Origin of the sequence: Pseudomonas lini (genome assembly GCF_030812475.1) — a bacterium.
GTDB lineage: Bacteria > Pseudomonadota > Gammaproteobacteria > Pseudomonadales > Pseudomonadaceae > Aquipseudomonas > Aquipseudomonas lini_A.
Genome location: NZ_JAUSSR010000004.1, coordinates 283,755 through 341,425, shown reverse-complemented (window position 1 = coordinate 341,425; position 57,671 = coordinate 283,755). Strand labels below are relative to the sequence as shown.

Sequence of the window (57,671 nt, the reverse complement as noted above, 5' to 3'; positions counted from 1 at the left end):
AGCGGCGGCGATGGTCGGGTCGACGGTGTATTGCACATAGTTGAAGAGCTTCACCGGGATGGTGTTCAGGTCCGGGGTGGTGTTGAAGATCGACAGCTCGACGTTGATCCATGACGAGATGAAGGCAAAGATCGACCCGGTGACGATCCCCGGCCGGATCTGCGGCAGCACCACCAGAAAGAAGGTGGCCCAGGGGGTACCGCCCAGATCGCTCGAGGCTTCTTCCAGGGCGCGCTGCTCGGGTGTCAGCATCGACAGCACCGAGCGCAGCACGAAGGGCGAGATGATGATGGTGTGACCGATCAGCAACGCCAGGAAGCTGCGGGTCAAGCCGAAGTAACCGCCAAACTGCAGGAGCGCCGCCCCCAGCACGATGTGCGGAAATACCAGCGGTGAGGTCAGGGCGGCGAGGATCGTCGCTTTGCCGGGGAAGTCGTAGCGTGCCATCGCCAGGGCGGCCGGTACGCTGAGCAGCACCGCGACCAAGGTGGCGACCAGGGCCAGGACGGTGCTGGTGGCAAAGGACGCCACATAACTTGGATCGCTGAGCATCTTGGCGTACCAGTCCAGCGTCCAGCCCTGTGGCGGGAAGGCCAGGAATGAGGTGGCGGTGACGGAGACGCCGAGGATGACCACCAGGGGCAGCAGCATGTAGCCCAGCACGGCCCAGGCCACCAGCCTGACCAGTATTTTAGTGATCATGAGTTGCTCCCCCGGATGCTGCCCACGCGTCCGGCCAATCCGACCATGACCAGGGTAAAGATCAGCAGCACGACACTCAGCGCTCCGCCGTAGTTGAAGTCGAAGACCGAACTGTATTGTTGGAATATCAGCATCGACAGCACCGAGATCCGTCCTCCGGACAACAGGGCCGGCGTGACGTAGGCGCTCGCCGCGAGGGTGAAGACCATGATCGAGCCGGAGATGATGCCGGGCATGGTCAACGGCAGCACCACATGGAAAAAGGTCGCGCGGGGGCTGGCGCCGAGATCCTCGGAGGCTTGTTCGAAGGCGGGGTCGACCTGGGCCAGGGCATTGCCGGCCGCGAGCACAATGAACGGCAGCAGGATGTACACCATGCCGATCAGGATGCCGAGTTCGGTGCCCAGGAAACGCACCGGCGTATCGATCATGCCGGTTTCGAGCAGACTCTGGTTGACCAGGCCCTTGCGCCCCAGCAGCACCATCCAGCCGAACGAGCGCACGATGTTGCTGGTGAACATCGGCACCACCAGCAGAATCACGCAGGCTCGGCGCCACGCTCGCCATTTCACGATGCGCACCAGATACCAGGCCAGCGGATAACCGAGCAGCAACGAGATCAGGGTGGTCAGCGCGGCGATGCGGAAGGTCACCAGTATCACATCCCAGTGGTACTGGTCGCCCAGTACCCTGACGTAGTGCTCCAGGGTGAACGCCTGATCGGCGCCCTTGGTCAGGCTGGCGAAGATCACCACGGCGAACGGCGCGAGAAAGAACGCCGTGAAGAAGGCCAGGGCACCGAACAGCATCAGCGACGGGGCGAGCACCGGGCGTTTCATACCGGCTCCCCGATCAGATGCAGATGCTGCGGATTGAAGCCCAGGCGCACCGCGCTTCCGGTGACCAGGTCGGCGCGGGGAAAACCCATGGTGCGCGCCACGATCGACTGCCCGTCGATCAGCGAGTGCACCAGGGTATGGCTGCCCACGGTGACAATATCGGTCACCGTGCCGTTGAGTTCACAGCAACTGGCGCTCGCCGGACTCGAGGCATCCAGCACCTGCAAGTGTTCGGGACGCAGCACCGCCACGCCGTGGGGCAGCAGGTTTTTTGCGCCACTCGAAATCGGGGTATGGGCGATGCCCAGGCGAATATCACCGCTATCGCTGGCCTGATAGCCGATCAGGTTGGCCTCGCCGATGAAGTCGGCGACGAAACGCGAAGCCGGGGCGCTGTAAATCTCACTGCTGGCGCCCACCTGTTCGATACGTCCGGCGTTCATCACCACGATACGGTCGGCGATGGTCATCGCTTCTTCCTGGTCGTGGGTGACGAAAATGAAGGCGATGCCGAGCTTGGCCTGCAGGTGCTTGAGCTCCAGTTGCATGCGCTTGCGCAGTTTCATGTCCAGGGCCGAGAGCGGCTCGTCGAGCAACAGCAGTTTCGGTTGATTGACGATGGCGCGAGCCAGGGCCACCCGCTGCTGCTGGCCGCCGGACAATGCGCGGGGAAAGCGATCCTCCAGGGCTTCCAGGCCGACCATCGCCAGGGCTTCTCGCGCCTTGAGCCGGGCCTCGGCGCGACCGACCCCCTGGCGCCGAGGACCGTAGGCGACGTTTTCCAGGACGGTCATGTGCGGGAACAGGGCGTAGTTCTGGAACACGGTATTCAGAGGCCGACGGTAGGGTGGCAGGCGACTCACATCCTGGCCATCGATGGCGATGCGGCCGGAATCGGGCTGCATGAAGCCGGCGATCGAGCGCAGCAAGGTGGTCTTGCCACAGCCGCTGGGGCCGAGCAGCACGATGAATTCGCCCTGCTCGATGTCCAGGTTGATGTTGTCCAGCGCCTGGAACGGCCCGAAGCTTTTACAGACGCTGTCGATGCTCAACAAAACTGACATTGCAGACCTCTTGAGCTAGTTTTTGGCGGTGACTTTGCGGTTCCAGTCGTTGGTGACACTGGCGCGCTGGGCGTTGATCTGGCTCCAGTCGAACAGGCGCAGGTTGTCGATGGAACCGCCCACGCCCCAGGGCAGCTTGCGGGCCACGTCATCGGCGACCGCGACATCTTTCACCGCCGGCCCCAGGTACAATTTGCCGGCCAGGCAGGACGCCGCTTCCTTGGTCAGCGCGGTATTGATGAACTGCTCGCCGGCCTTGCTGTTCCTTGCCCCCTTGATCAGGTGCAGGCGGGCATCGGTGGCCCAGGCACCTTCCTTGGGAATGGTGAAACCGATGGGCGCGCCCTTGTCGATCAAATCCCAGGCCCCGACGTTGAAATGCGCGCCGATGATCGCTTCGCCACTCTGGAAGGCGTTGGTGGCGGCGCCCGAGCTGTCGAAGAACAGCGCGGTGTCCAGCGCGCCCAGCTTGGTGTAGAGCGGCTCCAGGTTGGCCCGGTCGATGCCCCAGACATCGGCCATGAAAAACACGAAGGGCACCCCGGAGGAGTTGGCGGGCGAGGGCAGGGCGATGGCGCCGGCGTACTCAGGTTTCCACAGGTCTTTCCAGCTGGTGGGCGCTTCCTTGATTTCCTTGGTGTTGTAGGTCAGGCCCAGGGAATAGAAACCGCTGCTGACGGCGAAGGTATGGCCGGCATCGGTGTACACCGCTTTGTCCTGCACGTTCTTCAGGTTGGGAATGGCCGCCGGATCGAGATCGGCGACGACCCCGGCGGCATAGGCCAATTCACTGATGCCACCGTCCATCCAGGCCACGTCGATCGTCGGGCTGGATTTTTGTTGCTGGAGCTTGGCCAGGGTGGTGGTCGAGGTGCCGACCTCTGCGGCGACGGCAATCCCGGTCGCTTGCGTGAAAGGTTCTGCAACACATTTGAGGAAGGCCTCACCCCAGTTTCCGCCATACAACGCAACGGTCAGCTTTTGCTGTTCGGCCATGACGGCCGAGGAGGAGATGCAGCCGGTAACTAAAAGAGCAGCAGTGATTTGCTTACCTGTCTTCAGTTTCATCGTGAGTCCTCTTGGGGCGTTGTCAGACTGTTCCCCTTGGCTGAATCTTGCTCGTATCCTGGCCGCGAGCGCTTGCACTTCGGGGTCTTAAAGTTGAATAGTTAGGTCATGCCAAAAATGACTCTGCTCAATCAAGAAAGCCTGCAACCTGACTCCCCCGTTCCCGGGGCAGGCAGTCGTCCGCAGCTGTCGGTGGGACTGGTTCTCCTGGATCAATTCACACTGGCGGCGTTTTCCGGCTTTGTCGATGTGTTGCGCTTGTCCGCCGACCTCGGCGGCGGCAGTCGGCAGATCCATACGGCCTGGCGTGTGATGAGTGTGGACGGCTTGCCGCGAACCTCCAGTGCCGGGATCACGCTGGAGGTGTCCGGGGGGCTCGCGCAGGATCTTGAAGCCTTCGATTACGTGGCCATCTGCGGCGGCAACGATTACCTCAATACCCATCTGCCCAACCCCTTGCGGGACTGGCTGCAACGCGCGGCGAAGAGTCGAACGCGGTTGCTGGGCATCTGCACCGGCACCTTTGCCCTGGCGCAGGCGGGTGTGGTCGGCAGTCGATCAGTGTGCGTGCACTGGAACGTGCTGGATGCGTTCCGCGCACGTTTCCCCAAGACCCCGGCGGCGGTGGATCACCTGTTCATCGACGAGGGCGACCTGATCACCTGTGCCGGCTCGACCGCGGCCATCGACCTGGGGTTGTACCTGGTGGCCCGGCATTGCGGCCGGGAAAAGGCCCAGCAAGCGGTGCGGCACATGATGCTGCAGGGCATTCGCCCGGGGCGGCAACCCCAGGCGCACTTCTACGCCAACCTGGCGGACATCAAGGATGAGCGCGTGCGCCAGGCCGCGCACTATATCGAGCAGCGCATGGACAGCCTGCCGACCCTGGATGCCATCGCGCGTTATGTAGGGCTCGGGCGGCGCCAGCTGACACGGGCGTTCCAGCAGGCGCTGGGGCTGTCACCCATGGAATTCCAGCGCTCGCTGCGGGTCGAGTATGGCGGCTGGCTGCTGGTGAACAGCCACAGTAGCATCACCCAGATCGCCATGGACTGCGGCTTCTCCGACGGCGCGCATTTCTCCCGGGAATTTCGCGCCCGGTTTGGCGTGTGCCCGCGACAGTACCAGCGCCAGGAGCGGTCAGGCTGATGGCGCTGCACGGCTGAGTCGTCTGGTTCGGTGTCTCCCTCTATTCAACCGGCCCTGGTCCCGCGTGGCGAGATCAGATACGGGGGCGGCGCGATCAGGTAACCGATTTGGCGGATAAGGCAGGTAAGGTGGCGCATCTTTTCAAGCGCGGTGTGCACATCGCGATGACCGATTGAAAAGAGCAGTAGCGTTGAGGAATGCCGCTTCCAGAAGGGGCTACAGGAAGGAATGATGATCGCCTGACCTCAGTCAGTACGCTTAAATGTCGATCACCAGAGAATAAAAAATCAATGATCAGCCCGACTTCCCAGGATTCGAATGGCCAATTGGCGCAGGGCTTCAAGCCGCGCCACGTCACAATGCTGTCTATCGCAGGAATCATCGGCGCCGGATTGTTCGTCGGTTCCGGGCATGCCATCGCGGCAGCCGGTCCGGCCGTCATGCTGGCGTATCTGTTCTCCGGCCTGCTGGTCGTTCTCGTCATGCGCATGCTGGGTGAAATGGCAGTAGCCCACCCGGACACCGGTTCTTTCTCCACCTATGCCGACCAGGCCATCGGACGCTGGGCAGGCTTCACGATTGGCTGGCTCTACTGGTGGTTCTGGGTGCTGGTCATACCGATCGAAGCGCTGGCCGCCGGCCATGTGTTGAACCAATGGTTTCCCCAGATCGATGCCTGGCTGTTCGCCCTGGTGTCGATCGTTGCGTTGGTGATCACCAATCTGTTCAGCGTATCCAAGTATGGCGAGTTCGAATTCTGGTTCGCCATGGCCAAGGTGGTGGCGATCATCGGCTTCATCGGCGTGGGTTTTGCCGTGTTGATGGGCTGGGTTCCCGATCGGGAAGTCAGCGGGTTGAGCGGGCTGATGGCCACCCATGGCGGATTTGCCCCCAACGGCCTGTCGGCGGTAGTCGGCGCTTTCATCACCATCATGTTCAGCTTCATCGGTACTGAAGCGGTCACCATTGCCGCCGCGGAATCCGACAATCCGTCGCAGAACATTGCCAAAGCCACGCGTTCGGTGATCTGGCGCATCGGCGTGTTCTACCTGTTGTCGATTTTCGTGGTTATCTCCGTGGTGCCCTGGAACGATCCGCTGCTGGCCCAGGTTGGCTCCTACCAGCGGGCACTGGAAATCATGAACATTCCCAATGCCAAGTTCATGGTGGACGTGGTGGTGCTGATCGCCGTGGCCAGTTGCATGAACTCCTCGATCTACATCGCCTCGCGCATGCTGTACTCGCTTGGCCGTCGTGGCGATGCGCCGAAGGCGATGAAAGCGACCTCTTCCGAAGGCGTGCCGCGGGGCGCCGTCATCGCCAGCACCGTGTTGGGCGCGGCAATCACCGTATGGAGCTACTTCATGCCTGCCGGGCTGTTTGAGTTCCTGCTGGCCAGCTCCGGCGCGATTGCCTTGGTGGTGTACCTGGCCATTGCCGTGTCGCAGTTGCGTATGCGCCGCAGGCTGGAGCGGGAGAATGTCGAGCTGACCTTTCGCATGTGGCTATTCCCCTGGCTCACCTGGGTAGTGATCGTGTTCATTTGCGCAGCGTTGGTGGTGATGATGATCGCCCCGGAGCACCGTACCGAGGTGAGTACGACCTTGGGCCTGGCATTGGTTATTTCCTTTATCGGGCTGGTGACTTCGCGTGAGCAGCCGCAGCGCGAGAAAGTTGCTTCCCTGGGATAGGTCAGGGTTTTATTGCCGGCGCTGACTGACCCAATACCGGCGTACCGAACCTTCCGGACCCTGCACCGGGTCCCGGTCGGGATACGGCAGCGCGTCGATGGCCGCCAGTTGCGCGGCGGTCGGCGCCTCGCGGCAGATATCGGCGTGTTGCCCCGGCGGGTACGCGCCGACCACCAGAAAGTCGTCGCTGGCGCCCAGGTTGCAATGGCCGGTGCCCGCTGGCAGCAGCAACACATCACCCGGACCGACTTCCAGCACATGACCTTGCGGACCGCCCAGCATCAGGCGGGCGTGGCCAGCGGCAATGCCAAGCACTTCATGGCCTTGGGTGTGATAGTGGTGGTAGTTGTACACGCCATAGCGCCATTGGGGTGGCCAACCATTCGCGTTGAAGGTTTTTTCGAACAGCGCCGCGGGGTCGTTGCCCTGAACGGCAATGGCTCTGGGGTAAATGAGCACCGGCAGGCGCGGGTTGTTGGGCACCCAGCCGTTGCGTTCGAGCAACAGGGGTTTCGCAGGAGCGGCTACAGCTTGCGACTGAGTCATTGAGGACCTCCAGACCCTGGCAACGCCAATAAGACCAGCGTGGTGAAATCATGACGAATGGGGCACGTCTATTGTGACTCCCCGTGCTCACGAAGGTGCGTTCCGGCTAAGCCTGCGTCCAGTGACTCACCTTGGACATCCTCGCCACCGAGCTGCCGAACGACCAGGCGCTGTAGCAAGGGATACCTGGAACCAGCAGGTCTACGCAAATCCGGTAGGAGCCGGCTTGCCGGCGAAGGCAGTCTCAAGCCTTGCATCGCCTGTGAAGACGCCTTCGCCGGCAAGCCGGGCTCCTACAGGATTTGGCGGTTCCCATGATCCAGCGGTACACAAGTCATGCGGGGCCGGGGTTTCAGGCCTCGCTGATCTTGCTGACACTGGTGACCTGTCCATTCCAGACCATTTCGTAATGCGCAGTTTGAATAACAGATAACACCGGTCGTGGCGTCATCAGCGCCCAGCAATGACTGCTCAACATGCGCACGGAGTTGTAGCGAATCCCGGGATAACCGGCCTCTTTGACGGACCTCCCCAGACGACGGGAATCGGTGTAATCGTCAGGATCATAGACAGGATCGGTCATCGGGATTTGCGCCGCATCTTTCATGCCCGCGTCGACAAAGGAACACGACAGTCCACGGAAAACAAACCGCTCGTAGTTGAGGCTCGGCACATTCGACCAATATAGACTCTGGTGATGCCGCACTTCGGCCAGCGCCGTTTCCATGGAGTCCGCCAGGTACAGCACGCCAAAACTGCCATCGCTGAACCGCGAGCCCGCCGGGTTGACGTGGGTAAAGGGGGCGGTCGCGTAAGAACAGCCGGGAATGCCGAACGGAATCTGCGCTCGTGGAATCAGCTCAAGGTGACCCACTTCGTTTTTCAACCGGGGATTGGTCAGCGCCTGGATCTGATACAGCACCTCAAACTCGTCCGCATCCGCGACATCATCAAACAACGCAATCGGCGGAAACTTCGAATTGACCAGTCGGTAGGCCTGCAACTGCTCGCCGGCAAGCGCTTCCAGTTCGTCGAGCCTCACCATTGCGCGCCCCGCAGCACGTCAATGCGCCGAAAGGTTTCATACAGGGAAATCATATCGCCCTGGGACATGATCTCGAGCGGGCTGCGCCCGTTGAAAAACTCGTTGTCGTTGGCCATCGATGGAAAACCATAGACATTTTCCGGGTTATCGAAGACCAGGCGCAGCGCGGCGTGGATGTTAAGCACAAAACTAATGCGCTGCATCTGGTCAGAGTCAAGCGTCACCGCCCAGTCGGGATCGTGCTGCCGGGCGCGGGTGTAGGTGCTGCGGGAAATGCGCAGGATGCGGCAAGTCTGATCGCTGGACGCGGTCCATTTTTCGAGAATGCCAACCGCCGCACGCAGACCCGTCACGCACTGGCTTTTGGTGAATGCCTGTTCTTGGAGGGCGAGGGCCATCTCTATTGCTCCTGAGTAGTCTATAGACTCAAATATAGATATTTTGAATCTATAGAGCAAATGGTCTCGACCAATGGACAGCGTGGAGCCCAGCCGGGTCGGCCCCAACCGAATCGACATCGTCGCGGGTATGCCGGTACTGAAAGTGCAGGGGCCGTGGCCGATTTACCCGTCTTGTATGTGTAAGCGAGCTTGCTATACTGCATATGCCAAACATATGCATGGGGTGGTTATGCGCACTGTCTCGATTTTCAAGAACGGCAAGAATCAAGCCATTCGCTTGCCCACTGATATGGCCTATGAGGGGGTTGGAGAGTTGGAAATTACACGCAACGGCGACACCATCACTTTGCGGCCTGCACGTCCGAGCTGGCTTTCTCTGGCTGAACAGCCAAAAGCTGATGCTGACTTTCTTGAAGAACGGCCGGAGGTCATCAGTGATGAAGGCAGGTTCAATCTGTGACCATGTACATGCTGGATACCTGCATTTGCTCGTTCATCATGCGCGAACGTCCCGAGCATGTGCTGCAACGATTGGCCGCAGCCGTTGAGCGAAACAATCGAATCGTGATTTCTGCGATCACCTACGCTGAAATGCGTTATGGGCAGATCGGCAAGAAGGCGTCGCCCAAGCACAAAACGTTGGTCGATGAGTTCGTGAAACGCCTGGATGCGGTGCTGCCTTGGGACCAGGGAGCCGTGGACGCAACGGTGGAGGCGAAGCTTCAGCTCGCTCAGGCAGGTTTACTCATCGGCGAGAACGACACCGCCATTGCGGGCCATGCAATTGCTTCAGGCTGTACGCTGGTCACGAATAATGTGCGCGAATTCAGCCGCGTTGAAGGACTGGTTTTCGAAGACTGGGTTCACTGAAAAAATCCATGCGCTCAATGCCTCAATTGTGCCGAGCGACTATCCGGTGATTTTGCGTCTGGCGCATCCCTGCGCCAGACGACCGGCCTCAGCGCTTGATCAGGGAAATCTTGGTGCCTTCGATGCTGACCCCGGCCATCAACCCCTGCTGGTCGAAAATGAACGCGTAGGCATCGTCCTTCAACGTCGAGCTCGACAGGTTCTTCGCCATCCCTTCATCCACCACCACCACAGTCGGGCCTACGCCGATTTCCCAGCCCTTGGTTTTGCGCACATAGTCCACGGCCTTATCGGTCATCAGGAACACCGCATAGCCATACGACTGAGCGCCTGCCTGCAGCCCCCATGACCCGGTGACGGAGTTGTAATAAGCCTCTACTGTCTTGCCCTTCATCAACGCGCCTTCACCATAACTGCCGCCAAACACGAGACCGGCCTTGATGATTTTCGGAAAGACCAGTATCGCCTTGGCGTTTTTCGAAATGGTTTGGGCAAAGGGCGTCGCTTTGTAGAGCGTTTGCAACGCTTGCCGAGAGTCGGCATTCAGATCCTCGGCGGTTGCCGCACCAGCAGTGTTCAGCAAGCTCGCCGAGGCCAGTGAGGCTGTCGCGAGGACGATCGATAGGAAGAACCGCATGGACTGAGTCATTTTCGTACTCCGAACGGGAGCATTGGACGTTAGCAGCAGTCAGCGCCTGCACCCCGACAGAATCCGAGCCTGCTGAAAATGATCCGGCGCACCCTAAAGTGTGTGAACCCCTGGCGTCGCCCGTGAATGAAGCAGGCCGGGAGGCCTTCGATCATTGGCGATGTCATCACTGGCTTTGACCTCTGTGCTGGGTCAGGGTTCGTCACCCATGTTCTGCGAAACATCATGGTCGCTCTCCTGAGCTGCGAAGCAGACCGTGCCTTGACCAACGCGTCAGCGTAGCTTTGGCTGCTTTCTTTCCAGTAATCCTGGCTAACAACCAGTGGCGACGAAAAGGCCGCCCCATGCTATGATTTGACCGCATATAGAGGGCTTAGCAATGACCCAAACAGCCACTGTAAGTGTCGCAAATCAAGTCCGCCAGCTTGCCAAGGCGCACAATATCACTGCTGAACTTGACGGTATGAGTCGTATGGCGGTGACCATAACCCGTCTGGCTGGCGATGCTGTTGAGCTGGACGGTGTCGAACAGTTGCTCGTCAATCTCAAGAGGAAAGGCGTCCTCAGCAAGTCCGAGATCCTGACGCTCCAAGGACAATATCTTCAGGAAAAGAGGCGTTCAAAGAAACGTAACGCATGATATTTGATCCGTTCGGTGATTTTGAAACTGCTGGATATCTTCAAAATTCGTTACAGCTGAAGGATCCCACTGAAGTAAAAGAGTCAGAGCATCTTTCGTTCGAATCAAGTATTGAAGATGCTCTTGCTTATTTGGCTGAGAAGAAGTCCATCGATTACAGGACAGTGCTCAAAGTTCACGAAATCCTGTTTTCCGATTTCTATCACTGGGCGGGGAAAGATCGGAATGAGCTCGTACCTCATTTGGCCCTCTTCAAGGGCTCACACGACAATCCCCATAGCACTGCCTTCGAGCGTCCGGACTTCATCAGGATGTCTGTCGACTATGCGCTTGAACTCGCTGCAGACAAGAAGCGCTTCAAAAACCGCCCTGGCGAGGTAATGGGGCAGCTCGCTTTCGCACACCCCTTTCTGGACGGCAACGGGCGCACGATTCTCCTGGTCTTCATGGAGCTCTGCTATCGGGCCAGGTTCGCCATCGATTGGTCCAGGACAAGTAAGGATGACTACTTGCGAAAACTTGGCGACGAGATCCGAGAGCCTTCAAATGGGCATCTCGATAACTATCTGAAACCGTTCGTAGTCGAAATATCCAGTCGGGACCAGTGGCCGGAGACCATCAGCGGCATCAGAGGTCTGGATGGCCTTGACAAGGAAGGCATCACGTACGAAAACCTGGACAACCCAGAAGTCCAGCAGATCTACAAGACATACAGGAGACGGTCACTTGACGCTCGGACGCCTCCTGAGTCGGATGGCTGAAAGGCGAGCTAAATCACCGGAAATTATTTTGGCAAAGTTGTGGGTGTTGTTCCAGTACCTCGACGCGAGCGCGGTCGATAGCGAGTGGAACTGATACCACCACTGCAATGCAGCCTTGTATAGAAAGTGCGTATCGCCGTTGCCGCGTGTTTAGGGCATCAGCACTCGATTGCTCGACCAAGTTCACTCGAACCGGGCAATCAGCCAGTCCTTCAAACGCCCACACGCCGGATCCTCTGCCTTCTTCGGCTGATCGCCGCCTGGGTGACGCACAACGCCTCCGCGGCCCGGGTAAAGTTGCGATACTTGGCGGCCGCCACAAAGGATCTCATGGCCTTGAAAGAGGGCATCGAGAGCAGGGCCTGATCTGGCTGGGGGCTTTTAGCCATAACAAAAACTACCTGTTTGCGCGAAAAAAAAGTCGGTTCTGCCGATCGGGCTCCGGGTCCACACTCTACCGTACGATGGACTGCGGACCACGGATCAGACAAAGGTCTGCGCAGATGGCGTTCAATAACCCCAGCTTACCCTGTATTCAGCTTCAGAGCGGTCGGCGTACGGTTAATCGAACCGGTTCACGAACACAAAAACAAGGAGGCGAGATGTCGTACCGAACCGGAAGGGAAGCGTTCATGCAAGGTGTCCGGGCGCTGATTCCATTGAGTGCCGGTGTCGTACCATTCGGTTTGCTGACGGGGGTCATGGCGATCAACATGGGCCTGTCGCCCGGCACGACCATGGGCATGACGCTGCTATTTTATTCCGGGTCCGCGCAGATGGTCGCATTGCAACTGCTCCATACGGGCGTTGTGCCGCTGGCGATCGTGGTCACCGCGCTGGTCATCAACTTGCGCTTCATCATGTACAGCGCGTCACTGGCCCCCTATCTGCACCACTTGCCCCGGCGCTGGACCTGGCCATTGTCCTACATGCTTTCCGACCAGTCCTACGCGCTGTGCAGCCTCAAGCTATCCTCGGGCGAGCTGGGGCGATTCGCCCACCACTACTATGCCGGCACCGCCGTTGCGATGTGGCTGTCCTGGCAATTGTCGGTATTGGCGGGTATTTACCTGGGCGCCAGCATCCCCGAGACCTGGTCATTGAGCTTCGCCATACCGCTTTCGTTTCTGGCGCTGCTGGTTCCCGGCATTCGTAGCGCGGCGACCCTGGGCGCCGCCACGGTCGGCGGGCTGCTCGCCGTGATTGCGGTCGATATGCCGTACAACCTCGGGCTGGTCACCGCGTCCCTCGGCGGCGTCATGGCAGGGCTGTTGATCGAGAGTATTCGCAAGCGCCCACTAAGCGCTGCGCTGACCCACGACGTCGAGAGGGAGACGCAATGAGTGATTTAGCCTTGTGGGGATTGTTTCTGGCGGTCGGCGTGGGAACCTTCGCCATGCGTCTGTCCTTTGTGGAACTGTATGGCCGGTTGCGCATCCCGTCGGTGCTGAGCCGGGCTTTGCTTTACGTACCGGCGAGTGTGCTGGCGGCGCTTGTGCTGCCGGCTGTGGTGTACCCCAATGGGCAGGGGGAGTTCGTGTTGAACAATCCCCAGATACCGGCCGCTATTATTGCGGCGTGGGTGGCCTGGCAGACGCGGAATACGGTTTTGACGCTGGCGGTTGGGATGGGGGGGTTGTGGTTGTTCAAGTTTTTGGGGTGGTGATGTGTCGAATCGGGTTGAGCCAGGATTGTGATGTGATCAGGGACGTAGCGGTCTGTACCGTATGAAAGTCTGCACATTTTTTTTCACATTCTGACTTGATGAATAGGCGCTGATTTAGCGGGCTACAGAGGAATTGCGGGCTCTTTGAACAAAATTATCTTCACATTTTTTTTCACATTTTTTTTGGTGAAGTGGCTTCGGTCAATGGGGTCACGAAGGTCCTTCAGACGCGATTGCGCACAGATCGCAATCGCAGAAACAGGCGCCCATAGCGGCTAATGCAGTCAGTTAAAAATTGTAGGAGCGAGCTTGCTCGCGATGGACTCAAGAGCGCCGCGTTTAACCAGTAAACCCGTTATCGTTAACGACCATCGTCGGAACGCCGCCCGAAGCAAGCTCGCTCCTACAGGGGCCGCATTTGCTTGATTGACTGACAGCCGTTTTTACTTACTCCTTCGCCTGCGCTCGCAAGCGTCGACCGATCACGTCCATCAAGTCACAGCCGTCGCGTAACGGAATGGCCAACAGTTGAGAAAAGTCCTTCAAAACTACGGTGTCGCAGCCCAGCTCGGCGCGGTAGGCGATGTTTTCCAGCACTTGCGTGACCGTGCGGATGCGGTGGTCCGCCATGGCTTGCAGGACGTCGAGGGGGGCTTGGGTGTCGATGAGCAGGGAGGCCGGGATCAGGTCGATTCCGGTGAGGGGCATGTATCTTTCCATAGGTAAAACTCCGATCAAGGCAAAGGTTGACTGTCCCTCAATCGTCGCCAAACGAATTGGGTGACAGCTGTACGCAGGTTGGCGAACCGGGATCGGAAAACCGGCAGACCCGAAGGTCTCCCGCGCACAGCTGCCATTAGAGACAGCTTTGCGAGCGTGCAACAGCGTCTGCAAGAAAGCACAGAGCTTTTGCACCCGATAACTCAGGTCGCCAAACCTGGTCGCCATTGGGGCGACGGAGCGGACTATAAGCTTCATCGGAACGGCGGGCAAGGTTGGGAGTTCCTGGCTTTGTGTAGGACCTTGTATGGTCGTCCTAGGACCGTTACGCCACGTCGCTAGATGAATCGAGCTCGCTCCGAGGCATTCATTTCACTTTCTTCATCGCCGCTGACGCTATCCTCTAGAATCCTATTCCCGCAGTCGAGCTGGACTTCCACCCAATGCAAACCCCGACCACCCAGCACCCCCTCTGGAAAACTTACCTCCTTTTCCTGGCCCCCATGGTCCTCTCCAACTTTCTCCAATCCATGTCGGGCACCATCAACAGCATCTACATCGGCCAGATGCTCGGCACCCAAGCCTTGGCAGCCGTATCGGGCATGTTCCCGATCGTGTTCTTCTTCATCGCCCTGGTCATCGGCCTCGGCGCGGGTGCCGGCGTGCTCATCGGTCAAGCCTGGGGTGCGCGTGAACCGCATCTGGTGAAGACCATCGCCGCGACCACCTTGCTGTTGGGCGCGATGATCGGATTGGTGGCAGCGGTGCTGGGCAGTGTGTTCGCCAGGCCAGCGCTGGAGGGTTTGGGCACGCCGGCCGACGTGCTGGACGATGCCGTGGCCTACGCCCACGTGATGATGTGGATCATGCCTTCGCTGCTGGTCTACGTGCTGTTCACCCAACTGCTGCGCGGCGTGAGCGATACCGTGTCGCCGCTGATCGCGTTGGTGGTGTCGACCTGTATCGGCCTGGCGCTGACGCCGGCATTGATTCGCGGTTGGCTGGGGTTGCCGATGATGGGGATTCAGAGTGCGGCGTATGCGGGGTTGGTGGGGAACCTGTCGGCGATGGCGTGGCTGGCGTGGCGCTTGATTCGCAAGGGGCATCCATTGGCGCCGGATCGGGAGATGTTTGCGGCGATGCGGATGGACCTGGTGATTCTCGGCAAGGTGCTGCGCATCGGTTTGCCGACCGGGTTGCAGATGGTGGTGTTGTCGGTGTCGGAACTGGTGATTCTGGCGCTGGTGAATCAGCACGGTTCCCAGGCGACTGCAGCCTATGGCGCGGTGACGCAGATCGTCAATTACGTGCAGTTTCCGGCGCTGTCGATTGCGATCACGGCGTCGATCCTGGGTGCCCAGGCGATCGGGGCAGGGCGCATCGAGCGCATCGGGCCGATTCTGCGTACGGGGCTGTTGATCAACGTGTGCCTGACCGGTGGGTTGGTGGTGTTGGGTTATCTGCTGTCGCACTGGTTGCTGGGGTTGTTCCTCACGGATGACATCACGCGTGCGAAGGCCGAGCATCTGTTGCACATAATGCTCTGGAGCCTGTTGGTGTTCGGCTTCCAGGCGATCATCGGCGGCATCATGCGTGCCAGCGGTTCGGTGCTGGTGCCGATGGCGATTTCGATTTTCTGTGTAGTCGGGGTGCAATTGCCGGTGGCTTACGCACTGGACGGCCACTTCGGATTGCAGGGCGTGTGGATGGCGTTTCCGGTGGCGTACCTGGGGATGCTTGTATTGCAGACGGCGTATTACAAGATGGTCTGGCAGCATCAGAAAATCGAGCGGTTGGTGTAGGAGGGCTTCGCAGGCAGGGCTGATTGAATTTCCGGCTTCAGAAAATACGGAAACGTCTTACGCGCTCATCAGAAACACCCTATTTAAACCGTGGTCGCCATCGTGAAAGCTTCCAAACCCTAGGACCAGGGTGGAAGCAAAGCCCTTCCTGTTCGTCAACATTCAGACCAGGAAGGCCTGACCATGCCCAGCCAACTGCGCACCTTCTTCGACCACAGCCGGCACAAACTCAGCGTCCACAACTTCGCCGCGAGCCTCGACGTCCTGGCCTTCCACGGCGAAGAGCAACTGAGCCAGCCGTTCCACTACGTCATCGAATTCACCTGCACCGAGCAGGACATCGCCGCCGACCAACTGCTCAACCGCGAGGCCCGCTTCAGCCTGCACGCCCCACCGCGCCCGCTCACCTTCCTGGCCCGGGACCTGCCGATCAAACCGCTGCGCACACTGCACGGCGTGGTCACCGGCTTCAAACGCCTGTCCGGCTCCGTCGACGAAGCGCGCTATGAAATCACCCTGCAACCGCGCCTGGCCTTGCTCGCCCGCGGTCAGCAGTTCCGTATCTACCAACACCAGTCGGTACCGGAAATCGTCGAACAGATCCTGCGCAGCCGCCACGACTTCCGCGGCGAGGATTTTTTCTTCAAGCTCACCCGCACCTACCCCAGGCGCCTGCAAGTCATGCAATACGGCGAAAGCGACCTGGCCTTCATCGCCCGCCTGCTGGCCGAGGTCGGCATCTGGTACCGCTTCACCAGCGACGAACGCCTGCACCTCGACGTCGTCGAATTCCACGACGATCAGCTGCGTTACCAGTCCGGCATCGAGCTGCCTTGCCACCCGCCCGCCGGCCTGAGCAGCAGCGAGCAGGACGGCGTCTGGGCCTTGCAAACCCACCACCAGGTGGTGGAACGCCAGGTCAACATCCGCACCTACCAGCACCGCGACGCCCGCGCCCACCTGGACGGCGAGATCGACCACACCCGCGGCGCAACCACCACCTACGGCGAGGCCTACCACTACGCCGAACCCTACACCGCCCTCGGCGACCGCTACCAGTTCTACGAAGACCTGCCGCCGGAAACCGGCTACTTCTACGCCCGCCTGCAACACGAGCGTTACCTCAACGACCAGACCCGCCTCAGCGGCACCAGCAGCAGCGCGACCCTGGCCCCCGGCCAGAAGCTGATGATCTCCGGCGGCGCGCCCCAGGCCTTCGCCCCCGGCACGGTGATCACCCACCTCAGCACCCGCGCCGCGCGCGATGCCAGCTTCGAAGCCCAATTCCAGGCCATCCCCTATTCGGAAAGCGTGTGTTTTCGCCCGCCACTGCTGGCCAAACCACAGATCGCCGGCACCGTCCCGGCCCGGGTCAGCAACCCGCAAAAACACGACCCCTACGCCGAAATCGACGTCGAAGGGCGCTACCGCGTGCACTTCCTGTTCGACCGCGACACCTGGCAACCCGGCCAGGAAAGCATGTGGCTGCGCCTTGCCCGGCCCTACGCCGGCGACACCCACGGCCTGCATTTGCCGCTGATCGCCGGCACCGAAGTGGCAGTGGCCTTCGAACAGGGCGACCCGGATCGACCGTACATCGCCCACGCCCTGCACGACAGCGAACACCGCGACCACGTGACCCTGCGCGCGCGCAATTACAAGCGCAACGTGCTGCGCACGCCGGCCAATAACAAGTTGCGGATGGAGGACACCCGGGGCAAAGAGCACGTCAAGCTGAGTACCGAACACAGTGGCAAGAGTCAGCTGAATCTCGGGCATTTGGTCGATGCCGAACAGCAGAAGCGCGGGGAAGGCTTTGAGTTGCGCACCGATGGCTGGGGGGCGATTCGGGCGGGGAAGGGGTTGTTGATCAGTGCCGATGAACAGACCAAAGCACAGGGGCCGGTCCTGGACATGAGCGCGGCCATCGGTCGTCTGCAACAGGCGGGCGAGCAACTGCAGCAACTCTCTGTCGATGCCCAGGCCGCCAACGCCGATCCCGCGGATGTGCAGGCACAAATGGCATTCGTGCGCCAACAACTCGAAGAGCTCAAAGCCGCCGTCGTACTCCTCAGCGCACCCCAGGGCATCGCCCTCACCAGCGGCAAACACCTGCAACTGGCGGCGCAAAACAACCTGATGCTCAACGCCGGGGGCGAAGCCGACCTCAGCGTGGTCAAGCGCCTGTTCATCGGCGTGGGGCAGGGGCTGAGCCTGTTCGTGCGCAAGCTGGGCATCAAGCTGATCGCCAACCACGGGCCAGTCAGCGTGCAAGCGCAGAACGACACGCTCGAACTAATCGCTCGTCACGGCCTGGCAATCACCAGCACCGAAGACGAAATCCACATCACCGCCAAGAAGAAAATCACCCTCAACGCCGGTGGCAGCTACATCACCCTCGATCCCTCCAGCATCGAATCGGGCACCGCAGGTGACTACAACGTCAAGGCGGCGCATCTCGACTACAGCGGTGCAGCCAGGCAATCACTGGAAATACCGCCGCTGGCTCAACTGTCCGAGCACCAAACCGAGTCCGTGGGACTTTCGGATTTCTCAGCCTGATCCAAATGAGATTCAAGGAGTGAACCACACCATGCGCGATTTGCTCATTTGGCTGTTTGGCACCGAGTCGTCGTTCGGTCGGCACTCACGATCTGCCGCGCCCGTGACTTCCATCCCACCCGCTTCCACCTTATCGACAGTTGTGGCGGACACTTTGCCAGAGCCCGTCACTGATGGATTGCAGCCACTGAAAAACTGGAGCCACCCGTTCAAGGACAAAGATCCCTCCAAGGACAAACGCAACCCGCTGTCGCAACTGACTCACCTGGCCAACGCGAAAGCAGGCTATTTCCCCCTCGGCCGCAGCGGCCTGTTTCATGGCGGCATCCATTTCGACAGCGGCACCGCTGGCACTCTGGATCAATCCAGCGTGCACTGCCTGGCCGACGGCGAAGTGGTGGCGTACCGCATCGACACGCATGCACCGACCACGACTTACTCGATCAATAAACAAACCGTAGAAAAACCGTTCTCGCGCAATTTCGTGCTGGTGCGCCACCAACTTCAGCCACCGAAAATCGAAGGCAGCCCGGACACGCCGCCCAGCCTGACCTTATATAGCCTGTACATGCACCTGCAGGATTGGTCGGTGTACCACGAGGACGCCAACTTCACACGCCCGGCATTCTGGCCCGAGAGCCCGATCCTCCGGGTCAAACAGACGGTGAACGACTTCCGCCCCGGACAACCTGAGCTGCGTGGCCTGAACGTGCGCAACAAGGATTGGCAGGGCAAGGTGATCGACCTCTTGCCACGGGGCGCCGAGGTGACCGTCAGTGGCGAGAGACACATGCGCAAGCTGGAGAACCGCCTCGGCCCCGCCAATCTGATCAGCGCCGATGGATCGCTGCGCGGCTATGTGTCCATTGCCGAGGTGAACCAAATTACCGGGGACGACTATTACGTCAAGACGCTCGGGGACTCGCTCAGTGTCAACGCCGAACCGAACTTTCACAGTGAAGTCCTCATGGAGCTGCCGAATGGCACACACCTCACGCTCAGTGGTGACGGCTATTACCGCAAACTGGAACGCGTCGACCAGTACGTGCATTTCGCCGAGTTGCAAGGCGAACAGAAACCGCTGGGGCCGGACCGGGTGGTGGTGCTCGACACGCCCATCGCGATCAAAGCCGGGCAACTGATCGGTCACCTCGGCCAGTACCAGGACAGCGGTGCGGAGCAGCCGGAACAGAAGCTGCATCTGGAAGTGTTCAGTGGCGATGACGTCGAGCGGTTCATCAACGCCAGTCGCGCCTGGGCCCAGCGTCTGCCAGAGAAAGACAGGACCTGGTTGAAGCTCGCCAAGGGCACCGCAGTGGTGCCTCATCAAGAAAATGCCACTGCCGCACAACTTAAGGTATGGAGCGCCGCCAGCCCGCTCAGCGCTGCCGACCTGTTAATCCCCAAAAGCATGCTGGATGGCCTGCCGGCCGACAGAAAAATCCAGGTGACCGCGAGCGAGAGTCGCAAAGCCAGTAACTGGTATCGCCTGGACGGGCTGCTCCACGACGCCGACAACCTCTCGCTCAATGGCTGGGTGCGCGAAGAAGTCGGCGTCACACCGTGGGTCAGCCCCTGGTCCTGGGAAGGCTACGACATCATCGATGAATACGACGTCCCTCAGGAGTTCATGGCCTCATTCCTGCGCGCGGTCAAACGCCTGAGCGAAGCGCAACTCGAGCGTTTCGGCCCCATGGCGGATGAAGGCGACACGGGTCCGTTAAAGACCCGGCTATACGACATCATTGATGCCAATCGCGATGGCAGGATGACGGCTGAAGAGCTGCGAACGGCACTCAGCCTGCCCGCCCATGCGCAATCCATTTCGCAATTGATCGTCAATTGCGAAAGCGAGTGGTACCACAAGGTGGGCAAGTGGGATCGGCTGGATGAGGTCCTCGGGCATAGCGGTTCGACGCCCCAATTGAATTGGTTGGCGGAGAAACAGCGGATCAGGCAGATGTGTTGGTGGGGGGAGGTGGCGGCGGGAGTCGGGCTTCCGGCGCATGGAGAGGTTTATTACTTTCATCCAATCGGATTGGTAAGCAGTTTCTTCGCCGTTGATGATCAGAACGATTTGAGCTGGCTAACAGTACCTTATGGTCAATTAACCTTTGATGCTGAAGGCAACGATATAGAGGATGAGTCGCATCCGTCGTACAGATATTTCAGTAGAATTGCCCACTGGCCGGGTGGCGTGTCTGGAGTAACAATTGGCCGAGGTTACGATCTAGGTCAGCGGCCTGATCCAAGAAAAGACCTGTATGCAGTAGGAATTGAAGAGCCTCTGCTAACTTGGCTGGTCGGGGCTAAAGGGCTTCATGGAACAGCAGCGAAAAATTATCTCGAAACCGCTCCGATGACTATCCGAAAGCAAAGGATTTCTAGAAAGCAGCAGTACGAACTGTTCTTGCCTGTCTATGCATACATGAAAAAAGAGGTTATTCGCATATCGAATACAGCAGCAGTCAAAGATGCTTATGGTGTACTCACTTGGGGAATGGTAAACAGTAAGATCCAAGACGTTGTAATTGACCTGATTTATAGAGGTGATTATACCACGCATGCGCGAACTTTCATTCAAAAGCCTTTTGTCGAAAATGATATTGGGCCTGTAAGAAATATCATATCCAATAAAGATCGTTGGTCGAACGTGCCAGACGATAGATTTAAGAGAAGAACGGAGTATATAAAATAATGAAAATAATTTTTTTATTTGTACTCGCTGTTTTCGCCGCTGGCGTGGGTGAAGCCTCGGAATTTAACTACAAGAGAGTACTAATGGCAGGGACAGGCGACGTAGGAAATCTTTTGGTTCGATACCTTATTTCATCGGATGAGTCATGTATTTTTATCCAAAATTTGCTTCCCGGCGGTAAAGGCACGGTATCAGCAGAGAAAAAAATCTGTTCATTAGCTGGGAAGAGTTTTGATGACGGATACACAGCAGTCGATGTAAAAGAGGGCGCCTTCAAAGATGGGAAACTCCTCTTTAAAATTGGAGTGACCCCCCTACAACCCATCGGTGAATCAATAATGTCCTGCGAAGTAATATTTTATAATGGCCTGGCAGATCACCTTTCCTGTCAGGAAAAGGTAGAAATCAACGAAGTGACCTGCAAATGAAATGCTGGAAATTAATATTGTGCAGTTTAATTATCATGGCCGCCGCAAGATCCCCGCCAAGGAAGGGTAATGCGGCGTATGGTATCTGCGTAAAGCCTAACACGGACATCTATCGCACTATTTTGAATAGCGAGCTTTTAGACTTCGATAGCGCTCAGCGCGAGGTCTTGGAGCGAAGAATAAGGACTCATTAAGTTTTGTCCAGACTCAGCAGTTGTTCATTGATGCCATCCCTGTCTGAAACGGGAGCACGCTAGCCATGCCTGTCACACTGGATAAAATTCCACCTCTTGCGCCACGTCCTGCACGGCCTCGTATCTGGTTGTGGCTCGGTTTGCTGCTGTCGGGGTTGTTGCTGGGGGTAGGAGGAACCTTACTGTTCGGCGACGAAACGTTGCCCCAAAAACCTGATGAGTTCTGGCGTCTGGCCTTAGGTGTCCCGTTCCTGAGTTGGTGCGCGCTGGGTTTCGGGCGAATGCTATTTCATATCGGCGAACATGCTGCTGCCGATGGTTGGGATGAAGCGCGGGAAGAAGTCCTGATCCGCAAGATTCGTCAGGGTCGACGCTCGCAGCAAGTGTTGGGCGTGAGTTGGTACACCGCGCTTCGAGCACCAGGAGAGCCACCGGCCTCACAACTGGAAGCCTTGCTGAGTGCAACCAAAGCCCTGAAAGCTCAACCGTCCAGGCTGGATCTGACGACGTCTGGGCATAGTCGCCTGTCAGGCGGTACGGATGCAGACCTCAAACGCACTCTGCAGCGAATACTTGCATCCGTGCTCGCCGACTTGGCGCCAACCCTTGCCAGGTTGCCTGACGGCGCTCCACTGGCCCTGTTGCTGGAACTCGATAGCGGTTTGTCTGAGGACCAATGGCGCCAAGTGTGGCAAAAGGCGTGGCGCGGGTCCGGCATCCGTCAGGCGACTTCACCCGTCGAGGGCAGTGGTCTGGCCGCGCTGGACCAATGGCTCGACCAACGCATCGACGACCAGGCGTTGCTGATGGTGGTCGCAGTGCGGTTTGCCCCGGAACAGCCCGAGGGCACGGCAGAAGTCGCCGTTGGTTTGCTGTTTGGCAACCGGCTGACGCAAACCACCCTGGCGCCGATCGCCTACCTCCATCGTCCGGAAGAAAAGCGCAAATCCACTTCCGATGATTTGCTATACGCCACGCGACAGGCCCTCGACTGGGTGCCGCTGGATGCGCAGTCAATTAAACAAGTCTGGCGGGTGGGTATAGATGTGCAACGCGAGGCGGCCATTGCGACCGTGTTGACTGAAATGCCCGTGGCTGTCACGCATAAACAGGGGATCTGCAATCTGGATGCGCTGCTCGGCCAGCCCGGCAAAGCATCACCTTGGCTGGCCATCGCTGCCGCGACTCAAATGATTGAGAGCGGTGCTGGAGCTCAATTCATTTTCAGTGGTGGCGGCGCTGGCACAGACAGTCTTTGGGGCACGGTTTTGACGCCTGTGCCGACCCTGTCGAAATAGGCGGATTCTGACGCCGCTGTAGGCAACGACGCAAAGTGTTGTAGTCCTCGCGAAGTAATTTTGACGATAACTAAACAATCCCTGACAAATCCGTTTGTTGTCTGATGCGCACGTCCCACAGCCGATTAAAACACGCTGAAATCCCAGGAAATATCCGACGTATTTTTAGGGTTGGCTGTCGGAAGTGCGGCGGTTAGCGTGGTAGCTCTCATCACTCAGCAGAGAGTCACCATGCCCGACGACACACTCGATACCCCTGAGACATCTGCGGTCCACAGCACCCCCCCGTATCTCTGCGGTGATTCGAAAAGATTTCACAAGGCCGCCGACCGGGCCCTTGATCATTACCTCAAACCAGCCCCTCGCGTAGATGGCCATAATCCACGCAAACCCGCGATGATTTTTATCGTTGATCCTGAAGTCGACAACGAGACGCTACTGGCCCAGGTGTGCGAGTTGCTCGCTTCGGCCAATGCCATGGTCAGCGATCTGGCCGGGTTGATGGAGGGGACTCAGCGCAACACCATGCTGGCGGTGCAGCAGGTCATCATGCTGGGTGAACTGGCGGTGAATCGGGCGCTGGATAATGTGGGGGCTTCATGACCAGGGCCCGACCTTTTCCAGGTCGGGCCCTGTTACGTGGTCACTGATCCTTCTCGCAATTCACCATCCACGACACACCAAAGCGGTCGACCAGCATTCCGAAGCGCGCCGCCCAGAACGTCGTTTCCAGTGGCATCTGCACCTTGCCATCTTCGGCCAGTGCCGTGAACACGCGCTCGGCCTCGGCAATGCTGTCGACGTTCAGCGACACCGAGCATCCGGCCATTTCATCCGTGGGGCGATCCGGTGTGGTGTCCGAGCCCATGATCGCCTGATCGCCCACCGACAGGCGGGTGTGGATGATCAGGTTGTGCAGGTCCGCCGGAAATTGTTCGCGTGCGGGGCTTTCACCGAAGGTCATCATCATGTCGATATGGCCTTGCAGGGCTTGGGCATAGAAGGTGAAAGCGGCTTTGCAGTCGCCATTGAAGATGAGGTAGGGATTGATTTTCATGTTTCAGCTCCCGGGTCATTGAGGGTACACACCGGTTGACCGTTTGCCTGGTCAGCGAATTCCGATGCGTTTCGACTCGGGTAGCAAAGCCCTAAAACGTAGCGGGCGGTTGGGTTTTTTTAGATGTTTTTTCTATGGACGGGGCCAGGCTTATTGCCTCGGGCACGCGTCGCGGCGCAAGCACGCGCTCGATGGCGCCACGCACCAGGCTTTCCACCAATTCGTCGCGCTCCGGTTCATCCAGCGCATGCAGCGCCAGCCAGCTGGGGGCACTGTTGAGCAAGGCGGCAATCGCGTGCCCGGCGGCCAGCCGGCCCTGTTCACTCAACCGCGAGCGGTTGCCGAGTATCAGTAGCAGTTTGCGTTCGTACTGCTCGCGCAGTTGCTGCACACGTAGCTGTTGTTCTTCGTTCAGGCAGCCGCTGTCGCGCTCCACCAGGCGAAAATGCCAAGGCATCTCCTGATGCAGGTTGACATGCGCGCGGATCAGCGCCTGCAATTTGTCGCGCTTGGCCGGCGCCTGTTGCGCGATGCGCCCCAAGGTGGCCAGCAGTTCTTCGTAGAACTCTTCGATCAGATCCAGCAGCAAGTGCTGCTTGCTGGGGTAATGGTGATACAACGAACCCGGGGAGAGCCCCAGGCAGGTCGCGAGTTCACGCATGCCGACCTGGCCGAAACCCTTGCTGGCAAACAGCTCCAGGACTTTGTCCCGGTACTCGGCAAAACGTGAACAACGCTCAGGCATAGGCATGGAAGCCGCGCCCCGTCTTGCGTCCCAGGTAACCGGCGGCGACCATCTCCTTCAGCAGTGGAGCAGGGCGGTATTTGCTGTCGTTGAAGCCCTCGTAGAAGGCGTCGAGAATTGCCAGCACGGTATCCAGGCCGATCAGGTCCGCCAACGCCAGCGGGCCGATGGGCTGGTTGCAGCCCAGGCGCATGCCGGCGTCGATGTCTTCGGCACTGGCCAGGCCTTCCTGCAACACCAGTACCGCTTCGTTGATCATCGGCACCAGGATCCGGTTGACCACGAAGCCCGGACGGTTGCCGGCGGTGATCGCGGTCTTGCCCAGGGTGGTGGCCATGTCCAGTGCCAGGGCGTGGGTCGCGTCGCTGGTTTGCAGACCGCGGATCACTTCGATCAGGCCCATTACCGGCACCGGGTTGAAGAAGTGCAGGCCGATGAAACGTTGAGGCTGGCTAACGCTGGCGGCGAGTTGGGTAATCGACAGCGACGAGGTGTTGGAAGCGATCACGCAGTCGGGGCTGACCTGCGCGGCGATCTGTTGCAGCACCCGCAGTTTCAGCTCGAGGTTTTCCGTGGCGGCTTCGATCACCAATTGCACGTTCTGCAGGCTGCTGTAATCGGTGCTAGTGCGGATCCGGCCGAGGGCGGCGAGTTTTTGTTCCTGGGTCAGCGTATCCTTGGCGATTTGCCGATCAAGGTTTTTGCCAACCGTCGCAATGGCCTTTTGCAGAGCGCTGTCGGAAATGTCGATCAAGGTCACCTTGAAGCCGGCCAGGGCGCAGACTTGCGCAATGCCGTTACCCATGGTGCCCGCGCCTATCACGCCAATGTCTTGTAGATTCATGTTGGTGTCCTTGCGCTCAAACGTTGCGATACCTTGGCCGTCCCAGCGGCCGAAGGCGTACTATTGGCAACGAGTCTAGAGCCGGCAGGGCGGTTGTCCTATGCCGAAACTGTTCAACGCAACTGGTGTTTTTTGCCAGTCGGTCATGGGGAGATAAGCGTTCAAATGCGGGAAAAAGACTCGGTGGCCGCCTACTTCATGCAGGCCATGGTCCAGGGGAAGGGGAACGATCCGCAACGCCTGGGGGTTGCACTGGAGCAAGCCGGCATTGACCCGGTGTTGATGGAGCAACCCACGGCACGGGTGCCGGCCAGTGCATTTGCCGCCCTCTGGCTGATCCAGATCCGCGAACTCGACGACGAATTCTTCGGCCTCGACTCCCATGGCATGTCACCGGGCAGCTTCGCCCTGATCTGCCGGGCGCTGATTCAAGAACCCGATCTGCACAAAGCCATGCGCCAGTGCCTGGCCAACTTTGCCCTGTTCCTGCGGGACTTTCGCGGCACCCTGACCGTGCGCGGCAAACGGGCGGTCATCAGCCTGGAAACCCGCGCGCAAAACGATGACCTTGCCCGTTTGGGCGAAGAGACCTTCCTGATATTGATGATCAGCCTGCTGTGCTGGCTGGGCGGTCGACGCATTCCCATCGATCGTGCAGACTTTCGCCATCAGCGCATCTCCCTGAGCGATGACCGCTTGCTCTGGGGGCACAACCTGACTTTCGGCGCCGAGCGCACCGAGATCGAATTTGCCAGTCATTACCTGCGCCTGCCGGTGATTCAGGACCTGGCCTCGTTGAAAATATTCCTGCGCACCGCGCCGCAATGGCTGGTGATCCGCTTTCGCAACCAGCATGGCCTGGCGTCGCAGGTGCATCAGCGCCTGCGCCACAGCCATTACAGCGAATGGCCGACCTTGCAGGCCTTCGCCCTGGAACAACACCTGAGCCCCAGCACCTTCCGCCGCAAGCTGGAGCGCGAAGGCTGTTCGTACCAGGAGATCAAGGACGAAGTACGGCGCGGGGTGGCATTCGAGCAGTTGCGCCAAAGCAAGGCGAGCATCGGCGATATAGCCGAGCGCTTGGGGTTTCAGGAGCCGAGTGCGTTTCACCGGGCCTTCAAGAAATGGACGGGGGAGAGTCCGGGGCGCTATCGGGCGCGGTTCCAGGGTGAATTGTCAGAAGGCTCTGACAGACCCGTCTGATTAAGCGCGACCCCGATGTTTTCGGCGGTATCGGGTTGTACAGTCGCAGCTCCTAGTCTCTGTTCAACGCAGTTTGCAACAAGGACGCTGACCCCAAGGAACTGGAGCCTGTCGATGACCGATATTGAAAACATTCCCCCGAGAACCGTAAACCCGACACCCGATCGCTTTAGCCAATTGAGTAAAAAGCTGTTGTGGCTCAATGAGCGTGCGTGGCCATTGACCCTGGTGATCCTGCTCACTGCCGGGGTGTACTTGTATCAATATATTCAGGAAGAAAAGATCCCGCTGAGTATTACTTCTTCGGCCGTCATCACTGCGCTGCCGGTCATGTCCGCGATACTCATGTTCGTCATTTCGATCCTGTTGGCTTTCGTCCTGTTGCCGATTTTCGTCCTGTTTCATCGACTGAATGATTCCGGCAAGCGGCTGAGCGACGAGCTCGGCCTTGAACAAACCACTCCAGAGAACAGGGCGCGCCACAGTCGAATGCTAGGACGCTGGGGCGGTAGCCTGTTGATCCTCGGCACCTTCTGCGCAGTGCTGTGCGTGATCGGCTCCCAAGTGACGGGCAATTGGTACTGGGGCACTGCGGCGGTAGTGGGTACCGGGTTGACGATTGCCTGCTACTACTGGCTGATGACGCGCGGTGTGGAAGGCCCGGTGTCGATGGATTTTCGCATTGCCTGTGTCATGTCCGCCTTTGTTCAGGTATGCGTGATTCTCAATGTCACGATTGTGGCGATCGACATCGCCGGCCAATACGTCAGCAATCTGTGGTGGCTGGTGCCGCTGATGCTGGTGGAATTACTGGTGGTCTGGATAATCCAGCTGCTGGGTGCATTGTTCGTGTTGAAGATGCGCAGCCATGAGAACCCGGTGGCCCTTGTAGCGTCCGCCGTGATGGTCCTGGTCCTCGTTCTGGGTTTGTATCCACCCACAGGCGCCAAACTGGGCGGGTTTGCCTTTCAAGTCTCGGCCTCCGGCGCACGCAATTGCACCCTCATGAATTTCGCCCCCGAGAGCAAAGGGCTCGAGGCGCTCACGGATCCCGACAGGCCCGGCTTCAGTCGCCCGTTACGCGTCATCGCCGAGGCAGATGGTACTTATTTTGTGCGCCCGTGGAAGACCGACTCCAAGGCGGTGCAGTTTGTGCCGCGTGCCAGTCTGGTGGGCGTTGATGTCTGCCCGGCCGCCAAGCCCAAGGCTGCTTCCTCCGGAGCCCCCGCGCCGATCCCCGGCTGAAGTACCATGGCGCATTGTTGTCCTCACCACGCCAGGTCCAGCGCCGTATGCCAGTTGCTCTTAACCGCTTCACCACCTTGCTCGACCAGGCCAGGCGTGCCTTGCTGCTGGTCTGGGGCACCTCTCGCGCTCTGTTTCTGGGCCTGGTGCTGGCCACCCTGATCGCCGGGGTACTCCCGGCCCTGGCCGCCTGGCTGGGCCAGCGCATCGTCGATGCGGTGGTGTTCGCCATGCAGTTGCACGCGCAGCAGGGCAGTGCGCCGTTGTGGCCGGTGGTGCGTTATGTGCTGTTTGAAGCCGGCGTGCTGGCGTTGCTGTCCGGGACCCAGCGGGCGCTGTCGGTGCAGCAGTCGCTGTTGCGGGTGCAGCTGGGGCAGAAGGTCAACACGATGATTCTGGAAAAGGCCCAGACACTGTCGCTGGTGCAATTCGAGAATTCCGAGTTCTACGACAAGCTGGTGCGGGTGCGGCGCGAGGCTTCGACCCGGCCGTTGGCGCTGGTGATGAAGTCGTTGGGGCTGATCCAGAACCTGATCGTGTTGATCAGCTTCGGCGTGTTGCTGGTGCATTTTTCGCCCTGGGCCCTGGTGCTGCTGGTGGTCGGTGCGTTGCCGGTGTTCTTTGCCGAAGCGCATTTTTCCGGGGATGCCTTCCGCCTGTTCACCCGCCGCGCGCCCGAGAGTCGCCAGCAAAATTACATCGAGACCCTGCTGTCCCACGAAGGCTATATCAAAGAGGTCAAGCTGTTCGGGTTTGCTCCGCTGCTGTTGAAGCGGTACCGCGACACGTTCGCCCGTCTCTATGCTGAAGACCGGCGCTTGACGCTGCGGCGAGATGGCTGGGGTTTCGGCTTGGGCCTGCTGGGCACCGCTGCGTTTTACCTGGCGTATGCCTGGGTGGTGGTCGATACCGTGCACGGCAGCATCAGCCTCGGCCAGATGACCATGTACCTGGTGTTGTTCAAGCAGGGGCAGACGGCGGTGAGCAGCAGCCTCAGCGCCATCAGCGGTCTTTACGAGGATGGCCTGTATCTGTCGAGTCTCTATGAATACCTGGCCGAACCGGTGGTGGTCGATACCGGCAGCCTGACGGTGGGCGCGGTGCCCGGTGATGGTTTGCGGTTCGAGAACGTCGGTTTCCGTTATCCGGGCGCCAGTCGGGCCGCGCTGGAAGGCATCGATCTGCACCTGGTCCCCGGCCACAGTGTGGCGCTGGTGGGGGAGAACGGTTCGGGCAAGACCACGCTGATCAAACTGCTGGCGCGTCTGTACCGTCCCGATCAGGGCCGTATTCTGCTGGACGGCAGCGATTTGCAGGCGTGGGAAGAAGACGCGCTGCGCCGCCGCATCGGCGTGATTTTTCAGGACTACATCCGTTACCAGTTCTCGGTCGGCGAGAACATCGGCGTGGGCGACACCCTGGCCTTCAACGATGAACAGCGTTGGCAGGAAGCGGCTGCCGAGGGCATGGCTGCGCCGTTTATCGAGCGTCTGGACCGCGGTTATGCGACCCAACTCGGACGCTGGTTCGCCGGTGGGCAGGAACTGTCCGGCGGGCAATGGCAGAAGATCGCCTTGTCCCGCGCCTACATGCGCCGCGAGGCCGACATCCTGATTCTCGATGAGCCGACCTCGGCGCTCGACCCGGCGGCGGAAGCGGCGGTGTTCGAGCACTTCAGCGAGCACACCGAAGGCCGCATGACGCTACTGATTTCCCACCGCTTTTCCAGCGTGCGCAATGCCGATCACATCATCGTGCTGGATCAGGGTTCGATCCTGGAGCGGGGTGACCACGACAGTCTGGTGGCGGCGGGCGGGCGCTATGCGCAGTTGTTCAACTTGCAGGCCAGGGGGTATCGCTGAGCCTCAGGACTCCCGAGCACGACGAGTCACTGCCGGCCCGGCGACCCGGGCCGGCGGCGTCGACTGGATCAAGCTGTCCAGCGCCTTGCGGTAGACCTGCCCACCCCGGCTCATGCTGTTGTTGTGCGATGCGCCGGGCACCAGCAACAGCCGCTTGGGTTCTACGGCCGCATTGAATAATTGCTCGCTGAAGCGCGGCGGTACGTAGCGGTCGTCGAGCCCGTGGACCACCAGCAACGGCATGTTGATCTCGGCGATCTTGTCGATGGAATCGAATTTCTGCGACAGCAGCCAGCGCACCGGCAGGGAGGTGTTGGCCATCGCCGTGGCGACATCGGCCAGGGACGTGAAGGTCGACTCGATGACCAGGCCGCGAGCCGGCACCGGGGCCTGGTCTTTTGCGGCTGCCTTGCCCAGCTCGGCCGCCAGGTCGATGGCCACGGCGCCGCCGAGCGAATGACCGTAGATCAGCCGTTTGTTCGCGTCCGGTTGCAGCAGTTTGAAGCGTTCCCAGGCAACCCGTGCATCTTCGTACACCGTGGCTTCCGACGGCAGGTCGCCATGACTCTGGCCGAAACCGCGGTAATCGATGGCCAGCACCGAGTATCCGAGTGCTTGCAGCTGCTGGATGCGAAACAGCTGCCCGGTGAGGTTCCAGCGTACGCCATGCAGGTAGAGGATCGCCGGCGCGTTTGCCCGCTCCGCCGGCCACCACCAGCCATGGATGCTTTGTCCGGGCTTGAAGCTTTTGGGCTGCAGCTCGAACTCCTGGACGCTGCTCGGCAGCCCGCTGTACCAACTGGCATTCCCCGGTTCGATGCGGAACAGCAGCTCCCGCTCCTTATGCTCCAGCACCGCGCAGCCCACAGGCAGGCCGACGACCAGCGCGGCCATGCACAGCAGCGCCAGCCAGCGTCGGTGTAGACGAGCGAGGAGGGAAGCGGGCATTGGGCGGTCCCCGGCAAAAAGCTGAAGTTCGGGTTTTAGCAGAAGCGTGCTCGGCGCGGGAAAAATTTCGACAGCCGTTCACCTGAACCCTGTAGGAGCAAGCTTGCTCGCGATAGTCGTCAACGATAACGCGTGCTTGCAGGATAAACGCGGCGCTTCCTGTAGGAGCAAGCTTGCCCCGGGCGGCGTTCCGACGATGGTCGTCAACGATAACGCTGGAAACCTGACACCCCGCGGCGCTCTCAGGCTCATCGCGAGCAAGCTCGCTCCTACAGGGTTCAGGGTCGTTTAAGAGCGTGGTCAATCCACCTGCAACACAATCTTGCCAATGTGCTCGCCCGCTTCCATCCGGGCATGGGCCTGGGCGGCCTGGTCCAGGGGATAAACCTTGTCGATCATTGGCAGGCAACGACCGGCGGTAAGGACGGGCCAGACGTACTCGCGCAACTGCTCGGCAATCGAAGCTTTTTCTTCGCGGGTACGCGCGCGCATCAGGGAACCGGTGATCGTCGCGCGTTTGCCCAGGATCGCCATCAGGTCGACCTCTTTGGCCTGGGCGCCGCCGAGAAAGCCCAGCATCACCAATCGACCGTCCATGCCCAGCGCCGCGAGGTTCGCGTTCAGGTACGAGCCGCCCATGATATCGAGGATCACATTGACCCCTTTGCCAGCGGTTTTCTCCTGGATGACTTGAACGAAATCCTGATCGCGATAGTTGATCGCCTCCGCCCCCAGCTTGCGGATCGCTGCACACTTTTCTTCACTGCCCGCCGTGGCGAAGGCCTTGATTGCGAATTCGCGACATAACATCAGCGCGGTGGTGCCGATGCCGCTGGTGCCGCCATGGATCAATGCGCGCTGGCCCTGGCTGGCGCCACCGATGTCGAACAGGTTGGCCCAAACGGTAAAGAAGGTTTCCGGCACCGCCGCGGCTTGCAGCCAGTCCATGCCTTGGGGAATCGGCAGCGCCTGACTGGCAGGGGCGACGCAGTACTGCGCATAACCGCCGCCATTGGTCAGCGCACACACGCTGTCGCCGAGGATGAATTCAGTGACGCCCAGGCCGATCGCCACGACTTCACCGGCCACTTCCAGCCCGGGGATCGGGCTCATGCCGGGTTTCATCGGGTACTTGCCGGCGCGCTGGATCACATCGGGGCGGTTGACGCCGGCAGCGTGGATGCGGATCAGTATTTCGCCGGCCGCTACGGTGGGGACGGGGACCTGGCGTGGTTGCAGGACGTCGGGGCCGCCGGGTTGGGTGATTTCAATCTGGGTCATGGTTTGGGGCAAAGTCATGGCGAATACCTGTGTGGAAGGTGATCTGTAGATGGGACCGCGTCGTCGCGCGGTAGATCAAAAGATCGCAGGCTGTTGCTGTAGGAGCCAGGCTTGCCGGCGAAGGCGATCTCACGGACGTCTTCGCCGGCAAGCCTGGCTCCTACAGCAACAGCAACAGCCTGCGATCTTTTTGGTCTCTATTGGCAATTCAGTGCAATCAGCCTATCCCGATGATTCAGCAATCGCATACCCAATTCCAACGACAGCGCCTACCGGGGGATCGAGTTCCCTGTAGGCGCTGTCGAGCGGAGCGAGGCTGTGATCTTTTGATCTTATGGCATTTGCGGCAGTTCCTGAGGCCGCAGATCAAACACCAATACTTCAGCGTCCACACCCTTGCTCAAGTTCAACACCTGCTCATCGCGAACCCTGACGCCATCGCCTTCCTGCAACAGCACGCCGTTGAGTTCGACGCTGCCCCGGGCTACATGCACATAGGCATAGCGATTCGCACCCAGCTCCAGGCTGGCGCTTTCCTTGCCGTCGATCAGGCCGGCATACACCCGCGCGTCCTGGCGCACCTTCAGCGAACCATTTGTCCCCTCAGGGGAAATGATCAGTTGAAGACGTCCGCGTTTCTTCTGGGTGCTGAAGTGTTCCTGCTGATAACGCGGTTTGGCGCCGCTCTCCTGAGGCACGATCCAGATTTGCAGGAAATGCACCGGCCGTGTCGCCGAATGGTTGAACTCGCTGTGAGCGACGCCGCTGCCGGCGCTCATCAGTTGCACATCACCGGGGCGGATCACCGAACCGGTGCCCAGGGTGTCCTTGTGCTCCAGGGCGCCTTCGAGCACATAGGAGAAAATCTCCATGTCGCGGTGAGGGTGCTGGCCAAAGCCTTTGCCGGCCGCCACGCGATCATCGTTGATTACCAGCAGGTCGGAAAATCCCTGCTCTTTCGGGTTGCGGTAGTTGGCGAAGGAAAAGGTATGGAAGGACTTCAACCAACCATGATTGGCGGCGCCGCGATCAGAAGCTTTGCGAAGGGTCAGCATGATGAAATTCTCCTGTGGGGACGTTGATTCGTCCGAGTGAGGAGAAGGTTAATGGTTACTGGCTGGTGCAATAAGTAGATGGATTTTGAAATACTGTCTCTCTCAAGTTGACAGTAATGAACGGGCAGTCAGATATTCTGCTCCGACGCTGGCGTCATACCTGGCCATAATGCACAGCACTTCTTAATGCCTGACACAGCCCTCCTGTGGGAGCGGGCTTGCTCGCGAAAGCGGTGTATCAGCCACCCACAATGTTGAATGTGACGCCGTATTCGCGAGCAAGCCCGCTCTCACAGGGATTTGGTGTCTGGCAGTTGGATCTTCTTTTGACTTCAGTGATTTTTAACCCATGAAAACCGTGGCAATGGTGTTGTTCCCCGACTTTCTCCTGCTCGACATGGCCGGGCCCATGGAAGTGTTTTCCATCGCCAACCGTTATCTGCCGCAGGCCGAGCGCTATGAGCTGTCGACCATCGGCACCGAACACGGCGCGTTGCGGGCCTCCAACGGCGTCAGCGTCCAGGCCGACCGGCACATCGATCAGGCAACCGAGGCCTATGACCTGCTACTGGTGCCCGGCGGTCCCGGGGCCTATAACGAAAAACATCCGCCGTTGCTTGACTGGCTGCACGGCGCTGTCAGCCGCGCGGGCCGTTATGGTTCGATCTGCACCGGTGCCTTCGTGCTGGGCCATGCCGGTCTGCTCGACGGCTACCGTGTCACCACCCACTGGCATTACACCGAACGACTGATCAAGGGCTTTCCCAAGGCGAGGGTGGAGACCGACCAGATCTACGTGCTGGACCGTAACCTCATCACGTCCGGCGGTGTCACCGCCGGCATCGACCTGGCACTGGCGGTGGTCGCCGAGGACCATGGCAAGAAAGTCGCCCAGGACGTGGCCAAGGTGTTGCTGGTGGTGATGAAACGCCAGGGCGGGCAGGCGCAATTCAGTCCTTTGACAGCTGCCGTCGCCCCCCAGGAAACGCCGGTGACCCGTGTGCAGACCTATATGCTCGAGCATCTCGATGAAACTTTCAGCATCGAGCGCATGGCCGGTTTGGCCACCATGAGCTCACGCCATTTCGCCAGGGTCTTTACCCGGGAAGTGAACATGACGCCCATGGAATTTTTGCAGAGTGCGCGCATCGATTGCGCCAGGAACCTGCTGGAAACCAGTGACCTGCCACTCAAGACCGTGGCCTTCAAAAGCGGCTTCGGCAGCGTACGGCACATGCGTTTCCTGTTCAGTGAAAAGCTCGGCCTGACCCCGACCCAGTATCGCGAACAGTTCAGCTAGAGCATTCTTGTCCGTTGTGCGCACCTTGATGGCCGCGACGCTCCCACCATGGTGGTTGTACCGTCACCGAGGCCTGCCAAGATAGCGCTGAACCCTTTGCGATGGAGATGCCGGAGCCTGGATGATGTGTGCAATAGAGCGTTGCTGCACTGTGCGCCGATCCGGTTCCAGCACGAGAACCTGCATGAACAGCCTCAGAGATTTGAACAGCGAAGCGCTGCTGCGATTCGGCCCCTATGTGTTCCACCTGCGTCAGCGACTGGTCCTGCAGGGTGATCGGCCGCTGCGCATGGGTGGACGGGCCCTGGATATTTTGCAGGTGCTGGTGGAGCGTGCCGGCACAGTGGTCGGCAAGGACGAGCTGATCGCGCGGGTCTGGCCGACGTCGGTGGTCGAGGACATCAACCTGCGGGTGCACATTGCCGCGTTGCGCCGGGCGTTGGCCGACGGCCAGGACGGGCAGCGTTATATCGTCAATATTCCGCAACGCGGCTACAGCTTCATCGCGCCGGTGCAACACGAACCGGACGGTACGCCGGTCTCGCTCGAGACGCTGCACAAAGCACGGCACAACCTGCCTGCGCGGCTGTCGCCGGTGACCGGTCGGGACTCGATCGTCGGCAGCCTGGTGCGGCAATTGCCGGTTCGCCGGCTGATGACCCTGGCCGGCCCGGCCGGCATCGGCAAGAGCACCGTGGCACTGCGCGTGGCCGAGTTGCTGTTGCAGCACTATCAGGATGGTGTCTGGCGGGTGGATCTGGCGGCGATCGATGACCCTGCGCAATTGGTTGATCATCTGAGCCGTGTGCTCGACCTGGACATTGGCACCCGCCTTGACGTGTTGGCGCAACGGCATATGTTGCTGTTGCTCGATAACTGCGACCACTTGCTCGAACCCTGCCGGACTGTGGTCGAGGACTTGCTGATGGCAGCGCCCCGGTTGTCGATCCTGGTGACCAGTCGCGAACCGCTGCAGGCGCCGGGGGAGGCGGTGCAACGTTTGCCGCCCCTGGCGGTGCCGCCGGCTTCGGCGATGCACAGTGTGACCGAGGCCATGGGCTATTCGGCGGTGCAGTTGTTCGTCAGCCGTGCCCGCGCCCGTCAGCAGGGCTTTGCCCTGCGGGAACAGGACCTGCAGGCTGTAACGGAAATCTGTCGGCGGCTCGATGGTTTGCCTCTGGCCATCGAACTGGCGGCAGCGCAAATCGACGCGTTGGCGCTGGTCGGTTTGCACGCCCAGCTCGACAATTGTTTTCAGCTGCTGACCCAGGGCCGGCGCACGGCGGTCCCACGGCATCAAACCCTGCAAGCGGCGCTGGACTGGAGCCATGAACGGCTGAGTCCGGTGGAGCAGGCCGTGTTGCAGCGCCTGGCGGTTTTCAAGATGGCCTTTACCCTGGAGGCGGCAATTGGCGTGATCGGTTGCGCGCAGCTGCTGCCTGGCCGCCTGATGGAGGTGATCGAACGCCTGGCGCTCAAATCCTTGCTGTCGCTGGAGCAGGGCAGCGGTGTGAGCCGTTACCGTTTCCTCAACACCACCCGCAGTTACGCCCTGGAGAAACTCCGGCACGAAGGTAATGCTGTTCAGTCAAGCGCAATGCGCGTCCCTGTAGGAGCGAGCTTGCTCGCGATGGATTCAAGAGCGCCGCGTTTAGCCGGTAAACACGCGTAATCGTTAACGACCATCGCGAGCAAGCTCGCTCCTACGGGGAAGCGCATTGCGCTTAAATGAACGGCATTACGACACGAGGGAGACTTGCGCGCCTTCGAAATGCGCTACGCCCGCTACATCAGCCGGGCGCGCTGGACGTCAGGCGGCCAGATGGCGCTGCAAGCGATCGAGTAAGCGACGGACCGTCGTCAGGTCCGGTGTGCTAAAGCCTTCAGTGAAGCGTTGATAGATCGGCGCCAGCAGCTCATGGGCTTGCCCATAACGGCCCTGACTCAGCCAAAGCTGCGCCAATGCGGTGGCGCTGCGCAGTTCCCAGGTCAGGGCGCCTTGGGTTTTTGCCACGTTGAGCGCCCTGATCAATAGCGCCTCGGCCGCTGCGGTTTTCAGCGGGCAGTCTTCGTTCAGTAGCGTTTGGGCCCTGGCCCGCAGAATTTCCGCCGTGCTCCAGCCTGCGGCGCCGGTATCGGCCCGGTGCAGCAAGGCGTCATCGACGAAACGGTTGTCCAGCGTGACCATGATGTCCTTGATCAACCCGCTGACCGGTTGTGGCTGCGGTCGCGCTTCGACGTGGTCGATCACCTGCGCATAGTGGCGAGCCCAGGTGTAGAACAGCAGCACCGAATGTTTTTGGGCTTGCTCCAGCAGCAGACGCAACAGTTTGCGGGCGGTACGGGTATCACCGTTGTAATGGGCGATCAGGCAGCCGGCCAGCGCCAGGGTGTAGCATATGGACGTGCCGTGGTCGATCTGGATCGCGATATCCAACGCCTGGCGGGCAGTGCGCCAGGCCTGTTCCGGGTGGCCCTGCAACCAGAGAATGCGCGCCAGGATGGTCAGGGCGGCAACGCTCTGGTCGTACTGCACGCCGAAACCGTGGGTAAAGCGGTTGAGGTGCCCGCTCTGGGCCATGCGCTGCAGGACCTGTTCGGCATTCACCCGTGCCGCCGGCTGATCGCCGGCGAAGTGCAGGGCCAGCACCCGCAAGCGCTGCGCGCTGAGGGTCAACAGCCCATCGCCCTGCAATCCCAGTCGGTCGAATTGTCGGCTCTGCTCCAGCGCCGTTTGATAGTTGGCGCAACCGAGGTTGACCGCCATGTGCCCGGACACCGCTCGCAGTTGACCGTCCAGGTCGTTGCACGATTTGGCCAGCGCCCGGGCGTTGACGAAGGCGTCGATCGTTTCCGCTGTACCGCCCTCGGTGTGGTAGCACGAACTGCCAAGGGCCAGCTTGAGGGTCATTTTCAGTTGCGCGCAGGGCTCGGGGGCTGCGTCGAGCAAGGCCAGCGCCTTGCGCACATAGGCCCCGTGTTCCTTGAGCAGCGACAGTTCCTGCCACAACGGCGTGGACGTCGCGGCCAGATGGATTGCCAGGGTCTGCGGTCCTTGTGCAGTCAGGCCCCAGTGGAGGGCCGAACGAATGTCTTCCAGGCTGCGGGCATAGCGCTCGATCCACAGCCGGGTCGCGATCAGCTCCCAGTCGTGCCGGGCCTGACGCATCAGGGTCAGACAGTGTTCGGCATGGCGCTCCCGGGTGCCTTGCACATCGGCGGCCAGGTCGAGTTTTTCCAGGGCATAGCTGCGGGTGGTGTCGAGCAGACGGTAGAACACTTCTTCATCGCCCACCTCCACATTGAGCAGCGATTTGGCCACCAGTTGCGTGATCGAGCCAAACACCGCGCGGGGTTCGATGTGTTCGCCGACAATCACCGCCGCCGCTGACTGCAGGGTGAAGCCACCCCTGAAGATCCCCAGTCGACGCAGGCATGTCTGTTCGCACGGGCTGAGCAGTTCGAAGCTCCAGTCCAGCGTGGCGCGCAGGGTCTGATGGCGCCCCGGCACCGAATGACCGCCTTGGGTGAGCAGGTGAAAACTGCCTTGCAGTTGCTCCCGCAGGCCGCTCAGGCCCAGGCTGCCCACCTGCGCCGCAGCCAGTTCGATGGCCAGCGGAATGCCGTCCAGACGACGGCAGATTTCAATGGCCAGCGGCAACTCGTCATCGGTCAGTTCGAAGCTGTCATGGCTGGCCATCGCACGCTCGACGAACAACTGCAGTGCGGAGTATTCCAGGGCCTGGGCGCGTTCGTTGATGGGGGGAGGGCAATCCAGCGAGTCCAGGCGCTGGACGTATTCGCCTTCGGCCCGCAGGCTCTCGCGGCTGGTGGCCAGGATATGCACCTGGGGTGCACCGCGCAGGATGCTTTCGCTCAGCACCGCGATCGCGTCGATCAGGTGTTCACAATTGTCGATCACCAGCAGCATCTGCCGCTCGTGCAGGCACGCCGCCAGGCCGTTCGTGGGTTCGGCATCGTGCAGTGACAGGTCAAGCAGCGTCGCCAGGTGATGGGTGATCATCGACGGGTCGTTGATCGGTGCCAGGTCCAGCAGGCGGATGCCGTCCCGGTAGCGCCCGATCAGTTGTTCGGCGACGTGCAACGCCACGGTGGTCTTGCCGATGCCGCCGGGGCCGACCAGGGTGATGAAGCGCTGGCGCGCCAGTTGCACCACCAGACTGTCGACCAATGACTGGCGACCGATCGGGCGGGTGCGCCGTACGGGCAGGTTGTGGCCGCTCGGTGGGGGGACGTCGCTGCCGGGATGTGGGGCGACCTGTTCCAGGGAATAGGGCGCCACAAAACTGTAGCCTCGCTGGGCGACGGTGACGATGTAGCGCTGGCCGGCCTGACCATCGCCGAGGGCTTTGCGCAACGCCGCCATGTGCACACGCAGGTTGATGTCTTCCACGATGCTTTTTGGCCAGACCCGGGCGATCAGCGCTTGCTTGCTGACCACATTCCCGGCGTGTTCCAGCAGGATCAACAGAATGTCCAGGGCTCGCCGGCCCAGGCGCAAGGGCTGGTCGGCTTCCATCACCAGGCGTTGGCCGGGATAGACCCGGTAAGGGCCAAAATGGACGGCCTGTTCGGGGGAAAGGGTCAACGGGGCTCTCCGCGCAAATTCACAACGATTAACGCGTACTGCGTCAGGTCTGCGCCCAAAACTCTCCTATCAGGGCTGATGCGTCAAGTGTGCCAAAGATCTCGTGGCGCGTCTGGCTTAGCGATGCGGTTCAGCTGCGTACCAATGAATGATGGTCAACGCCCAACCCTGTAGGAGCGAGCTTGCTCGCGATGGACGTTAACGATAACGCGTTCCTTCTGAATGAACGCGTTGCCTTTGAGTCCATCGCGAGCGAGCTCGCTCCTACAGGGGCCACGGCGACTACTGGGTGGTGCGTGGAAGGGCTCGCAGGGTCTGGCAGCGCCAGGCAAACGGATTGATGCCCTCGCTGCGGGTGAAGATGTGGCAGAAGTGCGCCTGATCGCAGAAGCCGCATTCCAGGCTGATTTGCGTCAGCGTCAAGTCAGTGTTGCGAATCAGCTGCTTGGCCCGCGCAATGCGTTGGTGGCGAATCCAGTCCTGGGGCGAGAGGCCGGTGCTGCATTTGAACGCGCGGGAGAAATGACTGCGCGAGAGCGCGCAGGCCTGGGCCAGATCGGTGACTTCCAGTGTTTCACCGAGACGGTCGAGAATCAGCTGCTTGACCAGGCTCTCACGCCACGGGGTGAGGCCGCCGGTGTTTTTCTTCGTTTCATTGACTGGCGCGCGAGCAGCGCTTTGCTGACAGTGAGCCATGGCAAATGTCCGTGTTGGAGAGATCCATTCTTGGTCCCGGGCGCTCTGGCACGCGAGTTAAACGTTGTTAATTCTTCGTTTGTGACGGGCAGTCTTGAGCAAAGTCAGACACACTCTTCAGCCCCGCGCCTGGCTGAACACACAACGGAGCCATACCTATGAGCCATACCTATGAACCGTAACGATCTGCGCCGCGTCGACATGAACCTGCTGGTGATTTTCGAGGCCTTGATGTTCGAAAAGAACCTGACCCGTGTGGCGGAAAAGCTGTTCATGGGCCAACCGGCGGTGAGTGCGGCGTTGGGGCGGCTTCGCGATTTGTTCGACGATCCGCTGTTGCTGCGCAATGGCCGCGGGATGGAACCGACGGCGCGGGCGCTGGCGATTCTCAAGGAGTTGCAGCCGGCGATGGACACCATTTCCGGCGCCGTGAGCCGAGCCAGGGAGTTCGATCCGGCGACCAGCTGCGATGTATTTCGCATCGGTCTTTCGGACGATGCCGAGTTCGGCTTGTTCCCGCCGCTGTTGACGCAGCTGCGGGAGGAGGCGCCGGGGATCATTGTGGTGGTGCGTCGGGCCAATTACCTGTTGATGCCGGCGTTGCTGGCCTCAGGGGAGATTTCGGTGGGGGTCAGTTACACCACGGATCTGCCGGCCAATGCCAAGCGCAAGACGTTGCGCGACATTCCATGCAAGGTGTTGCGCGGTGACAAGCGACCGGGGGCGCTGACGTTGGACGAATACTGTGCGCGGCCCCATGCGATGGTGTCGTTTTCAGGGGATCTGAGCGGCAACATCGATCTTGACCTGGCGAAGATCGGGCGCAGTCGACGGGTGGTATTGGGAGTGCCGCAGTTCAGTGGGTTGCGGGCGCTGCTGGCCGGGACGGAGATGATTGCGACGGTGCCTGATTATGCGGCGTGTGCGTTGGTCGAGGGGTGTGCGTTGCGCGCCGAGGATCCACCCTTTGCGATAGAGGCGGCGCAGCTGTCGATGGCATGGAGCGGGGTGCATGACAATGATCCGGCGGAGCGGTGGTTGCGGGCGCGGATCGGTCAGTTCATGTCTGAGCCGCTGAACATCTTGATCTGAAAAAGAGCACGTACATCCAATTTTCCCCGCCTTCACCCCGGCACTATCAAACCCGGTTCCGGCGCCTTGACGCCGGTGGTTTTTGATTTGTGCAAGGTAGTCCATGAACGTTTCGCGACGGGAGGCTGCAAAGCCCCGCATCCTTACCGCCGGCCCGGGGCGGCTGGCATTCAATCTTCGTCACTGCGGAGCCTTGCGTCATGCCTGAAGTCAATCGTTTCGAAGAAGTCGTGACCCTGGTCATCAAACACCGGGTCAAGGCCGGGTTCGAGGTGCCTTACGAAGCCTGGTTGCGCAACATCGTCAGCATTGCCGGGCAGCAGGAAGGGCACTTGGGGGTGGATGTGATGCGCGGCAAGAACGCCGGCCTCGACCTGTACACCTGCGTGCTGCGTTTCTGCTCCACCGAAGCGATGCAGCGCTGGCTCGATTCGCCGCAACGCCAGAGCCTGGTCGAGCAAGCCACGCCGATGCTGGCGGACGGCGACCAGACCGAGGTCAACCCGGTCAACGAGTTCTGGTTCGCCCCCCAGGCCGATGCGGGTCCACCACCGCCGCGCTGGAAGCAGGCGGTGGTGACGCTGTTGGTGATTCTGCCGCACACCTTGCTGGTGCCACTGCTCTGGGGACCGCTGTTGCAGCTCAACGCCTTCCTCTCCCACTACGTGGTCGCGACCTTCCTGATCACCCTGACCATCGTGGTCTCGGTGGTGTACCTGTTCATGCCGATGGCGACGCGCCTGTTCGCGCCCTGGCTTTCCTCTTCCAATCAGCCAAAGGAAACGCGATGAGCGCCGATCTGATTTTATTCAATGGCCAGTTTCATACCGTTGACAGGGAAAACCCGCGTGCCAGCGCCGTGGCCATCCGCGACGGCCGCTTCGTCGCGGTCGGTACCGACGCCGAAGCCATGGCCCTGCGCGGCTCGGCTACCCAGGTTGTCGACCTCAAGGGCCGCTGCGTCATCCCCGGCCTCAACGACTCGCACCTGCACCTGATCCGCGGCGGCCTGAACTACAACCTCGAACTGCGCTGGGAAGGCGTGCCATCGGTGGTCGATGCCCTGCGCATGCTCAAGGATCAGGCCGACCGGACCCCGACACCGCAGTGGGTGCGTGTGGTCGGTGGCTGGAACGAATTCCAGTTCGCCGAAAAGCGTATGCCGACCCTGGAAGAACTCAACCAGGCGGCGCCCGATACGCCGGTGTTCGTGCTGCATCTGTACGACCGCGCCTTGCTCAACCGCGCAGCGCTGCGCGTGGCCGGTTACACCCGCAATACGCCGAACCCGCCAGGTGGCGAGATTGTGCGCGATGCCAACGGCGAGCCGACCGGCATGCTGGTGGCGCGGCCCAACGCGATGATTCTGTACTCGACCCTGGCCAAGGGGCCGAAGCTGCCACTGGAATATCAGGTCAACTCGACCCGCCAGTTCATGCGCGAACTCAACCGTCTCGGCCTGACCAGCGCCATCGATGCCGGCGGTGGATTCCAGAACTATCCGGACGATTACCAGGTGATCGAACAGCTGGCCAAGGACCAGCTACTGACCATTCGCATCGCCTACAACCTGTTCACCCAGAAGCCCAAGGAAGAGCTGACCGACTTCAAGAACTGGACCAGCAGCGTCACGCTGCACCAGGGTGACGATTACCTGCGGCACAACGGTGCCGGGGAGATGCTGGTGTTCTCGGCGGCGGATTTCGAAGACTTCCTCGAGCCGCGTCCGGACCTGCCACAGACCATGGAAGACGAACTGGAACCGGTGGTTCGCCATTTGGTCGAGCAGCGCTGGCCGTTCCGCTTGCATGCCACCTACGACGAATCCATCAGCCGCATGCTCGACGTGTTCGAGAAGGTCAATCAGGACATCCCGTTCAATGGCTTGCCCTGGTTTTTCGACCACGCCGAAACCATCACCCCACAGAACATCGAGCGGGTGAGAGCGCTGGGCGGCGGGATTGCGATCCAGGATCGCATGGCGTTCCAGGGCGAATATTTCGTCGAGCGTTACGGTGCCAAGGCCGCCGAAGCCACGCCGCCGATCAAGCGCATGCTGGCCGAAGGGGTACCGGTCGGTGCCGGCACCGACGCCACGCGAGTGTCCAGCTACAACCCATGGACCTCGTTGTACTGGATGGTCAGTGGCCGCACCGTCGGTGGCCTGGAACTGCACAGCGAAGGACTTTCCCGCCAGACCGCATTGGAGTTGTTCACCCACGGCAGTGCCTGGTTCTCTTCCGAGCAGGGCAAGAAAGGCATGATCAAGGTCGGCCAACTGGCTGACCTGGCCGCCCTGAGTGCGGACTTTTTCAGTGTCGATGAAGATGCGATCAAATGGATCGAGTCAGTGTTGACCGTGGTCGGCGGCAAAGTGGTGTACGCCGCCGGTGATTTCGAAAAACTGGGCCCCGCCAGCGTGCCGGTGCTGCCGGACTGGTCGCCGGTGGTCAAGGTGCCGGGTCACTGGCGCCCGACTTCGCCGATGCAGGCGCAGGTTCACCATTGCAGCGGGCCGTGCGCGGTGCACTCCCACAGCCATGAACGGGCGCGGTTGTCCAACGCGCCGGTCAGTGATTTCGCCGGTTTCTGGGGCGCCTTTGGCTGCTCGTGTTTCGCCTTCTGATCTTTATAAAAAGCGCCGGCCCGCTGGTCCGGCGCTCCAAGCGACAACCATCCACCGAGGAGTTTTCCATGAGCAACGTTCCCTACAAACGCCTGAACAAAGACGACGCCGTTGTGCTGCTGGTCGACCACCAGACCGGCCTGATCTCGCTGGTCCAGGATTTCTCTCCGAATGAATTCAAGAACAACGTGCTGGCCCTGGGCGACGTGGCCAAGTTCTTCAAACTGCCGACCATCCTCACCACCAGCTTCGAAAACGGCCCGAACGGCCCGATCGTGCCAGAGTTGAAAGAGCAGTTCCCGGACGCGCCGTACATTGCCCGTCCAGGCCAGATCAACGCCTGGGACAACGAAGATTTCGTCAATGCCGTCAAAGCCACTGGCCGCAAACAGCTGATCATTGCCGGTGTGGTGACTGATGTGTGCGTGACCTTCCCGACCTTGTCGGCGCTGGCCGAAGGTTTTGAAGTGTTCGTGGTCACCGACGCTTCCGGCACCTTTAACGAAACCGTGCAACAGGCAGCCTGGGCGCGCATGGCGGCAGCCGGTGCACAACTGGTGAACTGGTTCTCGGTGGCGTGTGAACTGCAGGGCGACTGGCGCAACGACATGGAAGGCCTGGCGAATCTGCTGTCGCCGCGCATTCCCAACTACCGCAACTTGATGAACAGCTATTCGGTGCTGACCTCCAGATAAGTAGTCAACGCACACCCCTGTAGGAGCTGGCTTGTCGGACCGCCGCATCGCAGCGAAGGCGGCATCAAGCCGCGTCCATGCAGACGCCTTCGCCGGCAAGCCGGCTCCTACAGGGTTTTGTGTTGACCACGATTCAGCGGTACGCCGGTGATCCTGTAGGAGCTGGCTTGCCAGCGAAGGCGGTGTGTCAGTCGACACATGTATTAACTGACCCACCGCTTTCGCTGGCAAGCCAGCTCCTACAGGGGAATGCGTGCACCCGTCATTCAACGCTTGTGCAACCACCCCAGAAAACCGCCTTTCTTGATCGGTACCGGCTTGGCCAACAACGCTAACCGACTGTTCTGCTGCCGAACCGCCTGCAACTTGTTCAACGCTCGGCCCACCTCGGTGCGCTGCTCCATGCAACTGCGGGTCAGGGATTTGTCGATCCGGTAGATGATGCACGAGGTCAATGTAGTAAAGGTTGCCTGCGACGGTGTGTCGTCGAGGATGCTCTGTTCGCCCATAACCTCGCTCGGCCCCATGCGGCCGGCTTCAGTTTGCCCGGTGCCATCGGGTACGGTTGCGCTGACCACGCCCGTGGCGATGACCATCAGGCTGTCAGGCACTTCGCCCAGTTCGAGCACCACCTGACCGGCCGCATATTGCTGCGCGACCATGCACTGAGCCATTTGGTCCCGTTCACTTTCGCTCAAGGAACGGAAGACTTTCACTTCATCCAGCAGTGCCCGGGCGCGGGTCGAAGGCTCAATCACGCCGTCGAGTTGTCTGGAAATACCCGCCGCTTCCAGGTGTCTATGGGCCAGGTCAAACAGTTGATTGCGCACTTCGCTTTTTTTGCCCAGGTCGGTGATAAATCCGCTGGCCACGTATTCGGACATGCTTTCGCCGGCTTCCTTGAGCACGGCCTTCGGGGCCGGATTGAGCAGCAGACTGCTGCTGCCCTGCAGCGTGCGATCGAGCGCATCCAGCACCCGACGTGGACGAATGTGGTTGGGCACCCGAATGCTGATCGACACGCCGTGCATGTTGCTGGGACGACTCAGGTTGACGATCTTCGCCTTGGCCGCCACCGAGTTCGGCACCACCGCCGTGCTGCCGGCACTGGTCAGCAGGTGGGTGGCGCGCCAGTCGATGTCCAGTACCTTGCCTTCCACGCCGTCGATCATGATCCAGTCATCTACCTGGTAGGGCTTGGTAGTGTTGAGCACGATGCCGGAAAACACATCGCTCAACGTGCTCTGCAGCGCCAGGCCGACCACGATCGCCACCACCCCCGACGTCGCCAGCAAGCCTTTGACCGGCAGCTCAAGCACATAACCGGCGGCCGCGACGATGGCGACAAGAAACACCAGTGCACCGATGACATCCTGCAGCAGGCGGCCGCTGTGACCGATACGGCGCATCAGCACCAGGCCGATGACTTCGGTGAGCACCCGCGCGGCGTACAGCCACCAGAGAATTCCCAGCGCCGTGGCTCCCAGTGTGGCCACGCTATCATCGGCCAATAGCGGCGCCTGCAACGGGCTGACGCCGGCGTTGATGATGAGCGCACTGAAGGCCAGGAACAGCGCGAGGCGCACGCCGACGCGCATGATCCGATGTTTGAACGGAGCGAGGTGCCAGAGCAGGGCATCGATCACCAGGAGCAGGGCGCTCCAGGACAGCAGGTGAGCAAGGAGGAAGGACATGGGTAAACTCCGGCGGCAAGAGGGTTGCTATCAGGTGACGCGTGCTTTGTGACAGAGATTAATGGGGTGCTGAAAAGGGAAAAAGCGGCTATAAAGTGTATGACTGTCAACCAGGATGTGACAATGAACCCCTTCGAAGACATGCGTATTTTTTGCCAGGTCATGGACTCCGGCAGCTTTACTGCTGCCGCCGATCAATTGGGTCTGTCCAAGCAATTCGTCAGCCGGCGGCTGATGCAGCTCGAAGAGCGCCTGGGTGTGCGTTTGCTCAACCGGTCTACCCGGCGCCTGGACGTCACGCCCCTGGGGCAGAGTTACTACGAGTCGGCCTTGCGCCTGCTCGGTGAAGTGGAGCAGGTGGAGCAGGGTATCGCCGGCCAGACCACCGAGCCGCGGGGCACCATTCGCGTGAGTGCGCCGCTGTCGTTCGCGCTGGCGCACCTGGGCTGTCTGCTGCCGCTGTTCTTGCAGCGATATCGCGACGTCACGGTGGAAGTCGACTTGAGCGACAGGCCAGTGGACCTGCTCAGCGAGGGCTACGACCTGGCCCTGCGCATCGGCATTCTGGAAGACTCGACGCTGATCGCCCGACGCATCGCCTCCATACAGCGTGTGTATTGCGCCAGCCCGGCGTACCTGGCCGAACGTGGCACGCCGCTCAAGCCCGAAGACTTGCACAATCATGACTGCCTGCCGTATGGCCATGGTCGTCAGGTGCAGTGGCGATTCGCAGGGCAGGGCAAGCCACTGGCGGTCAACGTCACCGGGCGGATGCGGGTCAACAACGGTGAATTGCTCAAGGACGCAGCGATCGCCGGGATGGGGATTACCTACTTGCCGATTTTCATTGTCGGCGCGGCGTTGAAGGATGGCAGGCTGGTGCCGGTGCTGGACGATTTTCGGCCTGAGCCGCTGACGTTATCGGCGGTGTATCCGCAGCATCGCCAGGGGTCGAGGCCGGTGCGGGCGTTGATCGAGTTTCTGCGCGAGCGGCTGGATCGGACTGACGAAGCTTTATAGAACGAAGCACTTTCCATGTGGGAGCGGCGGTGCGACGATTCGACTTGCTCGCGAAAGCGATTTGTCATCCAGCATTAATGTTGCCTGACACTCCGCTTTCGCGAGCAGGCTCGCTCCCACAGGTTTTTGTCGAGCTTGTGCGATGGGTGTTTGGCAGGACCCACCGGCATTATCCATCGCCCGAGCGATGAGCCCGGGTCGCCATCAATGAATACTCGAAGCCAACTCAAAAATCGGGATGTACATCAGGATCACGATGACCCCGATCAGCAGGCCGATAAAGGTCATGAGCAGGGGTTCGAACAGCCGCACGAACCATTCGATCCAGCGGCTGATTTCCTCGTCGTAGAAATCGGCGCTGCGTTCCATCATTTGCCCCAGGTTGCCGGACTGTTCGCCAGCGCGCAGCAAGCGCAGGGACACTGGCGTCACCAGGTGATTGAGCTCCAGCGCGGCCGACAGTGATTGCCCTTCGCGGACCCGTTCACAGGCCTGGTCCAGGCGCACGCGGGAGGCGACGGTGAGCAGGCCGCGGACCATGCCCATGGCGGTGACGAGGGGGATGCCGCCTTGCAGCAGGATCCCCAGGGAGCGGTAAAAACGCGCCAGTTCGTACATGAAGATGCGTTGATGGACTGCCGGGAGTTTTTCAATCACCCGGTCCAGGCCCCGGCGAAAAGCCGGTTGACGCTGGAGGAAGGCGAGGGCAACGACGATCGCGCCCAAACCACCGAAGAACTCACCCTGGTGGGCGTGCAGGAACATGCCGCCGCTCATCAAAATCTGCGACAGCCATGGCAAATTGGAGCCCAGGCCTTCGAACACCAGGCTGAAGCGCGGCACCACGTAGCCCATCAGAAACAACACCACGCCGCTGCCTACCACCAGCAACAGCAGGGGGTAGATCGACGCGCTGACGATCTTCTGCCGAACCTCGTCCATGCGCTGGCGATAGCTGACATAGCGGCCCAGGGCATCGCCCACGGCGCCGGTCTTCTCGCTTGACTGCACCAGCGCAACGTAGAGTGGCGGGAACACCGCCGACAGTTGGCCCAGCGCCTGGGAAAACGACTTGCCTTCGTACAGCAGGCGTACCAGTTCGCTCAAGGTCTTGCGGGCTTGAGGCGCACTTTCTTTTTCCGCCAGGCTTTCCAGTGCATCGATCAACGGCAGACCGGCGTTGAGTAACGTCGTCAGTTCCTGGCTGAACAGCACCAGGTTGAATGTCTCGCGCTTTCGAAGTCCCAGTGAACGCCAGTGACGCTCGGCCGACATACTGACGACCCGATAACCCTGGTCTTCGACGATGCGACGGGCTTCGCTGTTGCCCGGAGCCTCGACTGTCATCGAGACCACGCCAGCCTTGCCCACGGCCTTGAGGTGAAAGCGCATGGTCGTCCCTCGTCATTGCCAGCTGGTGACTTCGGCGTTTTCGCCTTCGCCGCCGGGTTGGCCGTCCTTGCCCATGGACAGCAGGTCGTACTCGCCGTTCTCGCCGGGGTAGCGGTAGCTGTAGTTGCGGCCCCATGGATCCTGCGGCAGTTTTTTCTGCAGATAAGGACCGGTCCATCGGGTTTCGTCGCTCGGCGCGGTGACCAGCGCCTGCAAACCCTGTTCGGTCGACGGGTAATGGCCGACCTCCAGCCGGTACAGATCCAGGGCCTTGCCCAGGCCCTCGATTTGCGCCTTGGCCACCTTCACTTCGGAACGCCCCAGCTGGGCGAAATACTTCGGCGCGACGATGCCGGCCAACAGCCCGAGCACCACCAGCACCACCAACAGTTCGAGCAGGGTGAACCCGCTTTGCGTTCGCGGGGTACTACACAGACGCTGATTCATGATGACCTCACACAGTGGGCAGAAGGGTCGCCATGACGGCTTATGCAATTGCCATGCTCACGCTCGGGCAGCCTGCTGTAACCCCCGGATCACGGGCCTTCGCGCATCCGGCACAGTGCTTGCGTATGGCAGGAATACGACCGCCCATTGGGGCATTACCCCCATTTTTCGGGGCTGGTCCGGGGAGGCATAACAATGAAAGCACTCACCATGGGACTGCTCGCGCTGCTGCTGCAGACCGGCGTCGCACAGGCCGATGTGTTCGTGTCGGTGGACGCCAAGGGCAGCTACGTCTTGTCCAATGTCCACCGTCCCGGTCGTACCTACGAGCGGGTGATTCACGAGCCTGGATCCGCCCAGGTCAGCATCGAACGGCAACCGCAGATGGTTGCCCGGCAACCCTACGCCGAGCTGGTCTCGGCGGCGGCCACGGCCAATCAGCTGCCCGCGGCGCTGTTGCATGCCGTGATCCAGACCGAGTCCAGCTACAACGCCGGCGCGGTCTCGCCCAAGGGCGCCGGCGGGCTGATGCAATTGATGCCTGACACCGCCCGGGAAATGGGCGTGACCGATGTCTACGATCCCAAGGCCAACATCCAGGGCGGCGCCCGTTATCTCAAGCGCCTGATGACCCTTTTCGACAACGACATCAGCCTCGCCGTGGCGGCCTACAACGCCGGGCCGCAAGCGGTGCTCAGCCGTGGCGGGGTGATCCCGCCGTTCGCCGAAACCCAGCGTTATGTGCCGAGCGTGTTGCGCCAGTACCGACGCTTGCAGGGCCTGGCCGTGGATGCGCCGTTGTGATCGGCAGCCGTGGGGCAAGTTTCCCCAACAATGGGGCAAGAAGTCCCGACCCGTAAAAGGGGGAATGGGTGGGGAATATCCCCCGGATTATCAAGTGCTGACACTAACTGATTGATAAACAACAATAAATTTTATGGCATGCGGATTGCTCCAGGGGATTTGTCGAGAATTATTCCTGTGAGCACCCACAGCGAGGCCCGTGATCATGACCGGCATACCCAACGCTCAGTCCCTTTTCAAATTGCTGCTGTTGGTGGCGCCGATGCTGGGCATCGGGGTGGCCGAGGCGGCGCTGCGCTGCGAACGCAATCTGGTGGCCAACGTCGTGGCCCTGGATCAGCCACTGATGTTCAACCGCCTCGGCGCGCAGAACGTCAACGGCATGATGTTCGCCCTGCGCCGCGACGTGGTCGACGATCATGACCGGTCCCTGGCCCAGGGCGGCGCGGCGGTGCCGGGCAAGGTTTCGCTGCGACCGGACAAGCGTCCGCGGCCGCTGGTGCTGCGTGTCGCGGCGGGGGACTGCCTGACCATCAACCTGCAGAACCTGCTGGCCTACCAGGCCAACCCCGGTTCCCACGAAGACGGTGAGGGAGTAGAGGGCGAGGTTGAAATCGGTAACGTGGACCAGTTCAAGGTCGACGAGCAGGTCAAGGACCGGCACGTCGGCTTCCAGGTCAACGGCATGCAGGCCGTCAACAGCATTGACGACATTGCGTCCTATAGCGGGCGCAATGCCAACACCTTGATTCCGCCAGGCGCGACACGTTCCTACACCTTGTATGCCGAGCGCGAAGGTGCATTCGCCGCCAGCAGCCGTGGCGCGACCTTCGGTGGTGAAGGGGATGCTGGCAACGTCGCCAACGGCCTGTTCGGCCAGGTGGTGGTAGTGCCCAAGGGCGGCCGCACTTATCGCAATACCCTGACCGAAGAAGAGATGCGCCTGGCCAGCGCCGGCCGCACCCCGGCCGGTCAGCCGATCGTCGACTACCAGGCGCGTTACCCGCAACGCGAACCGTGGGTCCGTGAAGGCAAGGCCGGCACGCCGATCATCAACATGGTCGACGGCAACGAAATCATTTCCAGCGAGAGCGACGCGATCGTGATGGGCAGCAACGCCGATGGCAGCTTCCCGCCCTCGACCTACCCGCTGGAAGCCCTCGGCAAACGCAACCCGGCGATCCCCAATCGCCTGGAGCCGTTCCGCGATTTCGCTTCGCAGTTCCAGGATGAAACCGCCGCGACCCAGGCGTTCCCCGCGTACTGGGCCGACCCGGTGATGGCCCACGTGCTGGAGCCGACCCGCGACTCGTTCATGATCAACTACGGCTCCGGCGGTATGGGGGCCGAAGTGGTGGCCAACCGTTTGGGGGTCGGGCCGATGCACGACTGCCTGTCCTGCGCCTACGAAGAATTCTTCCTCAGCTCCCACACCGTCGGCGACGTGGCGATGCTGGTGGACGTACCGGCCAATACCGGCCTGGAGGGCATTCTCCCAGGCCAGGTGCCGAACGCGGATCAGGTCGGGGTCAAGGCGACCATGGCGCTGTACCCGTCCGAGCCGTCCAACGTCAACCACAGCTACATCGGTGACTTCGTCAAATTCCGCAACACCCACAACGGCCACGAACAGCATATTTTTCACCTGCACGGCCACCAATGGCTGTTCAACCCCAACGACGACAACTCCGATTATGTGGACGCCCAGGGCATCGGCCCGGGCGCCGGCTACACCTATGAAATCGCCAACGGCGGTTCGGGAAACCGCAACCGCGTCGCCGGCGATGCGATCTATCACTGCCACTTCTACCCGCACTTCGCCCAAGGCATGTGGAGCATGTGGCGGGTGCACGATGTGTTTGAAGAAGGCACCAGACTCGAAGTGTCCCAACAAGGCAACGACGGTTTCCACAGCGAACCTTACGCATTGCGCAGCGGCAAACCGGCAACTGGCGCTCGGGCCTTGCCTGATGGCGAGATCGTTGCCGGTACTCCGATCCCCGCGATAGTGCCGTTGCCAGGCAAAGCCATGGCACCGATGCCGGGCAAAGTCGCGGTGGTGCCGAAAATCGGCGAAACCCTGGTGGCCGGTGGCGATGACGATGACGAGGAAGATGACGACGGCGAACACCATGGCGGCAGTGGCGGCGCCCAGGCCATCGGTTCCCTGGCCCTGGTCGATCGCAGTGAAGCCAACCGCAATGCCGACGGCAGCCTGAAAAACCCTGGCTATCCATTCTGGATCGGCGGCATGGAAACATCGGTCGGCCAACGCCCACCGACCCCACCGCTGGACATGCTCGACGCGGCCAAGGCTCAGTCCTTGAAGACGAGCGGCAATGCGTTGTGGGCCAACCTCGACCCCGCTCAGTCCGGTGGCTGGGACGGTGGCCTTGGGCGCCATTCCCTGGACGGCTTCTCCGCCGGTGGCGAGGCGCACACCATTACCACCTCCCTGGATTTCTCCAAGGAAGTGACCCGGGCCAAACCCATCTACATGCCGGAAGAGGGCACCGAAGTCGAACAGGCGGCCATGGCGTTCCACGCTAAAAAAGACCACCCAAGCTTTGCCGTGCTGCCGGGCAATCAGGTGGTGGCACGCAATTTCCGCACAAACGGCGCCTTGCCGATCGCTGGCGCACCCTATTACGAACCGTGCATGGATGACCGGCAAAAACGCCTGACCAGCAGCGCCGGCACCGGCGAGTTCAACAGCGGTGAACGGATTGACGGCATGTCCTACACCGGTTCCTCGACCTTCACCGCCGACCGTCCACGGGTCTATAAAGCCGCCAACATTCAGTTCGACGCGGTGTACAACAAGGTCGGCTACCACTTCCCGCAAGCGCGCATCCTGGCGCTATGGGAAGACGCCTGGCCGGTGATCACCAAGCAGCGTCCACCAGAGCCGCTGGTGATGCGCATGAACACCTTCGACTGCGTGCAGTACCAGCAAACCAACCTGGTGCCGGCCACCTATGAGATGGACGACTATCAGGTGCGCACGCCGACCGACGTGATCGGCCAGCACATTCACCTGCCGAAATGGGACCTGACTGCGGCCGACGGTTCGGCCAACGGCTGGAACTATGAAGACGGCGTGCTTTCCCCGGGTGCCGTGCAGGAACGCATCCATGCCATTCGCGAGTTCAACCAGTGCGAAGGCACCGACCCGCGTGACGGCACGCCGGCTTGTCCAAAAGCCAAGGCGCACCCGTTCTTTGGCCAATACGGCCGGGCCGACTGGGTCGGCGCGCGCACCGCGATGCAGCGTTGGTTCGTCGATCCGGTGGTCAATGCCAAAGGTGTCGACCGTGGCCTGGGGACCATTTTTACCCACGACCACCTGGGCCCATCGACTCACCAACAGATTGGTCTGTACGCCACCGTGCTGGCCGAACCGGCCGGCTCCACCTGGTTCCACGCTGAAACCGGCGAGCCGTTGTACAGCGGCGCGCGGCAGGATGGCGGGCCGACCTCGTGGCAGGCGGTGGTGTCCACTGGTGACCTGGACGGCGACGGCAAGAATGATAGCTTCCGTGAGTTCTTCCTTGAGTACAGCGACTTCCAGCACGCCTATGAAGCCGGTGTGTATGTCGGTGCCGGCCCCAACGGCGTGCCTAATCCGCAAGCCTTCCCGGCCACTGCCGACAGCTTCCGCTACGCGATCAACCCGCCGGTGCGCAATAACGCCAGCAACCTGCTCGAAGGCATCGTCGAAGTACAAGGCGGGCAGGTGCCCGGTTGCCCAAGCCGCCCATGTCCGCAAGCGATCTCGGTCGATGACCCGGGCATGTTCGTGGTCAATTACCGCAACGAACCGCTGGCCCTGCGGGTGTACGACCCGAACAAGGTCGGCCCGGACGGCAAGCGCGGCATGCAGGCCGACGGCCTCGGCGGCGACCTGGCGTATGCCATGCAAAGCCGTACCGACCGTGCAATCGCGGCGATGAACCTGGCGCCGAACCTGGTCACCGCGGCGACCGGCCCTACCGGCGGCACCACGCTGTTCCCGCCGCACATCAACCGTGGCGGCGCGGAGCCGGGCGACCCGTTCACCCCGATGCTGCGTACCTACACCGGTGACAACGTGCGGCTGCGGGTGCATGCCGGCGGTCACGAAGAAGAGCACAACGTGACCCTGCACGGCGTGAAATGGCTGCAGAGCGGTTCCGGGTTCGGCAACAGCTCCAACTCGGGCTGGCGCTCGTCGCAGATGGTCGGAATCTCCGAGCAGTTGGGCTTCAATGCGCCGGTGTCGATGATGTCCAGTTCGGCCGCGACCACGGGTGACTACCTGTACTCGATGGACGCCTCCCTGGAAGGTTACTGGAACGGGATCTGGGGCGTGATGCGCAACTACACGGCCCAGCGCAGCGATCTGTTCGCGGTGCCGAACAACCCGAAACCGATGGGTATGCGCAACACGGTGGCGTTCGATGGCATCTGTCCACGATACGGCGCCAACCCGAATGGCATCGGCACCCGGCCAACCGTGCAACGCAACTATGAGGTGGTCGCGGCGCTGGCCAACGACATTCTGCGCAACCCGCTGAACCTGACGATCGGCGATCCCGCCGGACTCGGGCAACACGTCGGCGGGCCGTTGAATCCGGCGGGCGGCACCCTGGTGTTCAACTCGCGGACCGTGAGCATTCCACAGGTGACCGTGACCGATCCTGAAGACGGTGAGACCTTCACCATCGGCGGGCAAAGCGGGCCGCTGCACGACCCGACGGCGATCCTGTATGTGCGCAAGGGCGACCTCGATCCGATCACCGGCAAGCTCAAACCCGGCGTGCCGGTGGAGCCGCTGGTGCTGCGCGCGGCGGCCGGTGATTGCGTCAACATCACCCTGGAAAACCGTCTGCCCCTGATCATGCCGGACCTGACCCAGACTGCCGTGATGCAAGGCATGGTCAAGCGCGATCGCAACAGCGGCCTGGGCGTGACCACCTTCAGCAACAACCTGATGCGGCCGTCCAGCCACGTTGGCCTGCACGCGCAACTGCTGGCGTACGACATCACCAAGTCGGACGGCACCAACGTCGGCACCAACCCGACCCAGACCGTGCCACCACGGGTGGGCACTGTCGGCGCATACCCGACGCGTACCTATCAGTACTACGCCGGGCACCTGGAGCGTGAAGGCAAGCCGATCACGCAACTGGGCCGCAACGTCGACAACATCAACGCCACGGCTGTGGAGTTCGGCGGGCTGAATTTCACCCCGGCGGACGTCATAAAACAGCCGCAGAAAGGCTTGGGCGGGGCCATGAGCATTCTGCCGATCGGGGCGACCTGGGTTGACGATGCGCGCAAAGTGACGGCCACGGTCACCGCACCGGGGCAAACCACCTACCGCGACTTTGCGATGGTCTGGCAAAAAGCCCTGAACATCCGCTGGGCCAACGGCCGGCCGGTTGAAGGCATTGCCGCCGAAGGCCTGGGTGTGCCGACCGATCCGCAGGACAACTCGAGCATGGCCATCAACTACAGGGCCGAGCCGCTGTGGTTCCGCTTCGGTCTGGCACCGGATGCGCCATTCGGGCATGCCGACGGCCATGGTTATGGTGACGTGCCCAATGCGCACATGGCCTACAGCAACGCGCTGGTGGGAGGCGATCCGCAAACGCCGGTGCTCTATGTGAAGCCGGGGCAACCGTTCCGCACCCACATCATGATGCCCACCGGTGGCAGCCGCGGTACGACCTTCCAGCTTGACGGTCACGTCTGGTCGGTCAACCCGTTCCAGTCGGAGAAGAGCGATACCGGCGGTTACCCGATGAGTACACCAGGGGTGGGTTCGGTGCGGTTCGGCTACAACCCGATGTCGATGTACATCGGCGCACGGGAAAGCATCCTGCCGGCGGCGCACTTCAGCTTCATGCACCCGAGCGCCGGGGGCAGCAATGCGATACCGGGCGACTACCTGTTCCGCGACTACGGCGCCTATGGCAACACCGCCGGGCTGTGGGGCTTGCTGCGGGTAACCAACGAGCCAGAACCGGCGCCGGCGCCGTAGGAGTAATGCTTGCCCGCGGTGGCGGATGACGCCACCCCTTGTAGGAGCGAGCTTGCTCGCGATGGACGCCAACGATAACGCGGGCTACCTGACACCCCGCGGCGTTCTCAGGCTTTTCGCGAGCAAGCTCGCTCCTACAGGGATGGACGCCAACGATAACGCGGGCTACCTGACACCCCGCGGCGTTCTCAGGCTTTTCGCGAGCAAGCTCGCTCCTACAGGGATGGACGCCAACGATAACGCGGGCTACCTGACACCCCGCGGTGTTCTCAGGCTTTTCGCGAGCAAGCTCGCTCCCACAGGGGCGATCAGACAGGCACAGATTTGTAAGGGGGAACGATATGAACAGGACCATCATAGTCGCCGTCTGGGCGCTGCTTGTAGGGTTGGCGCTGATCTGGCTGGGCGTATGGCGAGCGTGGCAGCCGGTAATGCTCAGCGAGGCGGCGGTGCCGAAGACCTGGAGCAAAAACACGCTGGTGCGTGACGGGGTCACGGTGGCGTTTGAGCTGAAACCGCTGGCCGGTAACGGTGTGCTACGCGAGGGTGAGTTCGCCGACGTGCGCTTTCTGGTCACGGACAGCGCCTCGGGCCAGCCACTGTCGGGCGTCGCCCCCGGCGCCTGGCTCGACCCGGAAACCATCGCCGCCGACGAGGCCCAGGGGCGTGAGCAAAGCTGCAAATCCCGGGTCGGGGTGTTCCTGAAATCGAGCATCGGCGCCCGGCCGCTGCTGGACCTGAACAGCTACTTCCTGCTGGTGATGAACCGCGATGCCAGCGTCTCGGTGGTCGACCCGTCGGTATCGGTGGGCGGGATCACCAGCACCATGGCCCGGATCGATATCAAGCAACCGCCGATGGACTGGGTGACGCCCCGGGACAACAAACGCGTATTCGTATCGATGCCTACGGCCGGGGAAGTGGCGGTGATCGACAGCGAGCAATTCAAATTGATCGACTCGATACCCGCCGGCAGCAACCCGGTGCGGTTGGCATTGCAGCCGGACGAGCGCCTGCTGTGGGTCGGCAACAACGCCACAGCCGCGGAGGAATCCGGGGTCACGGTGATCGACGCCCAAAGTCTCAAGGTCCTCAAGCACCTGCCTACCGGTGCCGGGCATCACGAAATCACGTTCAGCAACGACAGCCGTCATGCCTTCGTCACCAACCGCGACGACGGCACCCTGAGCATCATCGACATTGCCAGCCTGACCATCAGCAAACAATTGAAGACCGGTTCACACCCGTTATCGGCCGCCTACTCGTCGCTGTCCCAGGCGGTGTATGTCAGCGACGGCAAGGACGGCACAGTGACCGTGGTCGATAGCGCCAGCCTGGCAGTGCGCCGGGTGATCAAGCTGAAGCAGGGGGTCGGCCCGATGGGTTTCAGCGCCGACGGGCGTTTCGGCATCGTGCTCAACACCCTGGAGAACCAGGCCGCGGTGATCGACGCCGCCACCGATTCATTGATCCATGAACTGGACGTGTCCGCCGAACCCTATCAGGTGGTGTTCACCAAGGCCTATGCCTACATCCGCGGACTGGCCTCGGCCAAGGTGACGATGATCAACCTGTCGTCCCTGAGTGAAGGCCGCAAGCCGATCAGCCAGGGTTTCGACGCGGGTCCACAGGCACCGCGCCTGGCCGGTGACTTGCCGCTGGCATCGAGCCTGGCGGTGTCGCGGGACGACAACGCGGTGTTCGTGGTCAACCCGGTGGACAACACCACGTACTTCTACGCTGAAGGCATGAACGCGCCGATGTCCGGTTACCCCAATCGCGGCCAGGTGGCCCGGGCGGCGCTGGTCATCGACCGCAGCCTGCGCGAAGTCGAGCCGGGGCTGTACAGCTCGCGGATCAAGCTGCCAGCTGCGGGGCGCTTTGACGTGGCTTTCCTGCTCAACCAGCCGAACATCATCCATTGCTTCACGGCGCTGGTCGAGCCGGACAAAACCCTCAGCCAGCACCCGGGCATACCGAAGGTGGAGTTCATGCTCGACAAAACCACCGCCGCTCTCGGCAGCCCTTACGTGGTGCGCTTTCGCATCGTCCAGGGCAAACAGAAGGCCCAGCGCAGTGGCGTGAAGGACGTTCAGGTGCGCTACTTCCGCGCCCCGACGTCCCGCGCCCAGGAGGTCGCTGCCCAGGAGGTGGGCGACGGGGTGTATGAAGCGCCCGTCACCCTCGACCAGAACGGCGCCTGGTACCTGCATGTGCGCGCAGCGTCCCTCGGCGCGA

47 protein-coding genes and 1 pseudogene (2 of these 48 cut by a window edge) are annotated in these 57,671 nt (G+C 61.0%); 27 read left to right on the top strand and 21 right to left on the bottom strand.

What is annotated here, in order from left to right; translation table 11 throughout:
- The 4 genes in view from J2W17_RS10355 to J2W17_RS10340 are tightly spaced (at most 15 nt apart) and all read right to left on the bottom strand, a layout consistent with a single transcriptional unit that may run on beyond the window.
- A protein-coding gene (locus J2W17_RS10355) for an ABC transporter permease (RefSeq protein ID WP_307333190.1) crosses the window boundary here: on the bottom strand, positions 1 to 702 show its 5' portion. Its footprint begins 87 nt before the window's first position; the window shows 702 of its 789 coding nt (coding positions 1-702); its start codon is at positions 700 to 702; its stop codon lies beyond the left edge, outside the window.
- Positions 699 to 1,541 (bottom strand): ABC transporter permease, encoded by an 843-nt coding sequence (locus tag J2W17_RS10350; RefSeq protein WP_307333188.1) that lies wholly within the window; start codon positions 1,539 to 1,541, stop codon positions 699 to 701. The genes J2W17_RS10355 and J2W17_RS10350 overlap by 4 nt, the downstream gene beginning before the upstream one ends.
- Positions 1,538 to 2,605 carry an ABC transporter ATP-binding protein gene (locus J2W17_RS10345; protein WP_307333186.1) on the bottom strand — a complete coding sequence of 356 codons (1,068 nt, stop codon included), beginning with the start codon at positions 2,603 to 2,605 and terminating at the stop codon, positions 1,538 to 1,540. Before J2W17_RS10345 ends, J2W17_RS10350 begins: the two co-directional genes overlap by 4 nt.
- 15 nt (positions 2,606 to 2,620) lie before the next feature.
- Positions 2,621 to 3,673: an ABC transporter substrate-binding protein gene (locus tag J2W17_RS10340; protein ID WP_307333184.1), complete on the bottom strand. Its 1,053-nt coding sequence runs from the start codon at positions 3,671 to 3,673 to the stop codon at positions 2,621 to 2,623.
- A 117-nt stretch (positions 3,674 to 3,790) separates the two neighbouring features.
- Between J2W17_RS10340 and J2W17_RS10335 the strand changes: the two genes are divergently transcribed.
- Both J2W17_RS10335 and gabP read left to right on the top strand, forming a co-directional pair.
- Positions 3,791 to 4,822: a GlxA family transcriptional regulator gene (locus J2W17_RS10335; protein WP_307333182.1), complete on the top strand. Its 1,032-nt coding sequence runs from the start codon at positions 3,791 to 3,793 to the stop codon at positions 4,820 to 4,822.
- A 290-nt stretch (positions 4,823 to 5,112) separates the two neighbouring features.
- Positions 5,113 to 6,513 (top strand): GABA permease, encoded by a 1,401-nt coding sequence (gene gabP, locus J2W17_RS10330; RefSeq protein ID WP_307333180.1) that lies wholly within the window; start codon positions 5,113 to 5,115, stop codon positions 6,511 to 6,513.
- Between the two features lie 9 nt (positions 6,514 to 6,522).
- Here the strand turns inward: gabP and J2W17_RS10325 are convergent, their stop codons facing one another.
- The 3 genes from J2W17_RS10325 to J2W17_RS10315 form a co-directional block, all read right to left on the bottom strand.
- Positions 6,523 to 7,059: a cupin gene (locus tag J2W17_RS10325; protein ID WP_307333178.1), complete on the bottom strand. Its 537-nt coding sequence runs from the start codon at positions 7,057 to 7,059 to the stop codon at positions 6,523 to 6,525.
- A gap of 352 nt (positions 7,060 to 7,411) precedes the next feature.
- Positions 7,412 to 8,104 (bottom strand): RES family NAD+ phosphorylase, encoded by a 693-nt coding sequence (locus J2W17_RS10320; RefSeq protein WP_307333175.1) that lies wholly within the window; start codon positions 8,102 to 8,104, stop codon positions 7,412 to 7,414.
- On the bottom strand, positions 8,098 to 8,502 hold the full coding sequence (locus J2W17_RS10315) for a hypothetical protein (RefSeq protein WP_307333173.1): 405 nt from the start codon (positions 8,500 to 8,502) through the stop codon (positions 8,098 to 8,100). The genes J2W17_RS10320 and J2W17_RS10315 overlap by 7 nt, the downstream gene beginning before the upstream one ends.
- A 232-nt stretch (positions 8,503 to 8,734) precedes the next feature.
- On the opposite strand from J2W17_RS10315, the gene vapB reads away from it, so the two are divergent.
- Together vapB and J2W17_RS10305 are read left to right on the top strand one after the other, a co-directional pair.
- Complete coding sequence (gene vapB, locus J2W17_RS10310; protein WP_307333343.1) at positions 8,735 to 8,965, top strand: type II toxin-antitoxin system VapB family antitoxin; 231 nt, start codon at positions 8,735 to 8,737, stop codon at positions 8,963 to 8,965.
- A complete protein-coding gene (locus J2W17_RS10305) occupies positions 8,962 to 9,375 on the top strand; it encodes a type II toxin-antitoxin system VapC family toxin (protein WP_307333171.1) in 414 nt (137 codons plus the stop codon). The genes vapB and J2W17_RS10305 overlap by 4 nt, the downstream gene beginning before the upstream one ends.
- Positions 9,376 to 9,463: 88 nt before the next feature.
- Here the strand turns inward: J2W17_RS10305 and J2W17_RS10300 are convergent, their stop codons facing one another.
- Positions 9,464 to 10,024: a lipid-binding SYLF domain-containing protein gene (locus tag J2W17_RS10300; RefSeq protein WP_307333169.1), complete on the bottom strand. Its 561-nt coding sequence runs from the start codon at positions 10,022 to 10,024 to the stop codon at positions 9,464 to 9,466.
- 379 nt (positions 10,025 to 10,403) lie between these two features.
- On the opposite strand from J2W17_RS10300, the gene J2W17_RS10295 reads away from it, so the two are divergent.
- Both J2W17_RS10295 and J2W17_RS10290 read left to right on the top strand, forming a co-directional pair.
- Positions 10,404 to 10,664 (top strand): hypothetical protein, encoded by a 261-nt coding sequence (locus J2W17_RS10295; protein WP_307333167.1) that lies wholly within the window; start codon positions 10,404 to 10,406, stop codon positions 10,662 to 10,664.
- Entirely contained in the window at positions 10,661 to 11,425 is a 765-nt protein-coding gene (locus J2W17_RS10290; protein ID WP_307333165.1) for a Fic/DOC family protein, read from the top strand. Before J2W17_RS10295 ends, J2W17_RS10290 begins: the two co-directional genes overlap by 4 nt.
- A 242-nt stretch (positions 11,426 to 11,667) precedes the next feature.
- Here J2W17_RS10290 and J2W17_RS10285 read toward each other — a convergent pair.
- Positions 11,668 to 11,814, bottom strand: a pseudogene (locus J2W17_RS10285) (LysR family transcriptional regulator); the annotation flags it as partial.
- A 213-nt stretch (positions 11,815 to 12,027) separates the two neighbouring features.
- On the opposite strand from J2W17_RS10285, the gene J2W17_RS10280 reads away from it, so the two are divergent.
- Together J2W17_RS10280 and J2W17_RS10275 are read left to right on the top strand one after the other, a co-directional pair.
- Complete coding sequence (locus J2W17_RS10280; RefSeq protein WP_307333162.1) at positions 12,028 to 12,768, top strand: AzlC family ABC transporter permease; 741 nt, start codon at positions 12,028 to 12,030, stop codon at positions 12,766 to 12,768.
- Positions 12,765 to 13,091, top strand: coding sequence for an AzlD domain-containing protein (locus J2W17_RS10275; RefSeq protein WP_307333161.1), 327 nt, complete (start codon positions 12,765 to 12,767; stop codon positions 13,089 to 13,091). The genes J2W17_RS10280 and J2W17_RS10275 overlap by 4 nt, the downstream gene beginning before the upstream one ends.
- A gap of 447 nt (positions 13,092 to 13,538) precedes the next feature.
- Here the strand turns inward: J2W17_RS10275 and J2W17_RS10270 are convergent, their stop codons facing one another.
- The gene (locus J2W17_RS10270; protein ID WP_154993582.1) at positions 13,539 to 13,811 is read right to left on the bottom strand and encodes a hypothetical protein; all 273 of its coding nucleotides are present in this window, start codon (positions 13,809 to 13,811) and stop codon (positions 13,539 to 13,541) included.
- A 443-nt stretch (positions 13,812 to 14,254) separates the two neighbouring features.
- On the opposite strand from J2W17_RS10270, the gene J2W17_RS10265 reads away from it, so the two are divergent.
- From J2W17_RS10265 to J2W17_RS10240, 6 genes are all read left to right on the top strand, one after another.
- Positions 14,255 to 15,613: an MATE family efflux transporter gene (locus tag J2W17_RS10265; RefSeq protein WP_307333157.1), complete on the top strand. Its 1,359-nt coding sequence runs from the start codon at positions 14,255 to 14,257 to the stop codon at positions 15,611 to 15,613.
- Between the two features lie 183 nt (positions 15,614 to 15,796).
- Complete coding sequence (locus tag J2W17_RS10260; protein WP_307333155.1) at positions 15,797 to 18,175, top strand: type VI secretion system Vgr family protein; 2,379 nt, start codon at positions 15,797 to 15,799, stop codon at positions 18,173 to 18,175.
- A gap of 31 nt (positions 18,176 to 18,206) precedes the next feature.
- Positions 18,207 to 20,873, top strand: coding sequence for a pesticin C-terminus-like muramidase (locus tag J2W17_RS10255; protein WP_307333153.1), 2,667 nt, complete (start codon positions 18,207 to 18,209; stop codon positions 20,871 to 20,873).
- Positions 20,873 to 21,301: a hypothetical protein gene (locus J2W17_RS10250; RefSeq protein ID WP_307333151.1), complete on the top strand. Its 429-nt coding sequence runs from the start codon at positions 20,873 to 20,875 to the stop codon at positions 21,299 to 21,301. The genes J2W17_RS10255 and J2W17_RS10250 overlap by 1 nt, the downstream gene beginning before the upstream one ends.
- A 259-nt stretch (positions 21,302 to 21,560) precedes the next feature.
- Positions 21,561 to 22,793: a hypothetical protein gene (locus tag J2W17_RS10245; RefSeq protein WP_307333149.1), complete on the top strand. Its 1,233-nt coding sequence runs from the start codon at positions 21,561 to 21,563 to the stop codon at positions 22,791 to 22,793.
- Positions 22,794 to 23,024: 231 nt separating this feature from the next.
- On the top strand, positions 23,025 to 23,396 hold the full coding sequence (locus J2W17_RS10240; protein WP_307333147.1) for a DUF6124 family protein: 372 nt from the start codon (positions 23,025 to 23,027) through the stop codon (positions 23,394 to 23,396).
- 40 nt (positions 23,397 to 23,436) lie between these two features.
- On the opposite strand, the gene J2W17_RS10235 is transcribed toward J2W17_RS10240, so the two are convergent.
- The 3 genes from J2W17_RS10235 to J2W17_RS10225 all read right to left on the bottom strand — a co-directional run bounded on the left by J2W17_RS10235 (position 23,437) and on the right by J2W17_RS10225 (position 25,439).
- Positions 23,437 to 23,850 (bottom strand): VOC family protein, encoded by a 414-nt coding sequence (locus J2W17_RS10235; RefSeq protein WP_307333145.1) that lies wholly within the window; start codon positions 23,848 to 23,850, stop codon positions 23,437 to 23,439.
- A gap of 91 nt (positions 23,851 to 23,941) precedes the next feature.
- Complete coding sequence (locus J2W17_RS10230) at positions 23,942 to 24,601, bottom strand: TetR/AcrR family transcriptional regulator (RefSeq protein ID WP_307333143.1); 660 nt, start codon at positions 24,599 to 24,601, stop codon at positions 23,942 to 23,944.
- The gene (locus J2W17_RS10225) at positions 24,588 to 25,439 is read right to left on the bottom strand and encodes a 3-hydroxybutyryl-CoA dehydrogenase (protein WP_307333142.1); all 852 of its coding nucleotides are present in this window, start codon (positions 25,437 to 25,439) and stop codon (positions 24,588 to 24,590) included. The genes J2W17_RS10230 and J2W17_RS10225 overlap by 14 nt, the downstream gene beginning before the upstream one ends.
- Before the next feature lie 165 nt (positions 25,440 to 25,604).
- Between J2W17_RS10225 and J2W17_RS10220 the strand changes: the two genes are divergently transcribed.
- The 3 genes from J2W17_RS10220 (at position 25,605) to J2W17_RS10210 (ending at position 29,749) form a co-directional block, all read left to right on the top strand.
- Positions 25,605 to 26,642, top strand: a complete 1,038-nt coding sequence (locus tag J2W17_RS10220; protein WP_307333140.1) for an AraC family transcriptional regulator — start codon at positions 25,605 to 25,607, stop codon at positions 26,640 to 26,642.
- A gap of 114 nt (positions 26,643 to 26,756) precedes the next feature.
- Positions 26,757 to 27,887 carry a hypothetical protein gene (locus J2W17_RS10215; RefSeq protein WP_307333138.1) on the top strand — a complete coding sequence of 377 codons (1,131 nt, stop codon included), beginning with the start codon at positions 26,757 to 26,759 and terminating at the stop codon, positions 27,885 to 27,887.
- Between the two features lie 47 nt (positions 27,888 to 27,934).
- Complete coding sequence (locus J2W17_RS10210; RefSeq protein WP_307333136.1) at positions 27,935 to 29,749, top strand: ABC transporter ATP-binding protein; 1,815 nt, start codon at positions 27,935 to 27,937, stop codon at positions 29,747 to 29,749.
- Positions 29,750 to 29,752: 3 nt separating this feature from the next.
- On the opposite strand, the gene J2W17_RS10205 is transcribed toward J2W17_RS10210, so the two are convergent.
- The 3 genes from J2W17_RS10205 to J2W17_RS10195 all read right to left on the bottom strand — a co-directional run bounded on the left by J2W17_RS10205 (position 29,753) and on the right by J2W17_RS10195 (position 33,033).
- Positions 29,753 to 30,697 (bottom strand): alpha/beta hydrolase, encoded by a 945-nt coding sequence (locus J2W17_RS10205; RefSeq protein WP_307333134.1) that lies wholly within the window; start codon positions 30,695 to 30,697, stop codon positions 29,753 to 29,755.
- A 300-nt stretch (positions 30,698 to 30,997) separates the two neighbouring features.
- On the bottom strand, positions 30,998 to 31,996 hold the full coding sequence (locus J2W17_RS10200; protein ID WP_307333132.1) for an NAD(P)H-quinone oxidoreductase: 999 nt from the start codon (positions 31,994 to 31,996) through the stop codon (positions 30,998 to 31,000).
- Between the two features lie 314 nt (positions 31,997 to 32,310).
- Positions 32,311 to 33,033: a pirin family protein gene (locus J2W17_RS10195; protein WP_307333130.1), complete on the bottom strand. Its 723-nt coding sequence runs from the start codon at positions 33,031 to 33,033 to the stop codon at positions 32,311 to 32,313.
- Positions 33,034 to 33,382: 349 nt separating this feature from the next.
- On the opposite strand from J2W17_RS10195, the gene J2W17_RS10190 reads away from it, so the two are divergent.
- A complete protein-coding gene (locus tag J2W17_RS10190) occupies positions 33,383 to 34,333 on the top strand; it encodes a GlxA family transcriptional regulator (protein WP_307333128.1) in 951 nt (316 codons plus the stop codon).
- A gap of 184 nt (positions 34,334 to 34,517) precedes the next feature.
- Positions 34,518 to 36,005: an ATP-binding protein gene (locus J2W17_RS10185; RefSeq protein ID WP_307333126.1), complete on the top strand. Its 1,488-nt coding sequence runs from the start codon at positions 34,518 to 34,520 to the stop codon at positions 36,003 to 36,005.
- 138 nt (positions 36,006 to 36,143) lie between these two features.
- On the opposite strand, the gene J2W17_RS10180 is transcribed toward J2W17_RS10185, so the two are convergent.
- Positions 36,144 to 38,942: an ATP-binding protein gene (locus J2W17_RS10180; RefSeq protein ID WP_307333123.1), complete on the bottom strand. Its 2,799-nt coding sequence runs from the start codon at positions 38,940 to 38,942 to the stop codon at positions 36,144 to 36,146.
- 282 nt (positions 38,943 to 39,224) lie between these two features.
- Complete coding sequence (locus J2W17_RS10175) at positions 39,225 to 39,638, bottom strand: helix-turn-helix domain-containing protein (protein WP_307333121.1); 414 nt, start codon at positions 39,636 to 39,638, stop codon at positions 39,225 to 39,227.
- A gap of 171 nt (positions 39,639 to 39,809) precedes the next feature.
- Between J2W17_RS10175 and J2W17_RS10170 the strand changes: the two genes are divergently transcribed.
- The 4 genes from J2W17_RS10170 to ycaC all read left to right on the top strand — a co-directional run bounded on the left by J2W17_RS10170 (position 39,810) and on the right by ycaC (position 44,051).
- Positions 39,810 to 40,730, top strand: coding sequence for a LysR family transcriptional regulator (locus J2W17_RS10170; RefSeq protein ID WP_307333119.1), 921 nt, complete (start codon positions 39,810 to 39,812; stop codon positions 40,728 to 40,730).
- A 200-nt stretch (positions 40,731 to 40,930) separates the two neighbouring features.
- Positions 40,931 to 41,521 carry an antibiotic biosynthesis monooxygenase gene (locus J2W17_RS10165; protein WP_307333118.1) on the top strand — a complete coding sequence of 197 codons (591 nt, stop codon included), beginning with the start codon at positions 40,931 to 40,933 and terminating at the stop codon, positions 41,519 to 41,521.
- Positions 41,518 to 43,356 carry an amidohydrolase gene (locus J2W17_RS10160; RefSeq protein WP_307333116.1) on the top strand — a complete coding sequence of 613 codons (1,839 nt, stop codon included), beginning with the start codon at positions 41,518 to 41,520 and terminating at the stop codon, positions 43,354 to 43,356. The genes J2W17_RS10165 and J2W17_RS10160 overlap by 4 nt, the downstream gene beginning before the upstream one ends.
- A 68-nt stretch (positions 43,357 to 43,424) precedes the next feature.
- Entirely contained in the window at positions 43,425 to 44,051 is a 627-nt protein-coding gene (gene ycaC, locus J2W17_RS10155) for an isochorismate family cysteine hydrolase YcaC (protein WP_307333114.1), read from the top strand.
- A 266-nt stretch (positions 44,052 to 44,317) separates the two neighbouring features.
- Here ycaC and J2W17_RS10150 read toward each other — a convergent pair whose 3' ends face one another.
- On the bottom strand, positions 44,318 to 45,745 hold the full coding sequence (locus J2W17_RS10150) for a mechanosensitive ion channel family protein (RefSeq protein ID WP_307333112.1): 1,428 nt from the start codon (positions 45,743 to 45,745) through the stop codon (positions 44,318 to 44,320).
- 123 nt (positions 45,746 to 45,868) lie between these two features.
- Between J2W17_RS10150 and J2W17_RS10145 the strand changes: the two genes are divergently transcribed.
- Complete coding sequence (locus J2W17_RS10145; protein WP_307333111.1) at positions 45,869 to 46,765, top strand: LysR family transcriptional regulator; 897 nt, start codon at positions 45,869 to 45,871, stop codon at positions 46,763 to 46,765.
- Between the two features lie 204 nt (positions 46,766 to 46,969).
- On the opposite strand, the gene J2W17_RS10140 is transcribed toward J2W17_RS10145, so the two are convergent.
- Positions 46,970 to 48,157, bottom strand: a complete 1,188-nt coding sequence (locus J2W17_RS10140; protein WP_307333109.1) for a type II secretion system F family protein — start codon at positions 48,155 to 48,157, stop codon at positions 46,970 to 46,972.
- A 12-nt stretch (positions 48,158 to 48,169) separates the two neighbouring features.
- Complete coding sequence (gspG, locus tag J2W17_RS10135; protein ID WP_307333108.1) at positions 48,170 to 48,604, bottom strand: type II secretion system major pseudopilin GspG; 435 nt, start codon at positions 48,602 to 48,604, stop codon at positions 48,170 to 48,172.
- Between the two features lie 195 nt (positions 48,605 to 48,799).
- Here gspG and J2W17_RS10130 point away from each other — a divergent pair, with 195 nt between their 5' ends.
- From J2W17_RS10130 to J2W17_RS10115, 3 genes are all read left to right on the top strand, one after another.
- Positions 48,800 to 49,408 (top strand): lytic transglycosylase domain-containing protein, encoded by a 609-nt coding sequence (locus J2W17_RS10130; protein WP_307333106.1) that lies wholly within the window; start codon positions 48,800 to 48,802, stop codon positions 49,406 to 49,408.
- Positions 49,409 to 49,613: 205 nt separating this feature from the next.
- Entirely contained in the window at positions 49,614 to 55,433 is a 5,820-nt protein-coding gene (mnxG, locus tag J2W17_RS10125) for a manganese-oxidizing multicopper oxidase MnxG (protein WP_307333105.1), read from the top strand.
- A gap of 341 nt (positions 55,434 to 55,774) precedes the next feature.
- On the top strand, positions 55,775 to 57,671 hold the 5' portion of the coding sequence (locus J2W17_RS10115; RefSeq protein WP_307333104.1) for a YncE family protein. 56 nt of this gene lie beyond the right edge of the window; the window shows 1,897 of its 1,953 coding nt (coding positions 1-1,897); its start codon is at positions 55,775 to 55,777; its stop codon lies off the right edge, out of view.

Bases quoted from the DNA above. Each gene is read 5' to 3' on its own strand.
- J2W17_RS10350 (WP_307333188.1), bottom strand. From the start codon at position 1,541: ATGAAACGCCCGGTGCTCGCCCCGTCGCTGATGCTGTTCGGTGCCCTG.
- J2W17_RS10345 (WP_307333186.1), bottom strand. From the start codon at position 2,605: ATGTCAGTTTTGTTGAGCATCGACAGCGTCTGTAAAAGCTTCGGGCCG.
- J2W17_RS10340 (WP_307333184.1), bottom strand. From the start codon at position 3,673: ATGAAACTGAAGACAGGTAAGCAAATCACTGCTGCTCTTTTAGTTACC.
- J2W17_RS10335 (WP_307333182.1), top strand. From the start codon at position 3,791: ATGACTCTGCTCAATCAAGAAAGCCTGCAACCTGACTCCCCCGTTCCC.
- gabP (WP_307333180.1), top strand. From the start codon at position 5,113: ATGATCAGCCCGACTTCCCAGGATTCGAATGGCCAATTGGCGCAGGGC.
- J2W17_RS10325 (WP_307333178.1), bottom strand. From the start codon at position 7,059: ATGACTCAGTCGCAAGCTGTAGCCGCTCCTGCGAAACCCCTGTTGCTC.
- J2W17_RS10320 (WP_307333175.1), bottom strand. From the start codon at position 8,104: ATGGTGAGGCTCGACGAACTGGAAGCGCTTGCCGGCGAGCAGTTGCAG.
- J2W17_RS10315 (WP_307333173.1), bottom strand. From the start codon at position 8,502: ATGGCCCTCGCCCTCCAAGAACAGGCATTCACCAAAAGCCAGTGCGTG.
- vapB (WP_307333343.1), top strand. From the start codon at position 8,735: ATGCGCACTGTCTCGATTTTCAAGAACGGCAAGAATCAAGCCATTCGC.
- J2W17_RS10300 (WP_307333169.1), bottom strand. From the start codon at position 10,024: ATGACTCAGTCCATGCGGTTCTTCCTATCGATCGTCCTCGCGACAGCC.
- J2W17_RS10295 (WP_307333167.1), top strand. From the start codon at position 10,404: ATGACCCAAACAGCCACTGTAAGTGTCGCAAATCAAGTCCGCCAGCTT.
- J2W17_RS10290 (WP_307333165.1), top strand. From the start codon at position 10,661: ATGATATTTGATCCGTTCGGTGATTTTGAAACTGCTGGATATCTTCAA.
- J2W17_RS10280 (WP_307333162.1), top strand. From the start codon at position 12,028: ATGTCGTACCGAACCGGAAGGGAAGCGTTCATGCAAGGTGTCCGGGCG.
- J2W17_RS10275 (WP_307333161.1), top strand. From the start codon at position 12,765: ATGAGTGATTTAGCCTTGTGGGGATTGTTTCTGGCGGTCGGCGTGGGA.
- J2W17_RS10270 (WP_154993582.1), bottom strand. From the start codon at position 13,811: ATGGAAAGATACATGCCCCTCACCGGAATCGACCTGATCCCGGCCTCC.
- J2W17_RS10265 (WP_307333157.1), top strand. From the start codon at position 14,255: ATGCAAACCCCGACCACCCAGCACCCCCTCTGGAAAACTTACCTCCTT.
- J2W17_RS10260 (WP_307333155.1), top strand. From the start codon at position 15,797: ATGCCCAGCCAACTGCGCACCTTCTTCGACCACAGCCGGCACAAACTC.
- J2W17_RS10255 (WP_307333153.1), top strand. From the start codon at position 18,207: ATGCGCGATTTGCTCATTTGGCTGTTTGGCACCGAGTCGTCGTTCGGT.
- J2W17_RS10250 (WP_307333151.1), top strand. From the start codon at position 20,873: ATGAAAATAATTTTTTTATTTGTACTCGCTGTTTTCGCCGCTGGCGTG.
- J2W17_RS10245 (WP_307333149.1), top strand. From the start codon at position 21,561: ATGCCTGTCACACTGGATAAAATTCCACCTCTTGCGCCACGTCCTGCA.
- J2W17_RS10240 (WP_307333147.1), top strand. From the start codon at position 23,025: ATGCCCGACGACACACTCGATACCCCTGAGACATCTGCGGTCCACAGC.
- J2W17_RS10235 (WP_307333145.1), bottom strand. From the start codon at position 23,850: ATGAAAATCAATCCCTACCTCATCTTCAATGGCGACTGCAAAGCCGCT.
- J2W17_RS10230 (WP_307333143.1), bottom strand. From the start codon at position 24,601: ATGCCTATGCCTGAGCGTTGTTCACGTTTTGCCGAGTACCGGGACAAA.
- J2W17_RS10225 (WP_307333142.1), bottom strand. From the start codon at position 25,439: ATGAATCTACAAGACATTGGCGTGATAGGCGCGGGCACCATGGGTAAC.
- J2W17_RS10220 (WP_307333140.1), top strand. From the start codon at position 25,605: ATGCGGGAAAAAGACTCGGTGGCCGCCTACTTCATGCAGGCCATGGTC.
- J2W17_RS10215 (WP_307333138.1), top strand. From the start codon at position 26,757: ATGACCGATATTGAAAACATTCCCCCGAGAACCGTAAACCCGACACCC.
- J2W17_RS10210 (WP_307333136.1), top strand. From the start codon at position 27,935: ATGCCAGTTGCTCTTAACCGCTTCACCACCTTGCTCGACCAGGCCAGG.
- J2W17_RS10205 (WP_307333134.1), bottom strand. From the start codon at position 30,697: ATGCCCGCTTCCCTCCTCGCTCGTCTACACCGACGCTGGCTGGCGCTG.
- J2W17_RS10200 (WP_307333132.1), bottom strand. From the start codon at position 31,996: ATGACTTTGCCCCAAACCATGACCCAGATTGAAATCACCCAACCCGGC.
- J2W17_RS10195 (WP_307333130.1), bottom strand. From the start codon at position 33,033: ATGCTGACCCTTCGCAAAGCTTCTGATCGCGGCGCCGCCAATCATGGT.
- J2W17_RS10190 (WP_307333128.1), top strand. From the start codon at position 33,383: ATGAAAACCGTGGCAATGGTGTTGTTCCCCGACTTTCTCCTGCTCGAC.
- J2W17_RS10185 (WP_307333126.1), top strand. From the start codon at position 34,518: ATGAACAGCCTCAGAGATTTGAACAGCGAAGCGCTGCTGCGATTCGGC.
- J2W17_RS10175 (WP_307333121.1), bottom strand. From the start codon at position 39,638: ATGGCTCACTGTCAGCAAAGCGCTGCTCGCGCGCCAGTCAATGAAACG.
- J2W17_RS10170 (WP_307333119.1), top strand. From the start codon at position 39,810: ATGAACCGTAACGATCTGCGCCGCGTCGACATGAACCTGCTGGTGATT.
- J2W17_RS10165 (WP_307333118.1), top strand. From the start codon at position 40,931: ATGCCTGAAGTCAATCGTTTCGAAGAAGTCGTGACCCTGGTCATCAAA.
- J2W17_RS10160 (WP_307333116.1), top strand. From the start codon at position 41,518: ATGAGCGCCGATCTGATTTTATTCAATGGCCAGTTTCATACCGTTGAC.
- ycaC (WP_307333114.1), top strand. From the start codon at position 43,425: ATGAGCAACGTTCCCTACAAACGCCTGAACAAAGACGACGCCGTTGTG.
- J2W17_RS10150 (WP_307333112.1), bottom strand. From the start codon at position 45,745: ATGTCCTTCCTCCTTGCTCACCTGCTGTCCTGGAGCGCCCTGCTCCTG.
- J2W17_RS10145 (WP_307333111.1), top strand. From the start codon at position 45,869: ATGAACCCCTTCGAAGACATGCGTATTTTTTGCCAGGTCATGGACTCC.
- J2W17_RS10140 (WP_307333109.1), bottom strand. From the start codon at position 48,157: ATGCGCTTTCACCTCAAGGCCGTGGGCAAGGCTGGCGTGGTCTCGATG.
- gspG (WP_307333108.1), bottom strand. From the start codon at position 48,604: ATGAATCAGCGTCTGTGTAGTACCCCGCGAACGCAAAGCGGGTTCACC.
- J2W17_RS10130 (WP_307333106.1), top strand. From the start codon at position 48,800: ATGAAAGCACTCACCATGGGACTGCTCGCGCTGCTGCTGCAGACCGGC.
- mnxG (WP_307333105.1), top strand. From the start codon at position 49,614: ATGACCGGCATACCCAACGCTCAGTCCCTTTTCAAATTGCTGCTGTTG.